Raw genomic sequence first — 57,671 nt, 5'->3', positions numbered from 1 at the left:
TCGTCGGTTGAACCGTCGAGGCGATACAGCTTGCCGGCCGAAACGCCTGCTGCCATGTCCATGACCATGGTGCCGGCCCAGAAGCGCCCCTGGCGGTCGCAGCGACCGTCATTGAAGCGCATGCCGGCATGTGCATGCTGCACCTGGGTGAGGCGGGTCGCGGCAAGCGTGCCGTCATCCTGCGGAACGATGTCGAAGACACCGTCCTCCATGCCGGCGACCCAGCGATTCGCGCTTCCCTCGCGGCGTGCGATGCAGGCGATCATCTGCTCGCCGGTCCATCGGGTCACCGAAGCGTCAGCGGCTTTCCAGCGCAGCAATTGGCGATTGGGAATGTCGACCCAGTAGAGGGCTTGCTCGGAGGCGACCCAGACCGGGCTTTCCCCGGTAGCGTTCCGGGCATCGACGATCAGTTCTGCTTGGTTTGCCATGGCGACTCTCTTGTTGTTTTTCGCGGCGTGGCGTGCGGCTCAGTCTTCGAACGGCCCAGCCTCGCAGAAGGCGCCGCCCTGGTAGATCAGCGCTGGGTCATTCGGCGCGTACGGTGGCTGCTGTTCGATCTTGTCGCGGAAAACCTCGGAGCTATCTTTCGGCTCGAAGCCCAAGTGTGCGGCCAGGTGGTTGTCCCACCAGACGTCGCGGTTCGCCGAGGCGCCGTAGACCACGGTATGGCGGACGTCGGGCGTAAACAGCGATTGGCCAATGAGGTCGGTGAGGTCGCGGTAGCTTAGGTAGGTCGCCATCATTCGGCGGTTGAGTGGCTCGGGGAAGGAAGAGCCGATGCGGATGCTGACGGTTTCGATGCCGTAGCGATCGAAGTAGAAGCTGGCCATGTCTTCGCCATAGGACTTGGACAATCCGTAGTAGCTGTCAGGGCGGCGGGCGACACTGGCGTCGATCTTCTCGGTCTGCTTGTAGAACCCGATCACATGGTTGGAGCTGGCGAAGATCACACGCTTGATGCCGTGACGACGAGCGGCTTCGTAGATGTGAAAGACGCCCTTGATATTGGCTTCGAGAATTTCTTCGAAGGGGCGCTCGACCGAGACACCACCGAAATGCGCAATGGCATCGACACCTTCGCACAAGGCATGCACGGCGGCCTTGTCGGCCAGGTTGCACTGAACCACTTCTTCGTGAGGGCCGGCTGGCGGATCGATGGGGGCGATATCGGAGAGGCGAATGATGTTGGCGTAGGGGCGAAGCGTTTCGCGTAACACCTTGCCCAATCCTCCTGCAGCGCCTGTCAGCAGGAGGCGGTTGAGGGGTGTGGGTGTGGTCGTCGTGCTTGTCATTGTGGTCTGCCCATCGCTTATTGTTTTTGATGTCATCGGTTGTCGGATGACTTGCGCTGATTATTTCGCTCGCCCTCGGGCTTTGTCAACTGTCGGCGCGGCCGTTTCCATGCTGCCTGGACGTCAGCATAGACCTCGAACAATAGCCTGCTGCGCCGCTGAGAGCGGCGTAATAGCTGGATATAAGCGATTCTGCGGGTTGTTTGGTGGCCTCACGCTAGCCGTCGCGCTCGGGCAAGCACATACCACTAAAGTCGAGTAAGGCATCTGGCGCGATCACGGCAGGGCAAGACGAAAGAAGGGCTTTAGGTTGTATGATGACCACGTCGCCACAGCAATGCCCAGCCCGCCCAGACGCCAAGCTCGCGCCAGGGCTCAAGTCATGAGGAAACGGTCAGTCGCCATGAAAAGAAAACAACTCGACCGGCAGCCAACCAGCGCGCCCAGGCTGATCGACGTGGCCAAGGTCGCGGGCGTATCGCCGATCACCGTTTCGCGTGCACTGGGCCGGCCGGAACTGGTTACCGATGCCACGCGCAAACGGGTGTTGGCAGCCGTCAGGCTGACCGGCTATGTGCCCAATCTGGCCGCTGGTGCCTTGGCCAGCCGCCGCAGCCGGCTGGTGGCGATCTTCCTGCCGACGATCGCCAACTCGATCTTCGCCGACACCGTGCAGGCGCTCACCGATCGCCTGGCCGAGGCGGGCTATCAGACACTGCTCGGTCTGACCGGCTACAGCGCTGAACAGGAACAAGCGCTGCTTGAAGCCGTGTTGGGTCGACGACCAGACGGTATCGTCCTGACCGGAACCGAACATACTCGCTACAGCCGTGAATGCCTGGCACGGGTGGGCATTCCGGTGGTCGAGGCCTGGGACCTGTGTGAGCGTCCCTTGGACATGCTGGTGGGCTTTTCGCACGAGGCGGTGGGCCGAACCGTGGCCCGGTACCTGCTGGATAAAGGCTACCGGCGCGTGTCGGTGGTGAGCATCGACGATCCCCGTGGGCTGAGGCGTTGTCGCAGCCTGATCGAGGCGATGGCCGGGCAGGGCGCCGAACCCATCGCCATGGAGGTTCTGCCGGCGCCGGCGACCTTGGCTGTCGGGCGGCAGGGCCTGTGTCGTTTGCTGGCGCGCCATGCGGCTGGCGAGGTGGTGGTCTGCAGTTCCGACACCCTGGCCCAGGGCGTGCTGGCGGAGGCGGCCAGTCGCGGGCTGGCTGTGCCTGAGGACCTGGCCGTGATGGGCTTTGGAGATCTGTCCAGCGCGGCGTACAGCCATCCTCCGCTGACCACCGTACGCGTCGATAGCCCGCGGATTGGCCGAGCCATTGCCGAAGCGTTGCTGGCCCGCATCGACGCGCCTGCCCTGGCGCGCGATCCGTTGCGCCTGGATGTCGGTTTCGAGCTGATCGTCCGTGACAGCGCCTGACGAAATCGGGGCTTGAATGATTGCGCAATCATCATAGGCTGAACCGGGCTGTCCATTTTCCGACGGCCGTGTAGACCGCGTCGCACCTGGCGCGGGCGGTGCGTCGGTTCCATTCGAGGAGGTTCCATGAACCACACGCCCGCAACCGTCTGCGCCGACGACGACCGCATCGCCTGGCTGCGCCTGCGCTCGGTGGCCTTGCCGCTGGCCAACCCGATCAGCGACGCGAAGGTGCTCACCGGCCGGCAGAAGCCGATGACCGAAATCGCCATCCTGATCGCCGAAATCGAAACCCGAGATGGGCACCAAGGCCTGGGTTTCAGTTACTCCAAGCGCGCCGGCGGTGCAGGGCAGTTTGCCCATGCCCTGGAGGTGGCGCCCAACCTCATCGGTGAGAACCCCAGCGATATCGCCAAGCTCTGGGACAAGCTCTGTTGGGCGGGTGCCTCGGTGGGCCGTAGCGGGTTGGCGACCCAGGCGATCGGCGCCTTCGACGTGGCCCTGTGGGACCTCAAGGCCCGCCGTGCCGGGCTGTCGCTGGCGCGCCTGCTGGGTGCGCAGCGTGACTCGGTGCGTTGCTACAACACCTCTGGCGGCTTCTTGCACACGCCATTGGATCAGCTCTTGAAGAACACTGACCTCTCGAGGGAGAAGGGCATCGGCGGAATCAAACTCAAGGTCGGCCAGCCGGACTGGGCGCTGGATCTGCACCGGGTCGGCACGGTGCGCCAGCACCTGGGCGAAGCATTTCCACTGATGGTCGATGCCAACCAGCAGTGGGACCGGCCGACCGCGCGCCGCATGTGTCGACGTCTGGAACCCTTCGATCTGGTGTGGATCGAGGAGCCTCTGGATTGTTACGACGCCGAAGGGCACGCCGAACTGGTGCGCCAGTTCGATACGCCCATCGCGACGGGCGAGATGCTCACCAGCCCGGCTGAACACTGGGAGTTCATTCGTCAGCGCGGGGCCGACTTCCTGATGCCGGATGCCCCGCGCGTGGGCGGCATCACGCCCTATCTGCGGATACAGACCCTGGCCGAGCAGGCCGGCATGACATTGGCGCCGCACTTCGCCATGGAACTGCACGTGCACCTGGCGGCGACCCATATTCGTGAGCCATGGGTCGAGCATTTCGAGTGGCTGGAACCTTTGTTCGAGGAGCGGCTGGAGATGCGTGACGGGCGGATGTTGGTACCCAACCGCCCCGGGCTGGGCTTGAGCCTGAGCGAGCGGGTGGCCGGCTGGACAGTACAGCAGGCCGAGGTAGGTCAGCGGCGCTGAGTGGTTTCGCTGGCGGCATGGCGAACCGCTTCACGTAGCGCGTCGACGGCGGGGTTGTCGTTGTCGTCGCGCCAGACCAGATGCAGCTCGCTGTGCACGCCTGTTGGCAGTTCGAGCGCACGCCAGCGCACCCGCTCGAAGCTCACCGCGCTGGCGCTGCGCGGCACCAGGGCCAGGCCCATGCCGACATTGACCAGCGACAGAATGGTCAAGGTGGTACCCAGCGACTCTACATAGTCCGGTTGCACGCCGCTTGCGCGAAACATGCCGGTAAGCAGCTCATTGAACGGCTGCCAGGCGGCATGCGAATACATGATGAGCGGCTGGCCGTGCAATGCCGCCAGTTCGAGCGGTTCAAGCCGTGCCAACGGATGCTCGTCGTGCACGGCCAAGACGAAGGGCTCGCATACCAGACGCTCGCTGATCAGTCCCGGCTGGTTCAGCGGCGCCCGCACGATGGCCAGATCGATGCGCCGCGTGTGCAGGGCCTGCAACTGCTCGAACGTGGTCATCTCCTGGAGCGCGATCTGCACACCGGGGCGGTCGCGCCTGGCCTGGGCCACGACCCGAGGCAGGAAGTCGTAGACCGCACTGGCAACGAAGCCGATGCTCACGCTCCCGCTTTCACCCAACGCAATCAGCCGAGCCGTCCGCGCCGCCCGCTGGGCCTGTTCGAGCAGCGCCTGCGCTTCGACAAAGAAGGCACGACCCGCAGCGGTCAGGGCAACCGCACGGGTACTGCGGGTAAACAGGACGACGCCCAGTTGATGTTCCAGCAACTGGATCTGCCGGCTCAGCGGCGGCTGGGTCATGTGCAGGCGCTCGGCGGCGCGACGAAAATTCAGCTCCGTTGCCAGAGCGGTAAAACATCGAAGTTGCGCCAGATCGAACATTGATCCATTTCCGGTATCAATCAAGTGGCTGATTAGATTAGCCCTGCATCAATCGCAACGTCCATCATGCCTGCCTGCATACCGAGACCGATGAAGGTGGACATGAAAGCCTACAGCCCTGACCGCATCACCTGGATCCGCTTGCGCTCGGTGGAGCTTCCGCTGGCGCATACCGTCAGCGATGCCAAGGTGGCCACCGGCCGGCAATCGGCACTGGCCTCGGTCAGCCTGTTGTTTGCCGACATCGAAACTGCACAGGGGCACGCCGGGCTGGGCTTCAGCTACAGCTTGCGCACCGGCGGGCCGGCGCAATATGCCCACGCCCAGGAACTTGCCCCCTTGCTGATCGGTGAAGACCCCAATGACATCGCCCGACTCTGGAGCAAGCTGGCCTGGGCCAGTGCTTCGGTAGGGCGGGGTGGCGTTGCAGCGCAAGCCATTGCCGCGTTCGACACCGCCTTGTGGGACCTCAAGGCACGGCGCGCGGCGCTGCCACTGTCCAAATTACTGGGCGCGCAGCGCAGCTCGGTGCGCTGCTACAACACCTCGGGCGGCTATTTGCAGGCCTCGATCGAAGAGCTCATCGACAAGGCGACGCAGTCGCGCGAGCGCGGCATAGGCGGCGTGAAGATGAAAGTCGGGCAACCGGACAGGCGTCGCGATCTGCAGCGGGTCGAGGCGGTGCGCAAGCACCTGGGCGACGAGGTGCCGCTGATGGTGGACGTCAACCAGCAATGGGATCGCATTACCGCATTGCGTATGGGGCGCACGCTGGAGCAGTACCAACTGGAATGGATCGAGGAGCCGCTCGACGCCCATGACGTTGCCGGGCACGCCGCGCTGGCCACGCAACTGGATACGCCCATCGGTACCGGCGAGATGCTTACCAGCGCCGCCGAGGCCCTGGGGTATGTCGACAGCGGCGCGGTCGATGTGATCATGCACGACGCGCCACGCCTGGGCGGCATCACACCGTTCCTCAAGGTCGCCCAGGCCGCGGAACAACGCGGCATGATCATGGCGCCGCACTTCGTCATGGAAATCCACTTGCACCTGGCGGCGGCCTACGAGCACCAGACCTGGGTCGAACACTTCGAATGGTTGGAGCCCGCGTTCAACGAACGGCTGGAGATACGTGACGGCCAGATGATCGTGCCAGACCAGCCAGGCCTGGGCTTGAGCCTGCATGAGCGGGTGGCAGGGTGGACACGGTCAGACGTCGAGATAGGCCAGCGTGGATGAGGCAGAACCGCGCCAGGGCGCGGTATTGCCTGGTGGCGCTCGCTTGCACGAGCGCCAGAGGGTCAAGCGCTTTGCAGTTTTTCAACCGCGCTTTTGCGGCCACGCAGTGCGCTGAACAGATGCCAGAGCACCGACAGCAGGGCCAGCGCCAGGAAGGCCGCCGAGATGGGGTTGGTGAGAAAGCCCATGAAGTTGCCGTCAGACAGCATCAGCCCGCGACGCAGGTTGGTTTCGGCCATCGGGCCGAGGATGAAACCGATGATGAACGGCGCCGCTGGCATACCGCCTTTGACAAAGCCATAGCCGATCAGGCCGAACAGGAGAATGGTCCAGACGTCGAACACGCGGCTACTCAACCCGAACGCACCCACCACGCAGAGCACCAGGATGATCGGCAGCAGGATGTGCTTGGGTACCGCCAGCAGCTTGATGAACATCCGCAGGCCGTAGAACTCCAGTACCAGCATCATCACCGAGGCGAGAATCAGCGCCGCGAAAATGGTGTACACCAACGCGCCCTGGCTGACGAACAACAGAGGGCCGGGCTGGATGCCGTGAATCATGAAGCCACCGAGCAGGATCGCCGTCACGGTGTCGCCGGGAATGCCAAGGGTCATCAGCGGGATCATGGCGCTGCCAATACCGGCGTTGTTGGCGGTTTCGCTCGCCACCACGCCGTCCACGGCACCCTTGCCGAACTGCTCGGGATGCTTGGAGCGCTTCTTGGCGATGATGTAGGAGACGATGTTCGAAGTGCCGGCGCCGATGCCCGGCAATATGCCGATCCCGATGCCGATCAGCGACGAGCGAAACGCATTGGGAATCTGGCCGAAGAACTCCTTCATGGAGAAGCCGAAGCCCTTGACGCCCTTCATGCTGACCGACGCGATCTTGCTCTTGTGCGCGGCCTTGCCTGTTTCGGCGATCTTGATCACCTCGGCCACGGCGAACATGCCGATCATCACCGTGAGCATTGCAAAACCGCCGTTGAGGTTGGGCGAGTCGAAGGTGAAGCGGCGAATGGCATCGACCGGCGCGATCCCTACGGTGGAAAACGCGAACCCCAGGGTGCCGGCATAGATGCCCTTGAGCAGCGAGCCGGTGGACAGCGTGGCGATCAGCGTCAACGAGAAGATCGCGATGGAGAAGTATTCGTGCGGCCCGAAGCGCAAGGCGATCTTGGCCAGCGAAGGCGCGATCGACATCAGTGCAACGATACTGAACACCGTGCCGATGAAGGAAAACACCACACCGACGCCCAAGGCCTTCAGGCCTTCGCCTTTCTCCATCATCGGCCCGCCGTCGAAGGTCGTGGCGATGGAGGCGGGCGTACCCGGGATCTTCAGCAGAATCGCCGAAATCAGGCCGCCGGAGGTTGCACCGATGAACAGTGCGACCAGCAATGACAAGCCAGCGGCTGGCCCCATGGTGTAGGTCAGTGGCAAGCACAAGGCGATGGCCATGGTCGCCGAAAGTCCGGGGACGGCACCAAAGACGATGCCGACCGCGACGCCAAGCGTGATCAGGATGAATATGTAGGGCGAGAAAACCGCACCGAAACCGGCCTGCAGAAGTTCGAACATGGCCGCCTCCTAGAATTTCAGAAAGCCGGTCGGGAGCATCAGATCGAAGCCCTGCCGGAAGGTGAAAAAGATCACAGCGGAGGTGACGACTGCGATGACGATGTAGGTGATGTGGTTGATCTTCTGTTCGCGCGGTGTGATCACGATGAACTGCGCATAGAGATACAGCACGGTCATGATCGGAAAGCCCACCTTTTGCAGCAGGGCGACATACACGGCGATCAGGCCCAGCGTCTTGAATACCGTTGGATAGTCCGGTGGCGTTCCGGCAGAGGGGTCGGCATCGGCATCGGGATCGACGGGCGGATGCGTCGCCCGGGTTGCGGTCAGGAGCTGCAATATACCCAGCAGACAGAGTCCGACGGACAAGACGTACGGGACGGTGGAAGCGTCAATGAAACCTTTGCGCGGAAGATTGATGGTCAGGAACAGGTAGAACAGGCCGGCGCCCAGCATCAGGGCTCCGACCAGTAACTCCTTTCTCTTGTAGGTATCCATGGGACAACTCTCGATTCAGAGGAAAGGCTGCCGGACGCGGTGACCGCGCCCGGCATCGTGTTGCGGTGCTTATTTTTTGCCCTGGCGCAGCTGATCCTTGTACTGCATGAAGTCCTCGCGAGTGTTCTTCAGGCGGTCGATCGACTGGTTGGTGTCAAAATAGCTGACCGGCTGCTTGAAGGTCTTGCGCAGCTCTTCCTCATACTCGGGCATCTCGGTGATCTGCTTCACGATGCCCGCCATCTTCTCGATGATGGCCGGATCGGTGCCGTCCGGGAACGCAACGACGTAGGGTTTCTCCATCACGAAATCGACACCCTGCTCCTTGAAGGTCGGTACGTCGCCGAGCAAGGGATTGCGTTCGTCGTTGGGCTGGCCCAGAGCGACCATCTCGCCACTCTTCACGTAATCCTGCACCGAGCCGTAGCTGATGGCCGCCAGGTCGATACGGTCACCCAACAGCGCGACGACCTTCTCGGACACGGTGCCGGCGTCGACCATCTTCAGTTTGGTATCGGTGAGGCCCTCGAACATCAGGCCCTGCAGGTGCGAATAGCTGCCCATTTCCGTGCCGTAGGTGACGCTGCTCGGCTCGGCCTTGGATTTGGAGATCAGGTCTTCCAGCGATTTCAGGCCCGAACTCTTCGACGCGACGAATACGGTGCCCTTGTCGACGCCGGCGATGCAGCAGATGTCGAATGCATCGAGGCTGTCTTCGGTCAGGCCGGCGACTTCGTTGACGATCAACTGGCCGGTATGGGTGAAGAGAATGGTGTTGCCGTCCGGGTCGGCCTGCTTGACCTGTTCGGCTGCCAGGGTGCCACCGCCGCCGGCGACGTTGGTGATGACCATCGCTTCGCCGGTGAGCTTGGTGAAGTACTTGGCCATGGTGCGGGCATTGAAGTCGGTATCGCCGCCGGCATTGGCAATCACCACGACCTGCACAGGGCGAGTCGGCCACTCGGTCTCGGCGGCATAGGCACCGCTGACTGCGGTGGCCAGCAGGGCGGAAACGAGGGAGGCGCTGATAGCTTTTTTCATTGTTGGGTCTCTCCGTGGGTGGGGTTGCGGCGCTTCATTTGTACTGTTCTGGTTATCGACGGCCCAGGCTCGGTTGCTTGGGGTCGTACTTCCAGCCAGGCACCAGGTATTGCATGGCCATGGCATCGTCCCGGGCGCCGGTGGCGACCTTGTTGTAAAGCTCGTGGGCAGCAGCGATCCGATCCATGTCCGGCTCGATACCGAGGCCCGGCTTGTCTGGCACCTGTACCGCGCCACCGACGATCTGCAGCGGCTCGCGGGTCAGACGTTCCTGGCCTTCCTGCCAGATCCAGTGGGTGTCGATGGCCGTGATGTTGCCCGGCGCAGCCGCAGCAGCATGGGTGAACATGGCCAGCGACACGTCGAAGTGGTTGTTGGAGTGCGAACCCCAGGTCAGGCCGAACTGTTCGCACATCTGCGCCAGCCGCACCGAGCCCTGCATGGTCCAGAAATGCGGATCGGCTAACGGGATGTCGACAGCTTCCAGCCGCAGCGAGTGGCCCATCTGCCGCCAGTCGGTCGCGACCATGTTGGTGGCGGTGGGAATGCCGGTGGCACGCTTGAACTCGGCCATGATTTCGCGACCGGAGTAACCGTTCTCCGGGCCGCAGGGGTCTTCGGCGTAGGACAGGATGTGGCCTTGGCCGCGGCAAAGCTCGATGGCTTCGGCCAGTGACCAGGCGCCGTTGGGGTCCAGCGTGACGCGTGAATCGGGAAAGCGCGCCTTGATGCCGGCGATGGCCTGCATCTCGTCGCTGCCGCGCATCACGCCGCCCTTGAGCTTGAAGTCCTTGAAGCCGTAGCGCGCAGTCGCGGCCTCGGCGAGCCGGACGATGGACTCCGGTGTCACCGCTTCCTGATGACGAAGGTGGTACCAGTCATCGGCCGACCCGGTGCCGGCCAGATAGGGCAGGTCGGTGCGGGTACGGTCGCCTATATAAAAGAGGTAGGCGAGCATCGGCACGCTGTCGCGCTGCTGGCCGCTGCCGAGCAGCTCTGCGACCGGCACCTGAAGATGCTGGCCGAGCAGGTCGAGGAGGGCGGCTTCGACCGCGGTGATGACGTTGTCCAGGCGCAGGTTGATCTCGTGCGGTTGCTTGAGTACCGCGGCCTCGGCTTCGGAGGTCACCTCGTGCTGCGTGGCCTGAGGCCCTTTCGCTGCGCCGCCCGCTATGGCCTGACGCAGGGTGTTGAGTATGCGGTTGTAGCGGCCGACCTGTTGGCCGACGACCAGCCCCTTGGTGCGTTCCAGTGCCTGACGGATGCCTTCGCCGCCGGGTACCTCACCGATTCCTTTGCGCCCGGCGCTGTCTTCGAGCAGTACCAGGTTGCGGGTGAAATAGGGCGCATGGGCGCCGCAGAGGTTCAGCAGCATGCTGTCGTAGCCCGCCACGGGGATGACCTGCATCCGGGTCACGACAGGGGTAATTGCGTTGATATCTGACATCGAGTCGCGGGCTCCTGGTTGTTCTTGTGAGCTCAATGAACGGGGCGGAGAAGGGGGAGCGTCAGCCAAACCCTCGCATGCAGCGCCTGGAACAGAGTGGGGCGATCGGGCTGTTAGCAAGGCTGTCTTCACGACCGCAAGCGGATCGACTTACCAGCAGAACGGTGGAAGAGAGGGGCGCTACAGGGCAGCGGTGCGCGGAATGAGGCATGGCTTTTTAAGCTCTGTTTGTTTTGTCATACGTTGTCGTATGACTTGGCTGAATTTTTATCAGTGCATGGGGTGGTTGTCAAACGACGGAAACATAAAAATCGTTCCGTGTGACCGCTCGGTCGATGCGGGGTTTCGGTTGCCCCGGCTTTCATCGATGCTTTTTGTACTGCGCGCATTTCGCCAAGTCCGCGGCGGAGGTGACAGCTACCCCGCGGCGAGCCCTGTTCGACGGATGCGAGCGAGGAGCGGAAGAAAATTCGTTAAAACCGGTAGCGCACCTTGTAGTTGTACGATAACGTATCTCAAGGCTGCGGCCCCTTCCTCAATACCGATAGCTTCACAGGATGCTCAAACAATGAACCCACAAGAACTGAAGGCCATCCTCTCGTCTGGTCTGCTCTCCTTTCCGGTTACCGATTTCGACCAGCAGGGCGACTTCAGCCGTGCCGGCTATATCAAGCGTCTGGAGTGGCTGGCACCTTATGGCGCGACTGCCTTGTTCGCGGCCGGCGGCACCGGCGAATTCTTCTCGCTGACCCCCCAGGAATACCCGGACATCATCAAGACCGCCGTGGACACTTGCGCCGGCCAGGTTCCGATCCTTGCCGGTGTCGGCGGTCCGACTCGCCAGGCCATCGCCTACGCTCAGGAAGCTGAGCGCCTCGGCGCCAAAGGCCTGCTGCTGCTGCCGCACTACCTGACCGAAGCGAGCCAGGAAGGTGTTGCACGGCACGTGGAAGAAGTGTGCAAGTCAGTGAACATCGGTGTCGTGGTCTACAACCGCAACGTGTGCCGCCTGACCGCGCCGCTGCTCGAACAACTGGCCGAGCGCTGCCCGAACCTCATCGGCTACAAGGATGGCCTCGGCGATATCGAGCTGATGGTCTCCATCCGCCGTCGCCTGGGGGATCGCCTGACCTACCTGGGTGGTCTGCCGACCGCAGAAGTGTACGCCGCCGCCTATAAAGCTCTTGGGGTGCCGGTCTATTCGTCGGCCGTGTTCAACTTCGTACCGAAGCTGGCCATGGACTTCTACGCCGCCATTACCCGTAACGACGACGAAACCGTTGGCAAGCTGATCGACGATTTCTTCCTGCCGTATCTCGACATTCGCAACCGTTGCAAAGGCTATGCGGTCAGCATCGTCAAAGCCGGTGCCAAGATCGCCGGGTACGACGCTGGTCCCGTCCGCGCACCGCTGACCGACCTGCGGCCGGACGAGTACGAAGCACTTGCGGCGCTGATCGAGAAGCAGGGCGCACAGTAAGCGCACACGGGACCTATCACTCGCCCCAACCGCCGCAACGAGTGTCCGAAAGATATGTCGGGCACTAGGCGGACCTCATGAAGGAGAGCGTTACGTGGCAGACGCAAAGCGTTATGACAACTACATCGATGGCCAATGGGTAGCGGGCAGCCGCTACCAGGCCAACATCAACCCGTCCGACCTTTCGGATGTGATCGGCGAGTATGCCCAGGCAGACGCTTCGCAGGTCGAAGCCGCCATCGCCGCAGCCCGCAAGGCGTTCCCGGCCTGGTCAACCTCCGGCATTCAGGCCCGTGCCGATGCCCTGGAAAAGGTCGGCCTGGAAATCCTCGCGCGCCGCGAAGAACTGGGTAATCTGCTGGCCCGCGAAGAGGGCAAGACCCTGCCGGAAGCCATCGGCGAAGTCGCTCGTGCCGGCAACATCTTCAAGTTCTTCGCGGGTGAGTGCCTGCGCCAGGCGGGCGAAACCCTGCAGTCGGTGCGCCCTGGCGTTAGCGTCGAGGTCACCCGTGAGCCGCTGGGTGTGATCGGTCTTATCACGCCGTGGAACTTCCCGATCGCGATTCCGGCGTGGAAGATCGCGCCGGCGCTGGCGTACGGCAACTGTGTGGTCATCAAGCCCGCCGATCTGGTGCCGGGCTGCGCCTGGGCTATTGCGGAAATCATTTCGCGCGCGGGCTTCCCGGCCGGTGTGTTCAACCTGGTGATGGGCAAGGGCCGTGAAGTGGGCGAGGTCATCGTCAACGACAAGCGTGTCGACGGCGTCAGCTTCACCGGTTCGGTGGGCGTCGGCCGCGGCATCGCGGCGACCTGCGTCGGCCGTCAGGCCAAGGTTCAGCTGGAGATGGGCGGCAAGAACCCGCAGATCATCCTCGATGACGCTGACCTCAACACCGCGGTCGAACTGGCTACCCAGAGCGCGTTCTATTCGACCGGCCAGCGTTGCACCGCTTCCAGCCGCATCATCGTGACCGAAGGCATCTACGACCGTTTCGTCGAAGCCATGATCGAGCGCATCAAGAAGATCAAGGTCGGTTCGGCCCTGGAGCAGGGTGTAGACGTCGGTCCGGTGGTGTCCCAGGCCCAGCTGGACCAGGACCTGAAATACATCGAAATCGGCAAGCAGGAAGGCGCACGCCTGGCTGTCGGCGGCGAGCGCGTGAGCTGCGGCACCGAGGGCTACTATCTGGCGCCGACGCTGTTCGTCGACAGCACCGCCGACATGCGCATCAGCCGCGAGGAAATCTTCGGCCCGGTGGCCAACGTGGTGAAGGTCAAGGACTACGACGAAGCATTGGCCATGGCCAACGACACCGAGTTCGGTCTGTCCGCCGGCATCTGCACCACCTCGCTGAAGTATGCCAATCACTTCAAGCGCCATTCCCAGGCCGGGATGGTGATGGTCAACCTGCCGACCGCTGGCGTGGACTACCACGTGCCCTTCGGTGGCCGTAAAGGCTCGTCCTACGGCCCGCGCGAGCAGGGGCGCTACGCCCAGGAGTTCTACACCACGGTGAAGACCACCTACATCGGCTGATAGCACCGGTTTCATGCGGTGCAACCCGTTCGAGGCCTGGCGCTTCGGCGGGTTGCGCTCCATGGCCAGCAGATTGGTTACCTCCGCAAAGCGGACCATAAGAACAATAGAGAGACGCCCATGAACAATTCGGTAAACAGCGGTGCCCCGGTCGTCACCGAGCTCCGTGTGGTCCCGGTCGCAGGCCAAGACAGCATGCTGCTCAACCTGAGCGGCGCCCATGGTCCGTATTTCACCCGCAACATCCTCATTCTCAAGGACAGCGCCGGCAACACCGGAGTTGGTGAGGTCCCCGGTGGCGAAGCCATCCGCCAGACCCTCGAAGACGCCCGTTCCATCCTCGTCGGGCAGTCGGTCGGCAATTTCAACGCGCTGCTGAACCAGGCGCGCAAGGCCTTCGCTGATCGCGACGTCGCCGGCCGCGGCCTGCAGACCTTCGACCTGCGCATCGCCATTCATGCCATTACCGCCATCGAGTCGGCACTGCTCGACCTGCTCGGCCAGCACCTCGGCGTGCCGGTAGCCGCACTGCTCGGTGACGGCCAGCAGCGCGACGAAGTGGAGATGCTCGGCTACCTGTTCTTCATTGCCGACCGCAACAAGACCGACCTCGGTTACCGCGACGAATCGAACGCCAGCGACAACTGGTTCCGCGTGCGCAACGAAGAAGCGCTGACTCCGGAAACCGTCGTGCGTCAGGCCGAGGCGGCCTACGAGCGTTACGGTTTCAAGGATTTCAAACTCAAGGGCGGCGTGCTGCCGGGCCGCGAAGAGGTCAAGGCGATCCGCGCGCTGGCCGAGCGTTTCCCTGATGCGCGCATCACCCTGGACCCCAACGGCGCCTGGTCGCTGGCTGAAGCCATCGACCTGTGCAAGGACCTGCACGGTGTGCTGGCCTACGCCGAAGACCCTTGCGGCGCCGAGAACGGCTATTCCGGTCGCGAAGTGATGGCCGAATTCCGCCGCGCCACCGGTCTGCCGACCGCGACCAACATGATTGCAACCGATTGGCGGCAGATGGGCCATACCATCCAGCTGAATTCCGTGGACATCCCGCTGGCCGACCCGCACTTCTGGACCATGAGCGGCTCGGTACGCGTCGCGCAGATGTGCAACGACTGGGGCCTGACCTGGGGCTCACATTCGAACAACCACTTCGACATTTCCTTGGCCATGTTCACCCACGTGGCGGCCGCCGCACCGGGCAAGATCACCGCGATCGACACCCACTGGATCTGGCAGGACGGTCAGTACCTGACCCGTGAACCGCTGCAGATCGTCGGCGGCAAGGTGGCTGTGCCGGCCAAGGCGGGGCTGGGCGTCGAGCTGGACGAAAATGCGCTGCAGAAGGCTCATGAGCTGTATCTGGAGAAGGGCCTGGGTGCGCGCGACGATGCGATCGCCATGCAGTACCTGATCCCGGAGTGGACCTTCAACAACAAGAAACCGTGCCTGGTGCGATGAGCTGGAAGCTCAATTCGCGACGGTGGTTGATGTGATCGACCGCAGCTGTGTCCCTACCGAGGCCCGTTCGGGCACGGGTGAACAGAATGTAGGGTGGGCTTTAGCCCACCAGTGACTCCTAAAGAATGGTGGGCTAAAGCCCACCTACGAGTCGCGCAGCGGTCCAGAAAGCGAACGAACCAGACCAGAACAACAACCGGCCTGACCGGAGACCGATATGAACGACACCGTGGAACTGATTCAGCATCAAGATTCGCCGCGTTACATTCGCCTCAACGAGGCGGACAACGTGGCTGTTGTGGTCAACGATGGCGGTGTGCCGACCGGTGCGCGGTTCGAGGATGGGCTGGTGACGGTCGAAAGCGTGCCCCAGAGCCATAAAGTGGCGTTGGTGGACATCCCCGAAGGCGAGCCCGTGCGCCGCTATGGTCAGATCATCGGTTACGCGCTCGAGCCGCTGCGCCGTGGCTCATGGGTGAAGGAAACCCAGTTGAAGATGCCCAGCGCGCCGCCGCTCGATAGCCTGCCGCGCGCCAATGCCGTACCGGACAGGCTCGCCCCGCTGGAGGGCTACACCTTCGAGGGTTATCGCAACGCCGACGGCACGGTAGGCACCCGCAATATCCTCGGTATCAGCACCACTGTGCAGTGCGTCACCGGCGTGCTGGAACATGCGGTCAAGCGCATTCGCGATGAGCTGCTGCCCAAATACCCCAACGTCGATGACGTGGTCGCGCTGACTCACAGCTACGGCTGCGGCGTGGCGATCAATGCGCGCGACGCTTACATCCCGATCCGCACCGTGCGCAACCTGGCGCGCAACCCGAACCTCGGCGGCGAGGCGCTGGTGATCAGTCTCGGCTGCGAAAAGCTCCAGGCCGAGCAGGTGATGCACGAGGGTGATCCGTCAGTGGACCTGCGCGATCCCTGGCTCTATCGCCTGCAGGAGTCCAACACCGGGTTCGGTGAAATGATCGAGCAGATCATGGCTCTGGCCGAAACGCGGCTGAAAAAGCTCGACCAGCGCCGCCGCGAGACGGTGCCGGCGTCCGAACTGGTGCTGGGCATGCAGTGCGGCGGCAGCGATGCGTTCTCTGGCATTACCGCTAATCCGGCGCTGGGTTATGCCTCGGACCTGCTGGTACGCGCCGGCGCCACCGTGATGTTTTCCGAGAACACCGAGGTTCGCGACGCGGTGTATATGCTCACCGCCCGCGCCGAGTCGACGGAAGTCGCCGACGCCCTGATCGCCGAAATGGACTGGTACGACCAGTACCTGGAACGCGGCGCCGCCGACCGCAGCGCCAACACCACACCGGGCAACAAGAAAGGCGGGCTGTCCAATATCGTCGAAAAGTCGCTGGGCTCGATCGTCAAATCCGGCAGCAACGCCATCAACGGCGTGGTCGGGCCGGGGGAGCGGGTCGATCGCAAAGGGCTGATTTTTTGCGCAACGCCGGCCAGCGACTTCGTGTGCGGCACGCTTCAGCTGGCCGCCGGGATGAACCTGCACGTGTTCACCACCGGCCGCGGCACGCCGTACGGCCTGGCCATGGCACCGGTGGTCAAGGTGGCGACCCGTACCGAGCTGGCCGAGCGCTGGCCGGATCTGATCGACATCGATGCCGGCCGCATCGCCACCGGCCGCGCGACCCTCGAGGAGCTGGGCTGGGAGCTGTTCCACTACTACCTGGACGTCGCCAGCGGCCGCAAGAAGACCTGGGCCGAGCAGCACAGGCTGCACAACGACATCGTGCTGTTCAACCCGGCCCCGATCACCTGATAAGCAGAACCGAGGCGACGGCGCTGGGGCCTGTCGCAGGCAGAGCCTGCTCCTACAAAAGCGCCGGAGGGATACCTGTAGGAGTGGGCTCTGCCCGCGACCACGGGGCTTGGCGCAGGCAGAGCCTGCTCCTACAAAAGCGCCGGAGGGATACCTGTAGGAGTGGGCTCTGCCCGCGACCGCAGGCCCTGTCGCAGGCAGAGCCGATTTCCACAAAGCGTCGGCGGGATGCCTGTAGGAGTGGGCTCTGCCCGCGACCACGGGGCTTGGCGCAGGCAGAGCCTGCTCCTACAAAAGCGCCGGCGGGATGCCTGTAGGAGTGGGCTCTGCCCGCGACCACGGGGCTTGGCGCAGGCAGAGCCTGCTCCTACAAAAGCGCCGGAGGGATACCTGTAGGAGTGGGCTCTGCCCGCGACCGCAGGCCCTGTCGCAGGCAGAGCCTGCTCCTACAAAAGCGCCGGAGGGATACCTGTAGGAGTGGGCTCTGCCCGCGACCACGGGGCTTGGCGCAGGCAGAGCCTGCTCCTATAAAAGCGCCGGAGGGATACCTGTAGGAGTGGGCTCTGCCCGCGACCGCAGGCCCTGTCGCAGGCAGAGCCGGTTTCCACAAAGCGTCGGTGGAATGCCTGTAGGAGTGGGCTCTGCCCGCGACCAGGGGGCCTGTCGCAGGCAGAGCCTGCTCCTACAAAGGCGTCGGCGGAGGTCTGTTGGAAGGGGGGGCGCCCGCAATAGTGGGCCCTGTCGTGGGCAGAGCCAGGCTCCAAAAAGCGTCGGTGGAATGCCTGTAGGAGTGGGCTCTGCCCGCGACCCTGGGTTCGGTTTCCACGGAGGAAGGCGAACTCGTTGAAACGTCATTGCCAAGGAACACCTGCCGGTTTTCCACACGGAGTTGCCATGAACGTCCACAACTTGCGGCATGCGCTCGAAGCCATCGTCGGCCCTGCCGGACTCGTCTGCGACCCAGAGCGAATGGCCAGCTACCTCAGCGACTGGCGCAACGCTTACCGCGGCAAGGCGGCGCTGGTCGTGCGGCCGGCGACAACCGTAGAGGTGGCCGCCGTGGTGCGCCTGTGCCACGAGCAGCGCATCGCCGTGGTGCCGCAAGGCGGCAATACGGGTCTGTGTGGCGGTTCGATCCCCGATGACAGCGGTACCCAGGTGGTGCTCTCGCTGACTCGCCTGAACCGGATTCGCGAAATCGACACGGCCAACGAAACCATCACGGTCGAGGCCGGGGTGATCTTGCAGACCCTCCAGGCCGCAGCAGCCGAGGCAGGGCGCTTGTTTCCTCTTTCCCTCGGCGCGCAGGGCAGCTGCACGGTTGGCGGCAATCTCGCAACCAACGCTGGCGGCACTGCGGTATTGCGTTACGGCAACATGCGCGACCTCACCCTGGGTCTGGAAGTGGTATTGCCCGACGGCCAGATCTGGAACGGCTTGCGTGGCCTACGCAAGGACAACACCGGCGACGACCTCAAGCATCTGTTCATCGGCTCCGAAGGCACGCTCGGCATCATTACCGCTGCGGTGCTCAAGCTGTATCCGGCCGTATGCAGCGTCACCACCGCTTGGGTCGCGCTGCCCAGCGCTGAGGCGGCCATCGAACTCATCGGCCTGGTGCGAGGGCTTTGCGGCGATCGCCTGACCGGTTTCGAGCTAATGTCTCGGCAAAGTGTGGAGTTCGTTCTTCGGCATGTAACCGGATGCAGCGACCCCTTCGATCAGATTCATCCCTGGTACGTACTCATCGAGCTCAGCGACACGCAGCCCGAGGCGCCGCTGAACGAACTACTGGAAACCGGAATGGGCCAGGCGCTGGAGCGCGGCTGGGTCACCGACGCGGTGCTTGCGGGTAACCAGGCGCAGGTTGCGGCGCTTTGGGCTCTGCGCGAAGGCATATCCGAGGCGCAGAACCATGAAGGCCCGAGCCTGAAGCACGACATCAGCGTGCCGGTGAGTCTTATCCCCGCGTTCATCCAGGCCACAGACAACCGCTTGCTCGACGACTTCCCCGGCGTGCGAATCGTTGCCTATGGGCACGTCGGTGACGGCAACCTGCATTACAACATCAGCAAGCCCGCCGGTTCGGACGACGACGCCTTTACGGCGCAACGGGCGGCAATCACCCAGATAATTTACGACGCCACGACGCGCTTTCACGGAAGCATCAGCGCCGAACACGGCATCGGCCAAGCCAAGCGCGAGGCTGCCCAGCACTACAAGGACCCGCTCGAGCTGCAGCTGATGCGCACCCTGAAAACGACACTTGACCCTCAAGGACTGATGAACCCCGGCAAGCTCTTTCAATGGCTCTGAAGCCAGCGTCCGACGCTCGTACACGCGAGATTCCTGCCGGGTGGCTGGCCGCGAATCGAACCGTCCTACCTTGGCTCCCAATCGAGGAAAACCTGTGACCTGCATTCTTCAAATCGGCCCGCTTACCGAACGATGCAACCAACGTCTCGCTGCGGAGCACGAGGTTTTGCGACTCTGGGATGCAGATCCCGAGACGCTCCTTCAGCAACACGCTGAACGCATCGAGATCATGGTCACATCCGGACGTTTCGGCTGTACCGCCGCCTTGATCGAGCGACTGCCCAGGCTTCGCGCCATCGTCAGTTTCGGCGTGGGCTACGACGCCATCGACGTGACGGCCGCCCGGGCGCGCGGCATTCCGGTAAGCAACACCCCGGATGTCCTCAATGACTGCGTGGCCGATCTTGCCTTCGGCATGCTCATTGACTGCGCGCGGCAAATATCCCGGGCCGATCGCTTCGTACGCAGCGGCCAATGGCCGGCCGGCGGGTTGCCGCTGGCCACCCGCGTCAGCGGCAAACGCCTTGGCATCGTAGGCATGGGTCGCATTGGTGAAACCGTGGCCAAGCGTTCCAGTGGTTTCGACATGCAGGTCCGCTATCACAACCGGCGTCCGGTAGAGGGCAGCCCCTACGGGTACGAGGCCAGCCTGGTGGAGCTGGCGCGCTGGAGCGATTTTCTTGTCCTGACCTGTCCGGGCGGGGAGAGTACACGCCACCTGATCAATGCCGAGGTGCTCGATGCGCTTGGAAAAGGCGGCATGTTGATCAACGTCTCGCGCGGCTCAGTGGTCGACGAGAACGCGCTGATCGACGCGCTGGTGAAGGGTCACCTCGGCGGCGCGGCCCTCGATGTCTACGCCACCGAACCCAATGTGCCCCAGGTGCTTTTCGATCTGTCGAACGTCGTCCTGCTGCCGCACATTGGCAGTGCCACCGAGGAAACCCGGCTGGCCATGGAAGAATTGCTGTTCGCCAATCTGCACGCCTTTCTTGAGCGCGCGGAGGTGCTGACAGCCGTCTGAACGCCCACCCGGCGTCCAGATCGAGGCGACTGAGTCGCCAAAGGCCCAGGCCAAAAGCCTGGCGTCGACCTTAACGAGCGACACCCCCACGGCGCGCTCATGACCTGAGTCACAAGCTCTGGTCGTGAGAGGCCTCACCCAATCTGCGAGCGGCACTCGCTCACCCAAGGAGCGCGGCAAATGGGAGAACCCCAACCAGACTTGTCCGAAATCGAGGTGCGCCGGGGCGCGCTGCGACTGGCTCTGTGCCCGAACCTGGGCGGGGCGATTACCCACCTGAGCTATGACGGTATCGACCTGCTGCGGCCCTGGGACGGCTCCAACAGCGTGCGGCGTACCGGCTGCTTCGTGCTGGCACCTTTTTCCAACCGGGTCGGTGGCGCCGCCTTCGAACACGCAGGCCACGCCTATCCGCTGCGTCGTCTGTCCGAAGACCATCCCTTGCCGATCCATGGCGTGGCGTGGAAACGGCCATGGACACTGATCGAGCAGAATGCCAGCCGCCTGACGCTGCGGATGGCGCATCGACCCGACGGCGACTGCGTCCTTGATTGGCCGTTTGCCTTCGATCTGGAACACCGCCTGGAGCTGGTCGACAACGGGCTCGATCTGCATCTGAGCCTGGAAAACCGCGACACTCGGGCGATGCCGGCCGGGCTCGGTTGGCACCCTTACTTCATGCGTCATGATGCCTGCGACCTGCAATTCGCAGCGCAAGCGGTCTGGCAGAACGATGCAGAAGGGCTGCCGTCGCAGCTGAGCGGAATCCCGGCGCCGTGGGACTTTTCCACGGCCAAGCCGTTGCACGCGCCGGGTTTGGACAATTGCTTCGCCGGGCGCAGTGGGCCGGTGTCCATTCGCTGGCCAAGGCTGGGTATCGAGCTGAGCCTTCAGGCCAGCGAAGTGCTCGATCATCTGGTGGTGTTCACGCCGCCGGCCGAGATGGGCTTCTTTGCGGTAGAACCGGTTTCCCACGCCAATAATGCCCTCTGCCTGGACGACCCAGGCGCCCACGGCATGCGCACCTTGGCACCCGGGCAACGCCTGCAAGCCAGCTGCGCTATCCGGATAAGCCGTGTGGAATAGCCAGCGCTGATCGCGGGCCTATGTCCGCGTTTGGTGACACCTCTTTCGCGGCGCGCCTGCAACTGACCGACCGCGACGTCGCAGGCGGTACAAGCGTTTAGGGCGAGACACGCGCCGCGACACCCACATTCAGGGACCTGGCCGGATCCGTCCGTGCTCGACACTCGTCCTTCTCAGCGCAGCGCTGGCTCCTGCCGGCGGGTTCCAGCGGACAAAAAAAGCCCGTCACGACGACGGGCAAAAGTTTCCGCAACAGGAGCGAGGAGTGTTGCGTCCAGCGGGTGGATGCCGCTTACAAGATGGAGATCGGGTAGTTGAAGATCAGGCGGTTCTCATCCAGGTCACGGGTGTTGACCTCGGAGCGGAAGCTCGAGTTACGCCACTTGATGTTCAGGTTCTTCGCCGGTCCGCTCTGGACGGTGTAGGCCAGCTCGGTTTCACGACCCCATTCCTCACCGTCGTTGCCGCCGGCAGTCTTGATGTTGTCGCCGCTGATGTAGCGGTTCATCAGGGTCAGGCCCGGTACGCCCATGGCGGCGAAGTTGTAGTCATGACGCAGCTGCCAGGAGCGCTCGCCAGCGTTGTCGTAGGCATTGTTGAAGCTGTCGTTGGCCAGCGAGCCGCCACTGGTGCCGTTGACGCGCATCCAGCCGGTGTCGCCGCTGACTTTCTGCAGACCGACATAGAAGGTGTTGCCACCCGCCTTGAGGCCGAACAGACCGGAGTAGGTCTTGTTGTCCAGCTCGCCGGCCCGAGCGCTGCCGTCCTCGTCACCCTGGAAGTAACCCAGGTTGGCTGTCAGGGCCAGATCCGCGCTCAGCGGTTGGGTATGCAGTAACTGCACGTACTGCTGTTCGTAGACGTCCTTCAGTTCGGCGGTCCAGAGACCAACGGTCGTGCGCTTGTCATTGAAGGCGTATTCGCCACCGAGGTAGTTGAAGCGGTCGGAGAAGCCTCCGCCGTAGTTCATGTCTTCCATGCTGGCGTCGTCACGCGGACTGTTCTGACGGAACTGGCCACCATGGAGGGTCAGGCCATCGATCTCGCGCGAGGTGATCATGCCGCCTTCGAAGGTTTGCGGCAGCGAGCGGCCATCGTCGGCGCGCAGGATCGGCAGTACCGGCATCATTTCGCCGATATTCAGCTCGGTGTTGGAGAACTTGGCCTTGGCGGCGACACCCAGGCGACCGAAATCATCGGCTGGGCGGCCGTCGCGATGGCGTGGCAGCAGGCCGGTGCCGTAGGTACCGCGGCCGCCGTCGAGCTTGACCGCAAGCCCTGCGAGCACGTCGACACCGAAGCCGACCGGGCCCGGGGTGTAGCCGGACTGGATGTTCAGAATGAAGCTCTGGGTCCATTCTTCGGCCTTGCTGCGATCAGTGATCGAGTCGTCACGGAACTCGCGACCGATGTAGAAGTTGCGCGCGTTGACGGTGATCTTGGTGCCTTCGACAAAGCCGTCCGCCGCATGCGCGACGGCAGGAACGCCAAGCGCCAACGACAGCGTGCCCGCGAATACAGCGGCAGATAGGGGATTGCGTGGGGTCATTGTTGTTGTGCTCCCTTTTTTGAGTAATCCCACCCCGCGCGGCAAGGCCGAAAGCGAACGTGGGGTATAGCGCGGGCGCTGGCAGGCGACCGCATGTCGCGACTCGAAATCTGTTATCAGTCGTCATACGACATTCGGGATTATGGCCAGAGAGCGGCGCTTGTCAACGCAATTTGTAAAGAACTGTTAGGCGTCAGACTAAGGTCTAGGTTGTTCGCACTGGGCACACAGCGGGGATGGGCCGAAGTGGCTCCGATAGCGATACGACGAGTCGTCAGCAAGCAAGAGGTGTGATGACTATCAGTCAGAGCGCCTCGCCCCACCAGCTGGGCAAGAGAGATCTGACCTGTGGCCGCGCGAAGCGGTCATCCATGAGGTGGACTATGCCCTGATCATCGGTGGTCCGGATCACCCGGCCTGCCGCCTGGACCACCTTCTGCAAACCGGGGTAAAGGTAGGTGTAGTCGTAACCGGTTCCAAACAGCTGATCCATCCGGGCCTTCATCTGCTCGTTGATCGAGTTGACCTGGGGCAAACCCAGGGTCGCGATGAAGGCACCAATCAGCCGATCACCGGGTAGATCGATGCCCTCTGAAAAAGCGCCACCTAACACGGCGAAACCAATGCCGCGGCTCTCGCCGGTGAAGCGTGCAAGGAAGTCGCTACGAGCGGCTTCATGCATCCCGCGAGTCTGTTCCCAGAAGGGCAGCGCCGGATACTTGGTCGCTAGCAGAGTGGTCACTTGCTGCAGGTACTCGAAACTGCTGAAGAACGCGAGGTAGTTACCGGGGCGTTGGTGATACTGCTGCGCAAGCAGATCGACGATCGTATCCAGCGAGGCGGCGCGGTCCTGATAGCGCGTGGAGATGTGTCGTGCCAGGCGAACTTCCAGCTGCTCGGCCCGGAAGGGCGAATCGACATCGATCCAGACCTGATTGCGCGGCAGCCCCAGCGTGTCGGCGTAGAACTGCCTGGGGCTGAGCGTGGCAGAGAACAGCACACAGGACCGTGCTTCGAGCATGCGCGGGCCGAGAAAGGGGGCCGGCAATACGTTGCGTATACAGATGACCGAGCTTCGGCCGAGGGATGCGCGCTGCGGTAGCAGCGTGCAATCGAATAGCGAATGGGTTCCGAACAGTTCCGCCAACCGACAGAAATGCATCGCGTCGAAGTACGCATTCAGCAGTGACGGGTCGACGCCAGCTGGGTGCTCCGTCAAGTGATCGGTGATGGCGCTGATGGCTTGCTGCAACGCACCGATGAGCTTGTGGGGCAGTTCCGGCTGCACCTGATAACTGGCGGTCTGAGGGCCGTGCAATTCGCCCCAGCAGCGCAAAATTCGTTCGATATGCTTCTTTACGTTGTTTGGAGATATCTTCCTTAAACTCTTGAAATTCCTGAGATCAAGCTCGGCGGTATACATACTCCGACCGCGCTCCAGCAGATTGTGCGCCTCGTCTACCAGCACGCTGACCCGCCACTGGTTGGCCAGCGTCAGGCTGTAGAGCAGGGCGCTCAGATCGAAGTAATAGTTGTAGTCACCGACTACCACATCAACCCAACGGGCAAGTTCCTGGTTGAGGTAATAAGGACAAACCTCGTGCGCCAGCGCTACTTCGCGTAGCGCTGCCCGATCCAGCACCGGGCGGGTGATCGCTTCCGCGCGCGCTGCCGGCAGCCGATCGTAAAAGCCCCGAGCGAGAGGGCAGGATTCGCCGTGACAGGCCTTGTCCGGATGCTCGCAGGCCTTATCCCGCGCGGTCAGCTCCAGCACCCGCAGCGGCGTCGCATCTGTCGTCAGGCTCGCCAGCGCATCCAACGCCAGTTGTCTACCGGAGGTCTTCGCCGCGAGGAAGAACAGTTTGTCCAGTTGCTGACCTGGAAAGGCCTTAAGTTGCGGGAACAGGGTAGCGAGCGTCTTGCCGATGCCAGTCGGCGCTTGCGCCATGAGGTGGGTTCCGGTGCAGGCGGCCTTGTATACGGCTTCGGCCAGCTGCCTCTGACCCCGTCGAAACTCACCATAGGGGAATTTCAGCGTCGTCAGTGCCTGATCGCGAGCGTGCCGATGCGCCAGTTCCTGCTCGGCCCACGCAATGAAGCGCTGGCACTGAGCTTCAAAGAACGCTTGCAGGGTGGCAGCGTTGAACGCCTCGGCCAGCACCGTTTCCTTCTGGGTGACCACATCGAAATACACCAAGGCGACGTTCAGCGACCCCAGTCCGCGTGACGCGCAAAGCAGCGCACCGTAGATCTTCGCCTGGGCCCAGTGCAATTGACGGTGATTGGCTGGCTGCCGCGAAAGATCGCCGCGATGGGTCTTGATCTCTTCCAGCCGATTCTGCCCCGGGTCGTAACCATCCGCACGGCCACGGACCAGCAGCTCACGGTACTGGCCTTCGAGCGTCACCTCGCGCTGGTAATCTTCCGCCCGGCGTGCCGTCACGGTGGCATGGCCAGCCATGCCTTCCAGCGCAGTGGGTGCGGGCGTGAAGCGGAGATCCAGATCCCCTTCTTTGGCAGTGAATTCGCACAAGGCGCGGACTGCGACCCGATAGTTCAAGGGAAGTCCTCGGTCCATTGCACGTAGCAGACGGCGATGGGTATGCCGTGGCGCAGAGCGAAGTCTATCCAGCGCTTCTGGTTATCCTGAAGACGATCGCCGGGGCCCTTCACTTCGATCAGCCGGTAGCGCCGCTCGCCAGGCCAGAACTGAATCAGGTCTGGTAACCCGCTGCGGTGGTTCGGTACGTCTCGCAGGATGCGCTGAAAACACACGCGCAGGTGCTCGGAGGGCACGCAAGACAGTGCGTCTTCGAGCAGTTGCTCGTCGAGTAGCCCCCAGCTGACGAACTGCGATTGAATGCCGAACTTCTCGCGGAACACCCGACGAATGCATTCGCGGTATTCATCGGTGCCCAGCTTGGCCAGGCATTCATCGAACAGCCCGGCGCGACGGGCATAGAAGTCCGGCCTTGCCAGGTCCGCCGGTGCCGCGTGGAACGGATGGAAGAACGCGCCCGGCAGCGGCGCGAAGATCGCATCCCAGCACAGCAGACCCAGGAGCGAATTGATCAAGGCATTTTCGACGTAGTAGACCGGCGCCTCGCTGCGCGACAGATGCTCCCGCACGGCTTGTTCAACGCTCAAACCAGGCTGTCGGTCGATGACAAGGTCGATGCGTTCGGCTTCGGACACAGCGCTGCGACGTACCACGGGCTCGCCGAGCGCACGACGCAGCCGCGGCAGAATGCGCTGCAACTGCTGAGCTTCATGTTCGCTTTCCGGAGCGGCATGCGCCTCGTTCGCCAGACGCAACGCGGCTTCGGGTTGATCGCAACGTTCGAGCACTCTGATCGCCCGTTCGCGCGCGCCGGGATAACCGTTGGCCGCGTGCAGACGCAGCGCCTGGCTCAGGTCGCCAATACGTTCGCACTGGCGGCCAATGCTCAGCAGCAACTTGCCGCGGCGATGCTCCAGCCACTCGTTGGCGTAGGGCAGGCGAGGAATATCGGCCACGACCTCGTCCAGCGCCTCACCTGCCTCGAAACGTTCGCGGCAACGGTGCAGGTGCAAATAGGCGTTGACGTCTTCACGGCTTTGAAACGCGCGAGACGCTGGCGAGAAGCTCACCTGCTCATAGCGAAAGATGCCCAGGTCGGCGAGCACGAACTCGGTCCAGTCCTGATGGATGTTGCCGAAGAACATCAGCCGTAGCCGGTCACAGAACTCGCCGATGTTCAGCCCGAACGCACGTTCGCCGAGTGCCTCACACCAGTTGCCGAACGACCGGGGCTGGGTTTGCTCGGCCAGCAACGCCTGTAACAGATCGGCTTTGCGCTGGCTGCGGCCCGCTGCGGCGCCAAATATCTGGATCAGCTCGTCTTTATTGAGCAGGGCGAACAGCTGAACCAGATCCAGCGTCGGGTCGGCGTCGATCCAGCCCTGATCGATCAGGGCGGTGGCAGCTTCCAGCGGACAGCCGATCTCGGCATAACGCAACTTGCTGGCACGGAACAAGGTGCCCTTGCGCATCACCATGCGAACCAGCAGCGCTTGCGAGGCTTGCGGGACGTCGTTGAAACGATCCAGAAACGCGCGCTCCTGGTCGACCAGCAGGTCGCCATGGCGCTCACCGATCCAGGCAAGTACCTGTCGAAAGTTCTCTAGGTAGTAGAAGGGATTTTCCAGGGCCTGGCGCATCGAACGTCCGGTTCGGTCATGCACGGGCGAGACTGCCCGTTTGGCTGTGTATTTATACAGTTGTTGCGGGATTTGGCAACGGGGAGACGATCAGCGGTTTTGCGCTATGCAGAGCACGGCAGCCGGACGGGAAGAGGGAATAAGAATGCCCGTAGCGAGACGCGCCCGGCCAAACCGGGCGCATCAGGTCGTCAGACGGTGCGGGAGAAGCGACCGCGCTGCTCGCCGCCGAGGTAGGCATCGAAGGCCATGGCGACGTTGCGCATCATCAAATGCCCCTGGGGCAGCAAGAGCACGGCATCGTCGGTGATCTCCACCAGACCATCGGCGACATGCTCGTCCAGCTTGGCCAGCGAATCGGCGAAATAGTCACGGAAGTCGATGCCGGAGCGCTGTTCGATCTCACTGAAATCGATGCGCCCATGACACATCAGCGAGATGATCACGTCGCGGCGCAAGCGGTCGTCCTCGCTGAGCTTGTAGCCCCGGTGCACCGGCAGCAGGCCCTCGTTCAGGCGAGCGTAGTACTGCGACAGCTCCTTCACGTTCTGGCTGTAGCTGTCGCCGACCTTGCCGATGGAGGAGATGCCAAGGCCGATCAGATCGCAGTCGGCGTGGGTGGAATAACCCTGGAAGTTACGCTGCAGCGTGCCGTTGGCGCGCGCCAGGGCCAACTCGTCGTCGGGCAGCGAGAAATGGTCCATGCCGATATAGATGTAGCCGGCCTCGGTCAGCTTCCGGATGGTCAGCTCCAGCAGTTCCAGCTTGCGCTCCGGCGGCGGCATGTCCTCAGGGCGGATCAGCTTCTGAGCGCGCACCAGATCCGGCAGATGCGCATAGCTGTACGCGGCGATGCGATCAGGGCGGATGTCGATGATCTTGTCCAGGGTGACGTTGAAACTCTCCACCGTTTGCAGCGGCAGGCCGTAGATCAGATCGACGCTGATCGACTTGAACCGGGCATCGCGCGCCGCCTGGACCAGGTCGCGCGTCTGCTCTTCGGTCTGGATGCGGTTCACCGCAATCTGGACCTGCTCGTCGAAATCCTGCACGCCGAAGCTGAGGCGATTGAAACCCAGCGCGCGCAGCTGATGGATCTGCTCGGGCGTGACGGTACGCGGGTCGACTTCCAGCGAGAACTCATGGTTATCGCTGTCGTCCATGTTGAACGCCTCGTGCAGCGCGGCCATCAGGTCGGCCAGCTGCTCGCTGCTGAGGTAGGTCGGCGTACCGCCGCCGAGGTGCAGCTGCGTCAGCTTGCGCGAACGGTCGAACAGCGCAGCCTGCATCTTGATCTCGCGCTTCAGGTAGTCGAGGTATTCGACGGCGCGGTCGGTCTTGTGGGTGATGATCTTGTTGCAGGCGCAGTAGTAACAAAGGCTCTTGCAGAACGGGATATGGATGTAGACCGACAGTGGCTTGGGCGAAGCGGCTTCGTTAGTGGCTTGCGCGGCGCTGCGGTAATCGTCCATGGCGAAGGCCTGGTGGAACTGCGGCGCGGTCGGGTAGGAGGTATAGCGAGGACCGGGACGGTCGTATTTCTCGACCAGGGCGCGGTTAAAGCTCGGCGTTTGGTCCATGTGGGGTTCACCTGGGTTGTTGGGCGGGTTGGCTGGACGGGGTGCCGTCGGCTGCCTGCGACATCGTGGCGCGATTATCCCTGATTCGAACGATGGAGTCGGCTGTCCCAGATCAAGTTCGGGACAGTCGGCGCGAGCGACCGAGGCCAGGCGACAGCCGGGCCTCGATAACGCCCGGCTTCGGATGGTTCAGAGGCGGAACTGTCCAACCAGCCGATTGAGCTCCGTGGCCAGGTGCACGAGCTCGTCGCTGATCTGCGATGTCTGCTGTGCATCGGCAGCCGTGGTGTCGGCGATGTTGCTGATGGTGGTGATGTTGCGGTTGATCTCTTCGGCGACGGCGCTTTGCTCCTCGGCGGCCGTGGCGATCTGCATGTTCATATCGTTGATGGTGCCGACTTCTCCGGCGATGCCGTTGAGGCTCTGCGCGGCTTTGGCAACACAGGTCGATCCGGCATTGGCGCGCTCCCGGGCGCCTTGCATGACCTTCACCGCATTGCGCACGCCATGCTGCAGCTGTTCGATGGTCGCCTGGATATCACCGGTCGATTGCTGCGTCCGCGACGCGAGTGTCCGGACCTCGTCGGCGACCACCGCAAAGCCACGGCCCTGCTCGCCGGCGCGGGCGGCTTCGATGGCCGCGTTGAGGGCCAGCAGGTTCGTCTGCTCGGCGATGCCGTTGATGACGCCGAGGACCATGCCGATGGATGTCGCGTCGGTCTCGACCTGCTTGATTACCTGCGCCGCTTGCTCGATTTCGCGGATCAACCCGTCGATGCCGTCCAGGGCTTCGGTCGCCAGGGTGACGCCGGCTTTCGATTGTTCATCGGCGCCGCTGGAGGCGGCAGCGGTCTGGCTGGCGTGCTGTGCGACTTCCTGCACGGTTGCGCTCATCTCGTTCATGGCCGAGGCCACCATGTCGGTTTCGCTGCGCTGAGCGAGCACGGCCGAATGGGTCTTCTCGGCGACGCTGGAAACCCGATCCGATACTTCGCCGAGCTGGTGAGTCACCTTGGCCACCGCCTCGAGACTGTGGCGGAACTTGCCGATCATGTGGTTGAACGCATGGCCCATGGCGCCCACTTCGTCCTCGGCATGAACGGCGACGATGCGGCTCAGATCCTCATCCTGGGTCATCGCCTCCATGGTGTGCCGCATGTCGTTGATGCGGTTGATGATTACCCGGCGAATGATGTAGCCCATCACCACCAGACCGATCAGCAACAGTGCCAGCTGAATGCCGGCCGAGGTCATCACGTTACGGTTGACCTCCCCATCGAGTGCGGACAGGTCATAACTGATCCGCACCGCGCCCATCACCGTATTTTCGGGTACCTGATGGCACGACAGGCAGTTGGTGCCACGGTAATCCTGGTGGGCGAGGATGGGGTTGATCACGGTGAGAATGCGGCCGTTCTTGCCGTCACTCACCTCCATTGTCGATTTGCCTTCCAGCGCGGCGCGGTCTTTCTCGTCGACCGGTGCCTCATGGGCGAGGCCAGGGCCGAAGACCTTGGTGACCGGCTCGCCGCGTACGATGCGGGCATCGATGACGCCAGGGCGAGCCAGCAGCTTGTCGCGCAACACCTCGCGCTGGGCCATGGTCCCGGTGAGCATCATGGTGTTGATGCTGTCGAAATAGGAGTCGGCGGTGTCCTTGGTCTGCTGCTCGACGACCTGTAGCACGAGGTCCTTTTCCGAGTCCGCCGAGTGCAGGAGGGAGGCGGCCAGAACCAGGGCGAACACCACCAGCAAAGCCAGGTTGATCTTCGACTGGACGGACATTTGTCGAGCGGGAGAGGTGGTGTTCATCGGGTTCCTTAGCTGTTGCTGCCAGCGAACGCGAAGCCAACCCATGGCCTTGTGGACCATCGCGGGGTGCTGATTGCCAGCTGCTTCTTTCGCCTCGGCTTATCGGCCGTATATCCCTTGTCTTGACAAGGTTTTGCTGTTTTGGCGCCATGAAGGCGCAATGCCACCAATGGACCGGCGACATCCTAGTCGCTCCTGTCCGGAAGAGCGGTATGGCAGGCGACGAAACGAAATTTTTCTGCGGTTTTACTGATCTGGGTCAGTAAAGCGTGCAGGCCTGTACTGGGCGCTTCTTTGGCCGTCAGCCATCAGTGCGCCGGCTTGCGACACCAGGCCGCAGGCGAAGCCGTCGAGAGAGGGGCCAGTTCGACCGAAATCGGCTTCATTTCAGTGTGCAGCCACTTGGCAATTTTCGTGCACCGGATCACCCTATGCGCCAGGCCATGTCAATGACCTTCGGTCGGACGAAGCGGTAGGCAGAATTAGCATCCATAGCCGCCGAACCCCGCGTCGTTTCGATGGTCGTAGCCTCTAGTCAGCCGCTGTCGGCGGTACATGCAGGTATGACTGCTGACCGATCCAGGCGCAGTGCATCAACTGGAACCTTCCTCTTCAAGGACTCACATGATCAAGAAATGCCTTTTCCCTGCGGCCGGATATGGCACGCGTTTCCTCCCTGCCACCAAGGCCATGCCGAAGGAAATGCTGCCGGTAGTGAACAAGCCCCTGATTCAGTACGGGGTCGAGGAGGCGCTGTCGGCCGGGTTGAATCAGATTTCGATCGTAACCGGTCGCGGCAAGCGCTCGCTGGAAGACCACTTCGACATCAGCTATGAGCTCGAGCATCAGATTCGCAACACCGACAAGGAAAAGTACCTGGTTGGCATTCGCAAGCTGATCGACGAGTGCAGCTTTTCTTATACCCGCCAGGTCGAAATGAAGGGCTTGGGCCATGCCATTCTCAGCGGTCGCCCGCTGATCGGTGACGAACCCTTCGCTGTGGTGCTGGCGGACGACCTTTGCATCAACCTCAATGGCGATCCGGTCCTGGCGCAGATGGTCAAGCTGTACAACCAGTTCCGCTGCTCGATCGTGGCGATCCAGGAAGTACCGCCGGAAGAAACCAGCAAGTACGGTGTGATCGCCGGCGAGATGATCCGGGACGACATCTTCCGGGTCAGCCACATGGTGGAAAAACCGAAGCCGGAAGATGCGCCGTCGAACCTGGCGATCATCGGTCGCTATATCCTGACGCCGGACATCTTCAACCTGATCGAGCAGACCGAACCAGGTAAAGGCGGCGAGATCCAGATCACCGACGCCCTGATGCGCCAAGCGCAGGACGGTTGCGTACTGGCGTACAAGTTCAAGGGGCAGCGTTTCGACTGCGGTAGCGCCGAGGGCTACATCGCCGCCACCAACTTCTGCTACGAGAACTTCTACCTGACCGGTAAAGCGTTCTAAGCATCACCGGTTTCGCACAAAGCCACCTTCGGGTGGTTTTGTGCATTCAGGGGGCCGGCATTTCTTCCGCTCCCGGGCCGAGCGGCTGTCCGTAGCTGAACTCCACGTAATTGCCGGCGGGATCGCGCACGCCGCAGTAATAGCCGACCGGATAGGGCTCGTCACGTGGTTCCCAGATCAGACAACCCGCCTGGCGCGCGCGATCGGCGATGGCGTCGACTTCGCCGCGGCTGGCCAGTGCGAAGCCGAAGTGGCTGTAGTCATTCTCGGCCAGGGCGCGGTCCTGCCCACCGGGCATGATCACGAAGATTAACTCGCGTTCCTTGCCGGGCTCGGCCATCCAGACGATGCGCGAACCCTTGCCGACACGTTCGTGAAACACATGCATGCCGCAAAACTGGGCATAGAAGGCGATACAGGCATCCAGGTCCGGAACGTGTAATGCGAGATGGGTGAGGGTAGGGCGCATGCGTCAGTCCTCCGAAATGAATCGTGTGCAAAGCCGGGGTATGCTGTGCGTTCTACAAGGGAGACAACCGTTCATGGCTTACGACTTCGATCTATTCGTCATCGGCGCTGGTTCCGGCGGCGTCCGTGCCGCCCGGTTTGCAGCGGGCTATGGTGCCCGCGTCGCGGTTGCCGAAAGCCGGTATCTGGGTGGCACTTGCGTGAACGTCGGCTGTGTGCCGAAAAAGCTACTGGTCTACGGCGCCCACTATGCCGAAGAGCTGGACCAAGCCCAAGGCTACGGCTGGACCATCGACGGCGCGACCTTCGACTGGAAGACGTTGATCGCCAACAAGGATCGCGAGATCGAACGCCTCAATGGCATTTACCGGAATCTGCTGGTCGACAGCGGCGTCACCTTGTTGCAAGCACATGCGCGGCTCGTCGACCCTCATACCGTTGAGGTCGACGGGCGCCAATACAGCGCCGAGCACATCCTGATTGCCACTGGCGGCTGGCCCTTCGTCCCGGATATACCGGGTCATGAACATGCCATCACCTCCAATGAAGCTTTCTATCTGGACGAACTGCCACGCCGCGTGCTGGTCGTCGGAGGTGGCTATATCGCTGTCGAGTTCGCCTCGATCTTCCGCGGCTGTGGCGCCGAGACCAAGCTGCTGTACAGGGGCGAGCTCTTCCTGCGCGGCTTCGATGGCTCGCTACGGGATCATCTGAAAGACGAGCTGATCAAGAAAGATATCGACCTGCAGTTCAACACCGACATTGCACGTATCGACAAACAGCCTGACGGCACCTTGCTCGCCGTTCTGAAGGACGGGCGCACGCTGGAAGCCGACTGCATCCTGTACGCCACCGGCCGGCGTCCGATGCTCGACGGCTTGGGGCTCGAGGGTCTCGATGTGCGGCTGGATGATCGTGGTTTCATCGCCGTGGATGATCAGTACCGGACATCGACACCCTCCATCCTGGCGATCGGCGATGTGATCGGTCGCATCCAGCTAACGCCTGTTGCGCTGGCCGAGGGCATGGCCGTGGCCCGCCGACTGTTCAAGCCCGAGGAATATCGCCCGGTCGACTACAACACCATCGCCACCGCGGTCTTCAGCCTACCGAACATGGCGACCGTCGGCCTGACCGAAGAAGAAGCGCGCAAGCAGGGCCACAAGGTGGTCTTGTTCGAGAGCCGGTTCCGACCGATGAAGCTGACCATGACCGGGGGGCTGGAGCGGAGCCTGATGAAGTTGGTGGTCGATGCCGACACGGACAAGGTGCTGGGTTGCCACATGGCAGGCCCCGATGCTGGCGAGATCATGCAGGGCATGGCCGTAGCGCTGAAGGCGGGCGCTACCAAGCGCATCTTCGACGACACGGTCGGTATTCATCCGACCGCCGCCGAGGAATTCGTGACCATGCGTACACCCACCGGCATCTGACGGTCGCGTGACGCAAGCCCGCCGCCCTGGCGGCGGGCGGCGGGCGGCGGGCGGTGCGGGTTGGACGACGATGGAAGAGGGCGGCGGCACGCGGATCGGTTAGCCGTGACCGCCGCCTATCGACTCAATGGTGTTGATGGGCGCTGTCAGTCGGAGCGGGGGCCTGATCCTCGATGGCCACGTCGACGCTTACCTCGCCGGCGTGCTCGAAGATCAGCGTGAGTGGAAAGTGCTCACCGGCCACCAGCGGCTTGCTCAGTTTGAACAACATGACGTGATTGCCGCCTGGCTGGAAACTGACCTCACCACCAGCCGGCACCTCGATCGAGTCGATACGCTCCATGCGCATCACGTCGCCTTCATGGACATGCGCGTGCAGCTCGGCTCGTTCGGCCCGGGCGGTTTTTACCCCGATCAGTCGGTCCGGCGCGTCGCCCGGGTTGCTCAGGGTAAAGTACACCGCGCCGGTTGGGGCCGTCGGCGGCATGGCCCGCGACCAGACCTGCTCGGCAACGGGTGCCCCAGTCATCGTGTGATGGGCGTGGGAATGATCATCTGCCGAAGCAGTCAAGGCGGTCGCGGCGAGCGTGAAAGCGGTGACCAGACGAAGCAGCATGAAGTCTCTCCAGGACGTTTGCGATGGCGCACATTAGCATGGCGTACCGGCGTCCGTAGCCAGACGGTGCGATCCACCCGCGCAGAGGCTGCAACGGAACCTGCAGGGGCCGCGCGTTTCTGTTTGAATGGGCCAAGGTCCCAGGCCCTCACTTGTTCGGAGACATATCACCCATGGAGCGCACTCGCTGGAGTCACCGGTTGCTGTCTGGCGGAAAGGAGCCAGACCCGCGGTTTACGCTGGCCAACGAACGAACCTTCCTTGCCTGGATTCGTACATCATTGGCGCTGCTGGCCGGCGGGGTAGCGGTGGAGGCTTTTGCCGGCGGCATCTTCACGCTGGAAGTGCGCAAGGTTTTATCGGTTTCGTTGCTGCTGTTGGCCATGTTCATCAGCTCGACGGCGTGCGTACGCTGGCTCACCATTGAACGTGCCATGCGACACAGCGGGCCGTTGCCGTTCCCGTTGCTGATCCCGATTCTGTCCATCGGCGGCACATTGGTGACGCTGGTTCTGATCAGCTTCATCGCGCTTCGCGGTTGACCATGCACCTGTCCTTTCGCCGCCGCCTGGAGCCCCGAACGCCGCCACCGCCACTGCATGAAGACCCGGGCCTGCAACCCGAGCGCACATCGTTGGCCTGGGGCCGAACGCTGCTGACGATGATCACAGTCAGTGCCTTGTTTCTGCGCTGGATGCCGTATCACGGGACCTTCGTCGCCATGCTGGTCGCGCTTTCCCTGGCGACGGCACTGGGCATATGGACCACGCAGCGGCGGCGTTACGCCCGTAGCGCCAGCGGCGTGAAGAGCGGGCGCATCCAGGCCGATGCCATTTCGATTTTCTGGCTGGGCGCTTCGGTTTTCGTGCTCGGCGCACTGGGACTCTATACCGTAATTTTTTTGCCGATCAATCGCTGAGGCAGCCACTCAATAGGGGTACAAATGACCAACGCCAATCAGCAATTTGCCAGCGACAATTACTCGGGCATCTGCCCGGAAGCCTGGGAAGCTATGGCCCGCGCCAACCAGGGGCATGACCGAGCGTACGGAGACGATCAATGGACGGCGCGCGCAGCCGATCATTTCCGCCAGCTGTTCGAAACCGATTGCGAAGTGTTCTTCGCGTTCAACGGCACCGCAGCCAATTCCCTGGCGCTGTCTTCGCTATGTCAGAGCTATCACAGCGTGATTTGCGGCGATATCGCCCATATCGAGACCGATGAGTGCGGCGCGCCGGAATTCTTTTCCAACGGCTCCAAACTGCTGGTTGCCCGCACCGAGCAAGGCAAGCTGACGCCTGCGGCCATTCGAGAAATCGCTCTCAAACGCAAAGACATTCATTACCCCAAGCCTCGGGTCGTCAGCATCACGCAAGCCACTGAAATCGGCACCGTGTACCGACCCGAAGCACTGCGCGCGATCAGCGATACCTGCAAGGAGCTGGGCTTGCATCTACACATGGACGGCGCGCGCTTCGCCAATGCCTGTGCATTCCTGGGGCTTTCGCCAGCCGAGCTGAGCTGGAAAGCAGGCGTGGACGTGCTCTGTTTCGGTGGTACGAAAAACGGCATGGCCGTCGGTGAAGCGATCCTGTTTTTCAATCGTGAGCTGGCCGAGGATTTCGAGTACCGCTGCAAGCAGGCCGGCCAGCTGGCATCCAAGATGCGTTTCCTGTCCGCACCCTGGGTCGGCTTGCTGGAAAACCAGGCATGGATGAAATACGCCGCCCATGCAAACAGTTGTGCGCAATTGCTCGCCAGCCTGATCAGCGACGTATCGGGCGTGGAGCTGATGTTTCCCGTCGAAGCCAATGGAGTGTTCATCAATATGCCGCCGTTGGCGCTGGAGGCCCTCAGGAGTCGCGGTTGGATGTTCTACACCTTTATCGGCGTCGGCGGCGCACGGTTCATGTGTTCCTGGGACACCAGCGAAGAGCGGGTGCGCCAACTGGCCGAGGATATTCGCAGCGTCGTCCTGCAGAACCCCTGATCAACAGGAGAGGCCGCGCGCGTCGTTAATGACAGCGCGGCACTGGAAACTGAGTGGGTATCAAGGCGAGAGTGGCTGCGACCGGATTACAGGCTTCGATCATCAGATCCTTTATTTAACATAATATAGATTATGCGAAATGCCCGGTCAAAGCGGGAGGGCATGAGTGGTCACTGCGTTGGTTTGATCGAGACGGCAGATGGTCTACGTACCTGCGCGCACTACACCACAAGCGACGCTCAATGTCGCTTGGCACAGGTTACTAGTGGCCTTGGCCATATCACGCGACTCCCGAATTTAGAGCTTTTGCTATTCGCAACCGCGGGTGGACGCAATCGTGTAATAACCAATCTGCCCTGCACGCCTAACAGCTGCCTGTGAAGCCAACTCTCATGCTACGGTCAGATTGGTTCTGCAGAACGTCACGTTTGTTTCAAGTCCAGAGTCAGTTGCTGTCTACCAGCGGAAGGTCTGAACGACCAATAGCATCAGCACAGTTGCCAGAATCCTCTAGCCATCGGCGGGACATGTAGTCTGACGCCTTGCCTTTGTACCCACCATTAGCGCAGCTATAAGCATGACTTTGGACGTCCAGCATGGATTGGCGACAGGCATGATAGGCAGCAAGGGTTTGGCTGTTCTTGTGGTGCCCTGACCAGCTAGACATATGCCTCACTGCCGCTTCGGCTGCTTCATAAAGCAAACCCGTAGCCTGCGCATCGTTACAAATATCGGAAACCCTGGTATGCAACGTATCGGCTTCGGCCATCAGTAGTCTGGCCATGCTCGCCGCCTCGGCAACGGTGTAATCGGTCTCAACTTGCGCCCAAGCCATGATCGGCCATACAAAGGTGAACATCAGAGCAGAAGCTTTCTTCATGGGGATTTCCTCCTTGAAAGGATGCTCGGCATCGGGCCATGTATCGCGAGTGCTCCACATGTGTGTGCCACTAGAGCGACATGCGCAGTCCAATGGTGCGAACAGGGCCCGGTGCTTGGCGTGATACCGGGCCCCAACGCTTGACGATCGGAAACGTCACAGTGTTCAGCGTTTAGCCGAGGCGCCCAAATGGGCGCGCACATGTGCGAACGACTAATCCTCAGCAGCTACGACACCGCGGCGTGAAAACAGAACGGGAGTACCGTCTTTAGCAAAGACGGCCGAGGTCAGAGAAACGCCCTCAGGCGACTGCCCCTCCTTAAAAGTCTCGCCCCCATTATTGCTTTGCACCATCAGTCCATCGAGGCCAACCGCCAGCACTCTCGAGCCGGACGTAGCAATGGCCGTAATCGAGCTTTTGCTTTCCAAAGGCAGACGGCGAAAGGTCTCGCCGTCTGCAGAGCTGTGCAAGAGCGTGCCTCGTTGGCCGCCTACCAGCAGGCTTCCATCGGATAACACTGCCCCAGACCACAGTGTTCCTTCATAGCCGGTATCTAGATAGTGCCAGCTTCTTCCGTGGTCATCGGAGCGCAGCACTTGGCCGCGCTCAGCAGTCGCGTACAAGCGGTCGTGAGTATCTGTAAAAAGCCCCAACAGATTCAGATCGGCATGCCTAGCTCCTGGCGGGGCCTCTAGCGTCTGCTCGGTCCAGGTTTGACCGCCATCCTCAGTTGTTAACACCAACGACCAAAGCCCAACCGCGACACCCTGACGGGCATTAAAGAAATGCACCGCGAACAACGGTCGATCTTCTTCCGTGGATAGACGTTGGATTTGCCAGGTATCGCCGCCATCTTTGCTGGCCAGAATCGCGCCCCAATGCCCAACCGCCCAACCATGCTGGGCATCGACGAAGCTAACACCAGTTAGCGGGGACGATACGGGCACTGAACGCGCCTTGTGGAAGCTCATGCCTTGATCGTCAGATAACAGCACCACACCGTGGTCTCCAACAGCGACGATGCGCTTATCCGCCCACGTGGCGTCTAGCATGGTTGCCTCGATTGCATTGGTCGAGGATGCAGCCGGCACCGGTGTCAAAAGAGCGGCTTGCAGTGAGACCAGCGGCATCAAGGCAGCGAATGCCGCTCCCAAAACAGTGTTCCTTCGCATGTCGCTCTCCTCAATGCACCAGCGCGCCGACCATGCGCACTGGACGTTTACGGGGGAAGGCCCTCTCCAGCCAGACAGCAAATGCCGGCAGGACCGTCATGGCCATGACCATGTTGACCATGAACATGAAGGCCAGCAGCTTGCCCATATCGGCCTGGAACTTCAGCTCGGAGAAGGACCAAGTGGCAACGCCGATCGCAAGGGTAATGGCCGTGAAAATGGTTGCTACGCCGACTTCGAGTAATGCGTGGTCCACGGCCTTGGTAATGGGTTGGCCATTAGCCAGGTGCAGCTGTAAACGGTTGTAGATATAAAAGGCGTAATCGACGCCGATTCCCACCGCCAAGACCATCACCGGTAGCGTTGCGATGGTCAGGCCGATCTGCAATTCCTTCATGAACCAGTAACCAATGAAGGTGCCAATAGTCAGCGGCAGGCAACACACCAGCACCGCCCGCAGGTCGCGATAGACCACGAATACCAGCAACGCAATGGCGGCGTACACATACAGGAGCATCGGCGTTTCGCTTTTCTCCACCTCCTCGTTGATGGCCGCCAGCACACCGGCGTTTCCGGACGCTAGCCGCACCGTGACGCCTGGCGTTGAGTTTTGGGCTCGAAACTCCTTCGCCGCCTCGAGCACTCGATTGATGGTCGTTGCCTTGTGGTCAGCCAGATACAGATGCACGGCGGTCATGCTGCAATCAGAGCGCATGATCCCTGGAACCCGCGCCACTTCGGTGGCCAGTGCCGAGTAGTTCAACGGATCGATGGGAACCGCGCTCATTTTCGGATTCCCTTCGTTATAGCCCTCGTTGAACTGGCGCATGCTAGTGGAGAACGAGGCGACCGACAGCACGCCTGGCACGCCTTGCATAGCCCAGACGAAGCGATCTTGATACTGCCCCAATGCAACATCCTCACAAGCCGAGGTTCCCTGGTCGGACTGGTTTGGCGCAACTTCGAAAACCACACTGAGCCAGTCCAGTCCGATGTCGTAGCTGCCGGCAATCGACACCGCATCGCGATTGAAACGAGCGTCCGCGCGCAGTTCAGGCGCACCGGCCTGCAGAGTGCCGACGACCCGGTCATGGCTCTGCCAGACCGCTACGGCGAAAACGGTCATGGCCACACCCAGCACCATCTTTGCGTTTCGCCACTCAGCGAGCCGCGCCAGCCCATGCAACCAATGCGCGCGCCGCTTGCGAGAGGCCTCCTCGGCCGCAGCGTAGCCGCCGTTCACGTTTAGCATTGACGCTACTAGTGGCAGCATCACCAGGTTGGTAATGATCTTATAGGCCACGCCTAGCGATGCCGTAATGGCCAGTTCGCGCACCATCGGAATCGGAATTAGCAGCAGCGTGACGAAAGATACGAAAGCAGTCACCAATGCCAACGTGCCAGGAACCAGCAGGCCGCTGAAGCTAGAACGCGCGGCCTCCTCGACGCTCTTACCGCAAGCGATTTCCCGCACGATGTAGTTGATCTGCTGCACTCCGTGCGACACACCGATGGCAAATACCAGGAACGGCACCAGCACCGCGAGCGGATCGAGGCCGAAGCCAAGGAGCCGCAAACTGCCAAACTGCCAGACCAGCGAAGTCAACGAGCAGCCAATCGCCAATAAAGTGAAACGCACCGAATGGCAGTACCAGTAGACCGCCGCCGCGGTCAGCAGCAGTGCAAGCACGCAGAACTCCAAGACCGCTGAGGCGCCATCTGCGATGTCGCCAATCTGTTTGGCGAAGCCGATGATCTGGATTTCGAAGTCATCATCTTCGAACTGAGCCCGGATCTGCTGCTCCAGAATCCTGTTATAGACAACGTAATCGAGCTGCTCGCCGTTAGCGTCGAATTCATTGAGCTCAGCGGTGATCATTGCACTGCTCTGATCGCGCGCAACCAGAGTGCCGATGAAGCCGCCCTGGGCCGTGGAGTTGGCAATCTTGTCGATTATGTGCTGATCGAGACGGTCCGGCGTTACGGTACCGGGTATCAGCGGTTCGGCACGAAAGCCCTCCTCGGTAATTTCATTGACGAAGGAATTAGGCGTCCACATCGATTGCACGCTGCTACGCGAAACCCCAGGCAGGAATGTTACCGCCTGGGTCACGTCATACAGCTTTTTGAGGCCCGCCACGCTCCAGATCGAGCCTTCGCGAGCCTTGACCACTATCGTTAGGCGATTCGCTCCAAGCAGGTCGGAGCGATAGGCCTGGAACGTCTCGACGTATTCATGGCCAATCGGCAATTGCTTCTCGAAGCCGGCATCCATGCGCAGCTGCATGGCAAACCAAGCCATGCCGAGGGTGAAGAAAGCGAGCAGCACCAGCACCAGCGAGCGCTGGCGAAACAGCCAGCGCTCGAGGCGTGGCAGCACGCCACCCTCCTCCTTGTCGGACTTAACTTTTACAGGAGTATTCACTACATGCCTCACATCGAGTGCGAAATCGCCAAGCCGACGTAGTCGCGATCACGCAGCAGTTGGTCGTAAGGGGAGTCACCACCGTTGAACTTCGCGTAGTTCAAGCGGACTTGCCAGTTGCCTGGGTTGCGCACAAAGCTCACGTACAGGTCCATCGCGCTGGTATCGCGGGTATAGGTCGCATAAACCGACGGCGTGCGCCCATTGCCTAAGGATTGCTGATAGTAGATGCCGGGAGTTACCGTCCAGCCCGGGATCAGGACGTTGTCGTAAGCCAGGCTGAAGTCGACGTGAATCCCAGAGGAGGTGGAGTCGCCATGCGCTTTGGGCATCAACTGAGACGCGTCCTCTACCCAGGAATTACCCCCCGCAGAAATTAGTTCACCGTCGTAGGTGTCATGCAGGCCTGGGTACTTCACCAGCACCAGTTCCGTCAGCAAAGTACCGGCGGTGGCCCCGGTGAAATCGAGAAAGTCGGCAGAGTTAGCTTGGTTCAGACTGTAGAAGCCGGTCAGGTGCCACTGGAACTTCTTGGTATCCTTCCAGCACTCCCCGTCGCGCCCAGAACATGGCCCGGCCCCCAAAAACCCTGGCAGAGCGTTGAGCGGAACCGCCTCCTTGGGCCGGTAGGACAGTTCAGTGCCTACCGCCCAGTCGCCTATCGGCATATTGGCACTGATGCCGTAGAGCATGCGGTCTTCTGGATAGACCCACTTGGGTGCGAACGTGCTCAGGTTGTAGCTCAGTTGCGGCAGCTTGTCGTGATAGCGCAGTACGTAGAAGCCGTAGCTAACGTCACTTTCCTCCGGCTGCCAGCGCACCGAAAGGCCCCACTGCCCAGAGTCTCGGGCGTCCTCGTCGGTGTAGCCGTACTCCTCCATGCCCTCGCCTATTACGTTGTAGGTCGACCAGTAGCTGCCCACCGGCGGCGATTCGCTCTTGTTCCAACCGAACTGGTAATACGCCTCGACGTTCACGCCATAGCCCAGGCCGGTGGCGACGCTGATGATAGGGGCCGGAAGCACCGCCTCCTTGAGCTGCACACCGGGGCTCGACAGCGCCTGGAAATCGTAGGCGTTGGTGGCGTTGATACCGCCCACCGCGAACAGGCTCTCGCCCCAGTTGATCACTTGGTTGCCCAAGCGCGCGCGCACCCGGTGATCAGCCACGTCGAAGGTTTTGCTCACCCACAGATCAAGCAGGCGCGCCTTGAACTTCAAATCGTCTCGGGCATCGCTGGTCAGCCCATCGCTGCCGATGTCGGAGCCTATCGCCTGCCGGAACTGGGTTTCGGCACCCAGCGTCCCGGTAGTGTGAGTGGCGGCGAAGTCGCGCTTCCAGCTGCCACGCGCCATGAACGTGAAGTCTTCGGGAAACTTCAATAACAGCTCATGGACGCCCTTGATGTAGTGGGTGAACACGTCGCCCTTGTCATAGTTCAGGTTGCCCTGATCGCCAATTCCCGAGAAGGTCGCGTCCAAGCAGCCAGCCGGCGCACCACCGCCAGCGGCACCGGCGTTGACCAAATTGCAGCCCTGAGACTGGGTACGCACTCCCATGCCCCATCCAAGGGTTGAATCGAACGAGCCACGGATATTCTCCGTCTCGAAGGTGAAGCCCATAGCCAGAGGGGTTGTACAAGCGATAACCAGACCCGATGCTTTAGCAATTGTTCTTTTCATGTCGGCTCCCAATATTCGCTATTAGCGTTCGCTGATGGCGCGCAGGTTGTCGGAGGTGTAAAAATCGCGCCGATGCCGCGGGTTGCCTTCGCTCTCGGTCAGCCAGTGGATATCCTTACTCGCGCCGATGGTGCCTAAATCGAACAGGTAGCGGCCGTCTGCCAGGTTGTACTGCACCAAGGCCTGGGTATCGCAAGCACCGGTCTCGTACACAGGAATCGGGAATCCCTCACGCACCTTCCAGATCTGCCCTTGCTTGTCGTAGTCGACGGCCATCAAGGGGTTCCAGCTGTCCTCGTCGATGTAGAAGAGCCGCTTCGGCGCCTGGTGACGCATCCCCTCACGTACATTGGCCTCGACGACCCACACACGATGCAGTTCGTAGCGACGCGACTCAGGCGCGATCGAGCCGTCTTGAGCGATGTCACTGAACTTGGCGGAAGTGTCATAGGCGCCAAAAGCGTTGTACGGGACTAATAGTTCCTGCTTGCCGATCAGTTTCCAGTCGAAGCGGTCCAGGGGGCCGAAAAAGATGTTCCCTTCATCGACGGTATACTGGTTATCCATGCCGATCTGCGGAGCATCGTAGGAGTAGGCTGGCATGCGCCGTACGCGACGCTGGCCTGGGAAGTAATAGAAGGTGCTTGCCTGCTCACCGGCCATCGCGATTTGCACGGCAGACTGTCCAGCCAGGGCAGCCGGTTCCAAGAAAGAGAAGTACGTGGCGGTTTCTATCCGGCCGACGGAGGAGAACAATGCACTACCTTTCTTGCCCCAGGGGGTAAAGAAGGACAGATCATTGGAAATGCGGAGCCAATCTCCACCTCCCTTGCGTGGCGAGATCCCGGCGATGCTCTCGGGAATGTCCACGCCGACCCCGCGGTAGCGCATTTTCATGTTCACCATGGCTTCAACGCCGGTTGTCGGCATCGGAAACGGAACGCCCGGGACATGCGCCTCCTGCAATGCCAGCCCGGCACCATCAAGCGTGGCGAAGCCAACGTTTTTCTTCGTGTTCTCTGCAACGAAGTCCGGCACCCCGCAGCTACGGCGGGTGGGGTACACGTCCATGCGGTAGTCCGGAATCTTTTTGAAGAGCTCCAGCTGACCTGGCGACAGTTGGCTTGCGTATTGCTCGACATTGTGTGCGTCAATGCTGTAGAGCGGCTTGTCGTCCTTGTACTTCCAGTGCTGCCCTCGCACCTGACCATAACTCCAGCCCACATCCTGCTGACCGGGTGGAGCCCAGGCCGGGATTACCCCGTTAGCGCTTGCCGCAGCCTCACCACCGGTTGGCGTTAGCGTGGTGCCCAGCCTTGCGGCGTCCTTCTCTGCAGCCTGAACCGACGAGATTGCAGTTGATATTGCCATCGCGACGAGCAGACTTCTGGCGCTACGACTGATAGCGGTGCGGAATTCTGAGCGCTCCGTTTTATTATTCAACTTATGGTCCTCACGTAGGCTTTGATCGGCGGCACCTTCTTCCTGATAGAGGGAACGGTCGACGCCAAGCATGTTAGTCATTCGACATGGTCAATTGACCAAGTCTTCAATTCCACAGCAAATCAAATGCCAATAACTTGCGCGTCGGACCTATTTCCTCACCTATCAGTCGCTTAGGGCGTTTCAGCAGGCCATCCACTGGTTCTCTGCTCAATGCTTAACCAGAATGTTCTCGGCGCGCCCCACTGACGTGGGAATTTAGGAAACACTTGTTACGAAAGATCCAAATCCGAGATCTACGGGATCACCTAATCGTCATTTCGTATCGTGGTGATACGCACATCAACGCCGTTGCGGCCCCGATTCCGAGAACGTTGTTCGACGAGTCAGCTATGGGCAGGTGTGCGTGCTCGTGACGCAGTTGCGTGGCGAGGCAGGAGAGCGTAGGCCGTGGGGGGCGAACCGTCCGTTGCAGGTAAACGGCGCTGGTGGTAGGCCGTCGAGACCTTCAGAACCCAGGCCGGCATTGGCGATGCATGGCTGGCGGCACATCGGGGTGATGGGGTTCAAACGTCCCGCACTTTCATGGCTCTTAATCAAGAGACGGCGGGCAAGTCGATCACCGCTGTGTGCTAACCAAACGAATGACAGGCCAGAACGCGGCCTATCCGCTTGAAAATGCCTGCGCATAGTGCTCGCGAGCGCGGCTTCAGGAGCTAAAGCCATTCACCGCAGCATCCCGCTCGGCTCATGCGGTGCCGTCTGCACAGATCCGCTGCGGCTCGCTAGCCGTCCGCAGTGATCCGCACCCATTCCTGTGCCTGTCACGACGAAGCGACTGAATCGTATGGTATGAAACACGTGGTCAGAAGTTGTATGCCACACCCGCCCCCAGGTACCAGGAGCGCCCCGGTGCCGCCTCATAGTAACGAGCATTGCTGTCGGCGACTTTCACCGAGCCGACATACTGGCGATCCAGCACGTTGTCTATTCGTACAAGCTCGTGGAACAGCCAGGGACCGAGACGCTGATCGAGTCGCGTACGCCAGTTAAATGCCGCATAGCTGGGTGCGGGCTTGTCTTGGTTGCTGTCCTCGACATACACCTTGCCGCGGTATTGACCTTCAAAGCCCATGCTGATGCCGTCCGTTGGCTTCCACACAAGTTCAGCAAACAGACTATTACCTGCTACTCCGGGTAGGTGGTTGCCCTGCTCGATGGTGCTCCCGCCCGCCGCGAAATCCTCATCGTAGATAGCGGCCAGACGCGTATAGGCAAGGGTTGCCTGCCAGTACTCGCTCAAATCGCTCTGCACACCCAGTTCGAAGCCACGACGCTGGGTCTTGCCGGCATTCTGGTAGCTGGTTCGGCCGTCGGTGGCGCTGGCAACGACGATCTCCTCGTCCGTGCGGATCTCGAACATGGCCGCGTTGACCCGCGTGTTGCCGGCAACCTTGGCTTTCAAGCCGATTTCGTAATGCGTGCTGGTGGCAGGCTCGAGGTTGAAGTTGATGCTTTCCACCACCCCAGGTGCGTAGGCCATCTCGGCCTGTGTGGGCGTTTCGAACCCCTTGCCGGCGCTGACGTAGCCGTGTAGTCCCGGGGTAAAGGCGTACATAATCGAGATGGACGGATTGTTCTGTCGGTACTTTTTCGAACCACTGGAATCACCGTTCACCCGATAATGATCATCCACCTCCATCTCCATGGTGCTGTGGCGCAGACCAGCATCCATGGTCCAGTTGCCGAGCTCCCATCGCGCCTGGATGTAAGGGTCGAGGCTGGTGGCGATATCGTCCTCTTCGCGACGCAACTCGCCCTTTACGCCCAACGCATCGCCACTGAAGTTCTGGTAGCCGCGGCGGTCGTCTCGGCTGCGGTCGTAATCGACGCCAGTGGTGACGCTCAACTCGCCCGGAACGCCCGACACCGGCTGAATCCAGCGCAGGGTGCCGCCGTGGAATTCGCGGTCGAAGTCCACGACCCCGCCACCTCGCTGCGAGTTGGAGACAACGCCTTTGGGAATCGACAGATACTGGATGACGCTGCGCTGGCCGGCATACAGATTGACCTGCAGGGTTGCGCCTCCAAAGTAGCGCTCGTAGTTCATGCCGAGCTGCTGGTGATCGATACTCTTGCGCGTGTTGAAGGTCTCTGCCACTGCCGCAACGGAGCGAGGATCATCCTTGTAGGCGTCCCAAGTTTGCCCCATCGGATCCTCGGTATCGTTCTGCTCCAGGCTGCTGAAGATTAGCGCCATGCGACTGTCGTCGTCGGGCCTGAAGTTGAGCTTGGCGAAGGTCTGGTCGCGGCGGGCGGCGCTGTGGTCGCGGTAGCCGTCGGTATCCATACGCGAAGCATCCAGCACGAAGCCGGCCCGGTCGGTACCGCCCTCGGCAGAGAGATGGTTTCTGTTGAAGCCGTCACTGCCGAACGTGGTTTCAGCGCCCACCTTGGGCGAGCCGTAGCCGTCGCGGGAGAACATCTGAATCACCCCGCCGCTGTTACCGCCATAAAGGGTCGCAGCCGGGCCACGCAACACCTCGAAACGCTCGGCGACGTCGAGGTTGAAAGTCGCCGCCTGCCCCTGGCCATCCGGCGTGCTGGCGGGGATACCATCGCTGAGCAGCTTTAGCCCACGAACCCCGAACGCCGCGCGCGCACCAAAGCCGCGAGAAGAAATCTGCAAATCCTGGGCGTAGTTCTGGCGATTCTGCACCACCAGACCGGGCACACGCTGCAGGACTTCGGAGACGTTGACACCAAGCTGGCCATCACAGATTTCAGGCTGCTGAACGACATCGGCGGATGAGGGCGACGGCGCTGCTATATAACTGCCTGTTATCACTAGCGGGGGGAACTCCTCACCACCGGTGGCCATGTCGTCAGCATGGGCCAGAGCCCCAGCCACCATGCCGCAAGCGAGCGGCAGTGACTTCATTGCTACATTCCGTTTGAACATCTCAAACCTCAAGCGTTACCGGCGCCCACATCAGCTAACGGCACAGGCTAAACAAAAGGCAAAACGTGCTTAGCCCTCGCAGTAAACCCGACGATTGGATTGGCGCTATACCGAACGAAATATCGTTATTGGGCGTGTTTGTGCATTAGGCGCAATCACATCCGCGTCAGGGAAGTGCGGGTAGCGGCGCGCAGCCTCGAGCACCGCTACCTGATACCTACTCAGAGGTGTTCCAGCGCGTCCCTTCAACCGGGCCCTTGCCTTCATGGGAATCCCACGCCTGATTGATCAGGTAGGCAAAAATCGCCTGGAGTTGTTCATCGGTAAAGTCGGTAAAAGCAGGCATGCCACCGCCCCCTTTGGACATCGCGCCCTTGCGAACAACGGATTCGAAGAACTCGTAGCTGGGTGGAGGCGCGTAGATGAGATTAGGCACTCGGCCCCCTGCTGCGTTACCGAAGTAGCCATGGCACTCAGTACAACCACTTCCCTCGAACAACTTCTGACCCATCGCGGCTGCCTCTTCAGGCTGTCGAGGAGTGGTAGGCGCTGAGACTTTTTTCGGTTCAGCAAACGCCGGATACTCTTTGCTTCCGCCTAGCTTGAAAGCTAGCAAGCGTGGCGCCGTTCTTGCCTTCGGGAGGGAAGCAAAGTCCGACACCAGCGAACCTGTAGCTGCCGCAGTACCTGTGCCGGTGGGAAGCAGAACATACTGCTCCCCATCAACCATGACCGTCGATGGCGCCGCACGCACTGCCCCGCCTATGTCATGGCTCCACAGAATCTTGCCGGTGGCGTCATCCAGGACTTGCATGCGGCCGTCCCCGGTGCCCTGAAATACCAGCCCCCCTGCCGTATGCAGCAAGCCACCATTCATAGGCAGCGGCGAACGTGAGCGCCACTTGATTGTGTTCTGACGCGTATCCCAGGCCACCGTCTCGCCATAGGTCTCATACTTTCCGTCATCAGAGTGCACAATCGGCTCAAATGACTGACCGCCCAGTACCGACTCCGGATCATCCCTAACGAGAACCGGCTGAGACATGGCTGGAATGAAGACGGTTTCGCTTGCAGGGTCGAATGCCAATGCCTCCCAACCATGTGCGCCCAGACCATTCGGAAGCTGCACATAACTCTCGGCCGAGTTGAGCCAGTACTGCCCTTGCGGTTTGACAATCGGCCGACCGCTGGTATCCAAAGCAGTGGCCCACTCCATGGGCATATAGGCAGAACCTGAAATGAACTTCCCGCTCTTCGCATCCAATGCATAGGCGAAACCGTTCTTGGGCACACTAATGACGGTTCTTCTCGGTTTTCCATCTACTGTGATATCGGCCACCATAATCCCCACGCTCGCATCGTAATTCCAAGCATCCTGCGGGGTTTGCTTAAAGTGCCACTTATATTCTCCTGTCGCCGCATCCAGCGCCACAATGGAGTTGGTGAACAGTTCGTCGCCAGCATTCTCACCGCGCTTCGAGGGGTCAAAAGGTGCGGGGCCACCAACTCCGATATAAAGCTGATTTAGCTCGGGATCATAGGTCATTGCATCCCATACACTTCCACAGCCGCGTGTTTTAGCGTACCAATCGTTACCCCAGGTTTTGGCAGCCATCTCATAAAGCGCGGACTGTGGTTTGGAGGGATCGTCAGGCACAGTATAGAAACGCCAACGATGATCACCGGTTTTGGCATCAAAGGCGTCTACATAGCCGCGAGTCATGCCTGTATCCAGACAAGCATTGCCGGTGAAGACGAGATCGTTTCCAACTCGCGGAGCGGCCGTAATAGCGTACATATCTGCCGAATCGCATGACCTTGCCTCCCAGACCTTTTTTCCAGAGGCTTGATCAACAGCGATCAGGCGGCAATCACCCGAGGCAATGATTACATTGCTGCCACTCAGGGCCACCCCTCGATTGAATCGCCGCCCCCAATAACCCGCAAATGAGGAATTATTCTGTGCATTATCATCCTTGAAGTGCCAAATCAGCTTCCCGGTTTTTACGTCGTTAGCAATTATTTGACCGTTTGGCGCCCCTTGGAAAACAACGCCATCCTTGACCAACGGATTGCCGACGAGACCGTCACTTACAGGCAACTCCACCCACCAAGCAAGCCCCAGAGAGTCGACATTCTCTCTGTTTATTTCTTTGAGAGCTGATGTGTGCTGCATTTCGTGCGAATTACCGAGATATTCCCAATCCGTATTTGACTGCCGATTGAGAAAACTTTGCCCCTCACAGCCAACTAACGCAACAGTTAGTGGGAAAGCGATAAGCAACTTCATTACACCTCCTGGTTCCTAAAAAATAAGAGCACGACCTAGCCCCGCTAGCTCTAACACGCAAAAAAAACCGCCCCTAAGAGCGGTTAAAAGGCAAGCAACTTTGCCTACCCTGGAGCAAAAGAAGACCGACTCAGCGCATCCACTGCCGTAGCATTCCACTGCGCCTTGAAAGCCTATTGAAGAAGAAAACCAGTCAGAAGCTTGAGCGCTAACCATTTCGATAATGGTATCGATAACTTAGCACCATCAGCGCCATAACCAGCACGAGAAATCAAGATTCCGAGCCAAGCATATCTCTCTGTGCACGCCTTAAGTTACATAGCGACAGCCAGACATTGCTTAGACGCTCTTAAGATAAAAATCTACTAACCGCAGCGCATTCTTCCAACCGATACCAAAAGGCGGCTCTCATCTGCCTTAGCGCGCTCCAGCGCACAATATGCGTAATACAATTGGATCGCCCCATAAGACCATACTGTAAAAGCCAGGGTCATAAAGATCATATGAGTATCGTCGCCAGGTATGGGGAAGAAGTCGTAAGCAATCGCCACCGCAAGAGCGGCGACCGTTCCGATCCCCGAAGCAATCGCATGCACAGCCTCGCCGATACGTGCCAAACGCGCGATGAAGTAGACCATATATACGGAATAGATAAACCACATAATCACGTAAAAGTACGGGCGCACATCGTCGAAGAAGTCAGACAGATACACAACAAACGTGCCAGCAAACGCAGCCGCAAACAGCATAACCTCCTTCGACACCGGCGGTTTATAATTGTGCGTCAGAACCATGAGTCCCAAGACAGCAATGATCGGCATACCAAAACTGCGCGAGAACGAATCTAGAAAAAGCGTAATGGCATAATTAATTTCTGAAGCCGTCAACATCGCCATCACGAAATTCGACGCAGAGAAGGCGACGATCCACCACTCAAAGCCAAGCAGATAGTTCCCCTTCTTAAGAAACTTAGCACCATAGATCCAGCCAGACAAAGCCAGAAACACACAAGTGACCAATCCGCAAATATTTATCACTTCCACAATAAGCCCTCAGACACTTAACTTAACGCATCACTTCGCCGTAGCAGGCGAGTGCTGCAAGGTGGCGAGTCACTTCACGTCCTGCATAATGTTAGATCGCGGCCTGGCGGCATCTATCGCACAAGGTTGCGACCCTTCAGGGAAGCCCGAAGACACGAAGCGTTGTTATTGCTTAGTACGCGGTTGCGGTCTTACGCGCCTTGCGGTTCGTCCAATCGTCATACTGTTTAATCGCTGCGAAGGTGGCCTTCAGAGCACACCATTGGAACGGCTCAGGTAACGTCGAAGGCGTCTTGTGGCACAAAGCATCCAAGAGTGGTGTTTCGTCGCCATGCATTTTCTCGGCAAGCAGTTGCCCCACAAACGAATGGGTGGCGAGACCATGCCCTGAGCAACCGGACACATAGAGAATGTTTTGCTGCGCCCCGGTTGCGCCAACCACAGGCAGCGCGTCGTACGCCACGCTGACGTATCCGCTCCAGCAATGCTGGATACCCAGGCCTTGGAGAGAGGGGTATCGCTCGCGTAGCGTCTTTGCTAAAGCGTCGTAGGCACCGTGATCCGGCACGTTAGGGGTCTTCGAGCCGTAGACGTAGTTCAATTTCTTAACAGTCAAAACCATGGTGTTGTGTGCAGTCAGGCGGTGGCTTTCCATGGTCAGATGCGGCGTGATGATCCCTTCCCGACCCTGCCAGCCCAGCGATGCCAGTTGCGTCTGGGAGAGCGGTTCCGTTTCGATCGCGGAGACCCGTAGCGGAGCAACCTTGTCGCGCAGCAGCCCCAGCTGTGGCGTGTAAGCGTTGGTCGCCAGAACCATGAGTGGTGCGCTTGCACTGCCGCGTGCGGTCTTGCACGTGACGACCGACCCCTCTTTATAAGAAAGAAGCGGAGTTCTCTCGTACAGCCTCACCCCCGCCTGGAGTGCCGCGCGGCGTAGTCCGCTCACGTATTTGCCGGGATTCAGCGTGCCGCCGCGTTGCTCGCATCCAAACAGAAACGCCGGAGGAATCCCACGCCTACGCATCTCGGCTGAGTTCACGAATCTTGTAACGGATCCCAGCTTAAGACCAAGCTCCATGCTTCGACGCAGCCACTTTTCCTGCGAAGGATGTACGACAGCCCTGATGACGCCAGAAGGGTTGTAGTCGCAATCTATCCCCAACTCGGTCAGCCTTCGCTCCACGTAGCAAACCGCCTCGTCGTAGTAGCTGACGAACTTCCTAGCGTGTTCAAAACCGACGCGCTTGACGAAGAGCTCGAATTCGATCCCCATGCTGCCAAGTAGATAACCGGCGTTACGTCCACTTGCACCGAAGCCGCCAAATTCCTGCTCTAGCAGCACGACCCTCGCGCCGCGGGCAGTGAGCTCAAGCGCCGTAGACAGACCGGCAAATCCGGCCCCAACCACGATCACATCTGCACTGACATGACCTTCCAGTTCGGGCTGCAAATCAGCTGGGCGGTCAACCCAGCCGCCGGTTCTCCGAAAGCGCAGCGACCCTGTCATTGCGCTGGCCGATTCACTTCCACGACTCATACACCGCACTCCTGGCCCAGGGTTCAGCTGTTATTTGCGGGCACTGTACTGCTACACAGAACTTTACGCAACAGTTGTTATTATATTGATCGTTACCCTAAATAGCTCCCGAAGCGCCGCCTCGGGAGCGCATGCACCAGCGGCTGATGCGCCAACCGAGAAGTGGGGGTGGGTCAATACGACGTCTGCGGGGCGTGGCAGGCCTGCCGACCATGGACGTGAGTCAGTAGCGGTAAATGCAGGCCCGGAAGCAGAAGACGCAGCCTGGCGCTTTGTACGCCAACAGGCGTGCCGGCGTTGTCTAGCGCACCCAGTTCGCCAGGCGAAAACATTTCCCCCATACCACTGTGATCTGGACAACCTGCACGTCGGTGCCCGGCGCACCGAGATAGTTACCAACCAACAAGGGTCATCGGCATACCGCTTTCAGTGGCGAAGTCATAAGGCCCATCGGCTGCACGCCGCTGATCGACATGTACTCGCTGTCGCGGCCGGGGGATGACCTGGTCTGGTGCTTTTTATCGCGTCGTGCCCCCGCAGAGCCCGACTCCAGCAGTGTCCGAAACGCAACCAGGCGCCCTCCCGTTCTAGAGATGCGCGCGATCATGTGTCAGACTCCAGATCAAGCGACCCGATCAAATGAACAAGTTGAGAATTCAAAAGCCAATTGCGTCCTGCCGCTAGGAGTGGGTGCGCATGTCCGGCTTGCAGGATTCAGGGTCATGGCGCGGCGCTGCCGCAAGCTAGCATCCACCACCACTCCACACCGGTTGCCGAAATTCGGTACCGCGGTGGTGATCCGTAGAATGGAGATGGCCTAATGGCGAGGATTGGCGCTGATTTGCGCAGACAGGACTTTATCGAAGCCACCGTTAAGGTGATTGCTGAGCATGGCGTTGCCAATGCAACCACCAGACGCATCGCTGTAGCGGCAAACTCTCCGCTTGCTTCACTGCACTACGTATTTCATACCAAGGACGAGCTGTTTTACGCCGTCTACGAGTCGCTCTTCGATTTGCCACATCAGGCATTGGAGCACGTTCCGGTTGGAAGCACCGCAGCGGAGTCCACCGCGGAGATGCTGCGTCGGGCGATACATTGGTTCACCGAGCACCCGGATCTAGCGAGAACACAATCAGAGCTGTTTTTCTGGACCCTGCGGAACAATCCGGAAATGGCCACGAAGATCTATGCGATGGCGGTGGAGGCGACAGAGCGCGCGATCAAACGGATCACCGGCTCTCAGCTGGACCAGGCCAAGCTGACGGCGATCAGTCGCCTTCTCATCAATCTGATGGACGGCCTGCTGCTCGCTTGGTCAGGCCATGGTGACCTGGACCGGTTAAAGGAGGAGACCGAGACGGCCTGCCAGGCGGTGAAACTGCTAGTGGGAAGCTATTAAACAAGCACCATCTGCTTTACTGCACCCTAGGCGGTGCGCCCATTGAGCGCACCTCGCGAAACACCAGCCAGCAATCTTGATAAACATGGATGTTTTTATCGACGCCCCCTGCCGCATTCAAATGCATCCAAGCGCGAGCTCAACGAGCTCTTAGACTCCCGCCGACTGGAAATTTGAAGACCGCCCGCGAGGATCAGGCTTCGTTTTCCCTCGCCCAGTTCAAAGGGGCTACCGTGTCGATACGCCGTCTGGGTCGAACTCAGGCGCCAGCAATGCCAGTGCTGCAATGTCCTGCGGCCCCATCCATCTAGTATCCGATGAAGGATGCCCTCTCAAACTGTTTTCCTCTATGCTCGGTCGCGGTACACCTACGCGCACAGCGGCCACTGACGCTCCGATTGACCGATCCCCTAAATATCTCATGCCAGAATCGCGCCCTGATCCGAATTCCAAGATTCAACACCACCATGCTAGCGACAACAAATCCATGGGTCGCCGCGGGCGTCCCGTAGGCGACCATCTCGCAAAACGGGCCGAGTTGTTGAAGGCTGCAATCGCAGTGATCGCCCAAGAGGGCTACGCCGGCGCCTCGATGCGCAAGGTGGCGCAACAGGCAGGATGTACGACTGGAGCTGTAACCTATTACTTTGCCAACAAGGAGGAGATGGTAAGTGCCGCGGCACAGAACTTGTTTGACCGGGTCGAAGCGCTCCTCGAGGTAAACCGAAATCAGATCGACATCAAGTCGCTGATGCACCAGTGGCACCAATGGATTAGCCAGGAAGACCCGAACAGTTGGCTCGCCTGGCTGCAACTGCTCACCCATGCCCGACACGAACCAGCATTTGCCAACGTAATCAGGCAGCGCCAAGCCCACTTCCGCCGAACCTGCACATCATTACTGGAGGAAGGGCAGCACCAGGGCAAGATTCGCCAGGATATACCCGCCGATCTGTTGGCCGACCACATCACCGCGTTCAGTGATGGCTGGCTTATGATGCTACCTATCGAGCCCGAACGCTTTGGCACGGAGCGGGGGCAGGCCCTCCTCGATGCGTTCATCGTTATGATTTCTCCGCCCTCGGCCGCCAGTGGTCAATCCAAAGGCAAAGCCGGCTCGCAGTAACTCCTCACTCGCATCAAGGTGCGTCGCGCCGGCACAGTTCCGGCGCCGCTCCCTGCTCTCACAACTCGCCCATCTGTATCTAAGCCGCCGTTTTCAAAGCAGCACCTTTATCTCCTGTCGATTCGACCGACGCCCTCCTCTCGGCCGCACGCCTCCTGTGCGGTTGCCGGCTCACGCAGTTCGGCTTGCCACGATATTAAATTCGTGTATTTTGAATAACAGTAGATACGATAATTAATCGTCACCGTATACCGTGGTGGTACGGGGCGTGTAGCGATGACGCTATTGGCTCAAGGGAGCACTCCAGGCCGATCGGGGACTTTGCCATTAGGCTGCAAGGCCCTGTTGTGCTGCCCCCCGTCTCACCCAGGCCTACCGCTTCGCCGTAACCGACACCGAAGTGTTGCCGCAGTACACCCAGGCGAGCTCGCAGGGCGCCGAGGGCGCCGAGGGCGCAGCGGCACGCCTGGGCGAATGGGCTGGTCAGCAGCGGGGTGACCTGCGCGCTGCCACGGCCCGGTTCCGCATCTGACCTTCCCCAACAACAAGAGCAGTAGACGCATGCAAAGCATCAGAGTATTCGGCCTCGCAGGTCTCATCGCGAGTACGCCGGCCATGGCCCTAGAGCAGGGTGAATATCGACTAAACGGCTTCGGCACCGCCGCCCTCACCCACCTGGGCGGTGAAGATCAGGGGCGGAGCTTCGGCATAAATGGGCAGACCACTGACGTCTGGAGAGGTGACCAACTGTCCAAATTGGGCGGCTAACTCCAATATGGACTGACCGACAAGCTGAACGTGACCGTACAGGCCACCGTTAAATCGGAGCAGGACACCTGGAAGGGCAACCTGGAATGGGCCTACCTATCCTTTGCCGCCGCGCAGGGTCTGACACTACGCGCCGGTCGCCTGCGACTGCCGATCTATATGTACTCGGAAACCCTCGACGTAGGCTTCACACACCCCTGGCTACGGCTGCCGGATGAGACTCGACGCATCCAATGGCCTAGCCAGCCAATGGGTGCGTTGCTTATCGATCGCATGAGTTTTGCTACTAATTGCGCGTCGATAGGACAGTAAATGTGCTCAGCCCGGAATAGCCACTCAGCCTAAACGCCGGTCGACCGGCACGCTCGGCGAGGCTTTCTTTTGCATCGTGGCGGCGTCGAAAAACGTGCCAAGCATCACGCCAGTTGTTGTCGGATGATCGCTGGAAAATCACCAGCTGATAAATCCAGGCACCCGGTATGACCGAGCGGGCTACTTAATGGCAGGCCACATGATTCGCGACGCGCTCCCCTATCCCTGGCGAAACGGGGGGGCACGGTCTATTGCTCAACGTCGTCCAGCGGCATGCTCCAGATCACCAACTCAAGGGCTGCTGCGATTTGGATGCGATGATCGGCGAACGGGATAGGTAGCAGTTCCTGGGCACGCTCCAGCCGGCGCAGTAGCGTATTGCGGTGAGAACCAAGTGCTTCAGCGGTTCGGGTGATGTTACAGCCGTTAGCTAGAAAGGCGTGCAACGTGCGCTGAAGCGCTACGGGCTCGCTCGCCAGTCGGCCCAGCGTGCTTAGGACAAACTGCCTAGCCGCACGGGCGTCGTGGGTCATCAGCGATACCATTCTTACCTGGTCGATCGTGGCCACAGCGGGCGCGCCAGGCAAACGGCCCATCAACCTCTGCGTCGTCACGGCTTCAAGGTGTGATCGCCGAAAGCCATTGATTCCGGCACCAGCCGCGCCGATCGCAGCGCGAAGCTGTGGGAACTGTTGGGCAATACCCTGCAGCAGATTCACATCAAGCGGCTTTGTCGCGCTGAACCAGACCCATAAAGTCGCTGGGCCTGCGAACACGATCAAGGGCGCTAAGGTCGCCGTCAGACCAGCCAACGCTCGCGCCATGTCCTCGAGCGGCTGTATTTCCGCTTCTGGAGTTTCGCTCCAGACGAGGGAAGCATAGTGCCTTTGTGAGAGGCTATACCCAAGGCGCCTGCTGAACTGCTCCGCGCTCACGTCTCTGCCATCTAGCAAGCGACTGACCCAACTGCGCCGGTCCAGAGGGTCATCGTGGGCCTGGGCATTTTTTTCTTCCGTGATGACCTGAGTTACCACGAGCATATTTTTGTTGATGAAGTCAGATATCGACCGCGACGAGACCTCCAAGAACTCCTCGAGCAACACGGGATCCTGAGTCAGGCGAAACGCCATTTTCATCCATAGATCCCAGGCTGCGTTTTGTGTTGACCGGGCGACATTAATCAACAATTCCGCCCCTCCCCTGCGCGCTAGCTCCCTGGCCGTGTCCACCATGTCAGCAGACACGTAGGCTTCCACAGGTTCTCCGGGTCGGTGAAGGTTGGCACTCGCCCAGTGCAGCAGCTCTGCGCGATTGGCACGCCGGAACGCTGCGAGGATCACAGGGTCCTCGAGCAGCTTCGCGTCTTCGGGCGAAGGAAAAAGGGACTGGTTCAGGTAATCGAGCCAATCCGCTGGTAGCGTCTGCGCGAGCTCGGCGCCTTGGCGCATGAGCTCACGAACCGCTTCGGAGGGGCGTGGCCAGGGGGATCGCGCGCTGATCATGGATACTCAACAGAACCCAACATACGGAATGAAAGAGTGCAGTTGCACCGAGGCATTCAGCGAAATGAGACCTTCGCAGGACCGGCCGCCAGAGAGGAAACAGGAAACCAAACCGCTGCTCGCTGTTTCCGCTCCAGCAAAATTGCCTGCGCTACTGTTTGTCGATGCTGATGATGCAGCATGAAATCGAAGCTTGCACCAGATGCACGACTTCTTGCGCATTTGCCCCAAACCGCGGTGCACCGATCACCCGGTCATCGCCTTGCCAGCGCATCAACAGGGTCGCCCGTCACGGCGCCATGATCAAAAGCCGTTGCCGGGCTGCTGAAAGGTGGCCATGCCCAAGAGTTCTTGTGGGTCCCGCATCTGGCCATCGATTTCTACCCAACCTAGCAGCGTTGAGCTGGCACTCCAGCCCAGCAGGCGCTGCATCTGTGAGGGAAGCTGGCGAACCCGCTCAAGGGGAATGGATAGAAAGTGATTCTCCTCCAGACGCAGAAAGGCTAGGTCATATGCCATGGTCAGGCCGGTGCGGGGGTATGCGGACCTGTTGGAACCGCCGCCGTGGTACACCGATCCCAGCCACAGTAGTGCGGAGCCAGCCTTCATTTC

43 protein-coding genes and 1 pseudogene (2 of these 44 cut by a window edge) are annotated in these 57,671 nt (G+C 60.8%); 19 read left to right on the top strand and 25 right to left on the bottom strand.

The window, feature by feature from the left end; translation table 11 throughout:
• Both KVO92_RS02385 and KVO92_RS02380 read right to left on the bottom strand, forming a co-directional pair.
• Positions 1-431, bottom strand: partial view of an SMP-30/gluconolactonase/LRE family protein gene (locus KVO92_RS02385; RefSeq protein WP_217474088.1) — the start only. The gene continues 469 nt to the left of window position 1, outside the view; 431 of the gene's 900 nt are visible here — the first part of the coding sequence; it begins with the start codon at positions 429-431; its stop codon lies beyond the left edge, outside the window.
• 39 nt (positions 432-470) lie between these two features.
• Positions 471-1,295: an NAD-dependent epimerase/dehydratase family protein gene (locus tag KVO92_RS02380; RefSeq protein ID WP_217474087.1), complete on the bottom strand. Its 825-nt coding sequence runs from the start codon at positions 1,293-1,295 to the stop codon at positions 471-473.
• A 403-nt stretch (positions 1,296-1,698) separates the two neighbouring features.
• Here KVO92_RS02380 and KVO92_RS02375 point away from each other — a divergent pair, with 403 nt between their 5' ends.
• Positions 1,699-2,724, top strand: a complete 1,026-nt coding sequence (locus tag KVO92_RS02375; RefSeq protein ID WP_254621264.1) for a LacI family DNA-binding transcriptional regulator — start codon at positions 1,699-1,701, stop codon at positions 2,722-2,724.
• Positions 2,725-2,850: 126 nt separating this feature from the next.
• Complete coding sequence (locus KVO92_RS02370; RefSeq protein ID WP_217474085.1) at positions 2,851-4,008, top strand: L-talarate/galactarate dehydratase; 1,158 nt, start codon at positions 2,851-2,853, stop codon at positions 4,006-4,008.
• On the opposite strand, the gene KVO92_RS02365 is transcribed toward KVO92_RS02370, so the two are convergent.
• A complete protein-coding gene (locus KVO92_RS02365) occupies positions 3,996-4,901 on the bottom strand; it encodes a LysR substrate-binding domain-containing protein (RefSeq protein WP_217474084.1) in 906 nt (301 codons plus the stop codon). The genes KVO92_RS02370 and KVO92_RS02365 overlap by 13 nt on opposite strands.
• A gap of 102 nt (positions 4,902-5,003) precedes the next feature.
• Between KVO92_RS02365 and KVO92_RS02360 the strand changes: the two genes are divergently transcribed.
• Positions 5,004-6,143 carry an L-talarate/galactarate dehydratase gene (locus tag KVO92_RS02360; RefSeq protein ID WP_217474083.1) on the top strand — a complete coding sequence of 380 codons (1,140 nt, stop codon included), beginning with the start codon at positions 5,004-5,006 and terminating at the stop codon, positions 6,141-6,143.
• A gap of 62 nt (positions 6,144-6,205) precedes the next feature.
• Here KVO92_RS02360 and KVO92_RS02355 read toward each other — a convergent pair whose 3' ends face one another.
• The 4 genes from KVO92_RS02355 to KVO92_RS02340 form a co-directional block, all read right to left on the bottom strand.
• On the bottom strand, positions 6,206-7,726 hold the full coding sequence (locus tag KVO92_RS02355) for a tripartite tricarboxylate transporter permease (protein ID WP_217474082.1): 1,521 nt from the start codon (positions 7,724-7,726) through the stop codon (positions 6,206-6,208).
• A gap of 9 nt (positions 7,727-7,735) precedes the next feature.
• Positions 7,736-8,224, bottom strand: coding sequence for a tripartite tricarboxylate transporter TctB family protein (locus KVO92_RS02350; protein WP_217474081.1), 489 nt, complete (start codon positions 8,222-8,224; stop codon positions 7,736-7,738).
• A gap of 69 nt (positions 8,225-8,293) precedes the next feature.
• The gene (locus KVO92_RS02345; protein WP_217474080.1) at positions 8,294-9,265 is read right to left on the bottom strand and encodes a Bug family tripartite tricarboxylate transporter substrate binding protein; all 972 of its coding nucleotides are present in this window, start codon (positions 9,263-9,265) and stop codon (positions 8,294-8,296) included.
• 52 nt (positions 9,266-9,317) lie between these two features.
• Positions 9,318-10,712: an enolase C-terminal domain-like protein gene (locus KVO92_RS02340; protein WP_217474079.1), complete on the bottom strand. Its 1,395-nt coding sequence runs from the start codon at positions 10,710-10,712 to the stop codon at positions 9,318-9,320.
• Positions 10,713-11,280: 568 nt separating this feature from the next.
• On the opposite strand from KVO92_RS02340, the gene kdgD reads away from it, so the two are divergent.
• The 7 genes from kdgD to KVO92_RS02305 all read left to right on the top strand — a co-directional run bounded on the left by kdgD (position 11,281) and on the right by KVO92_RS02305 (position 21,402).
• The gene (gene kdgD, locus KVO92_RS02335; RefSeq protein WP_217474078.1) at positions 11,281-12,192 is read left to right on the top strand and encodes a 5-dehydro-4-deoxyglucarate dehydratase; all 912 of its coding nucleotides are present in this window, start codon (positions 11,281-11,283) and stop codon (positions 12,190-12,192) included.
• Positions 12,193-12,286: 94 nt separating this feature from the next.
• Positions 12,287-13,729: an aldehyde dehydrogenase family protein gene (locus KVO92_RS02330; protein ID WP_217474077.1), complete on the top strand. Its 1,443-nt coding sequence runs from the start codon at positions 12,287-12,289 to the stop codon at positions 13,727-13,729.
• Between the two features lie 120 nt (positions 13,730-13,849).
• Positions 13,850-15,193 carry a glucarate dehydratase gene (gudD, locus tag KVO92_RS02325; protein WP_217474076.1) on the top strand — a complete coding sequence of 448 codons (1,344 nt, stop codon included), beginning with the start codon at positions 13,850-13,852 and terminating at the stop codon, positions 15,191-15,193.
• Positions 15,194-15,422: 229 nt separating this feature from the next.
• Positions 15,423-16,976 carry a galactarate dehydratase gene (gene garD / locus KVO92_RS02320; RefSeq protein WP_217475405.1) on the top strand — a complete coding sequence of 518 codons (1,554 nt, stop codon included), beginning with the start codon at positions 15,423-15,425 and terminating at the stop codon, positions 16,974-16,976.
• An 894-nt stretch (positions 16,977-17,870) separates the two neighbouring features.
• A complete protein-coding gene (locus KVO92_RS02315) occupies positions 17,871-19,292 on the top strand; it encodes an FAD-binding oxidoreductase (protein ID WP_217474075.1) in 1,422 nt (473 codons plus the stop codon).
• A gap of 94 nt (positions 19,293-19,386) precedes the next feature.
• Entirely contained in the window at positions 19,387-20,316 is a 930-nt protein-coding gene (locus KVO92_RS02310) for a 2-hydroxyacid dehydrogenase (RefSeq protein ID WP_217474074.1), read from the top strand.
• A 180-nt stretch (positions 20,317-20,496) separates the two neighbouring features.
• On the top strand, positions 20,497-21,402 hold the full coding sequence (locus KVO92_RS02305; RefSeq protein WP_217474073.1) for an aldose 1-epimerase: 906 nt from the start codon (positions 20,497-20,499) through the stop codon (positions 21,400-21,402).
• Positions 21,403-21,694: 292 nt separating this feature from the next.
• On the opposite strand, the gene KVO92_RS02300 is transcribed toward KVO92_RS02305, so the two are convergent.
• The 5 genes from KVO92_RS02300 to KVO92_RS02280 all read right to left on the bottom strand — a co-directional run bounded on the left by KVO92_RS02300 (position 21,695) and on the right by KVO92_RS02280 (position 30,543).
• Positions 21,695-22,951: an OprD family porin gene (locus tag KVO92_RS02300; RefSeq protein ID WP_217474072.1), complete on the bottom strand. Its 1,257-nt coding sequence runs from the start codon at positions 22,949-22,951 to the stop codon at positions 21,695-21,697.
• A 304-nt stretch (positions 22,952-23,255) separates the two neighbouring features.
• The gene (locus KVO92_RS02295) at positions 23,256-25,511 is read right to left on the bottom strand and encodes an ATP-dependent DNA helicase (protein WP_217474071.1); all 2,256 of its coding nucleotides are present in this window, start codon (positions 25,509-25,511) and stop codon (positions 23,256-23,258) included.
• On the bottom strand, positions 25,508-27,151 hold the full coding sequence (locus tag KVO92_RS02290) for a VRR-NUC domain-containing protein (RefSeq protein WP_217474070.1): 1,644 nt from the start codon (positions 27,149-27,151) through the stop codon (positions 25,508-25,510). The genes KVO92_RS02295 and KVO92_RS02290 overlap by 4 nt, the downstream gene beginning before the upstream one ends.
• A gap of 191 nt (positions 27,152-27,342) precedes the next feature.
• On the bottom strand, positions 27,343-28,731 hold the full coding sequence (hemN, locus tag KVO92_RS02285) for an oxygen-independent coproporphyrinogen III oxidase (protein WP_217474069.1): 1,389 nt from the start codon (positions 28,729-28,731) through the stop codon (positions 27,343-27,345).
• A gap of 189 nt (positions 28,732-28,920) precedes the next feature.
• Positions 28,921-30,543 (bottom strand): methyl-accepting chemotaxis protein, encoded by a 1,623-nt coding sequence (locus tag KVO92_RS02280; RefSeq protein ID WP_217474068.1) that lies wholly within the window; start codon positions 30,541-30,543, stop codon positions 28,921-28,923.
• A gap of 624 nt (positions 30,544-31,167) precedes the next feature.
• Here KVO92_RS02280 and galU point away from each other — a divergent pair.
• On the top strand, positions 31,168-32,007 hold the full coding sequence (galU, locus tag KVO92_RS02275) for a UTP--glucose-1-phosphate uridylyltransferase GalU (protein ID WP_217474067.1): 840 nt from the start codon (positions 31,168-31,170) through the stop codon (positions 32,005-32,007).
• A 46-nt stretch (positions 32,008-32,053) separates the two neighbouring features.
• Here the strand turns inward: galU and KVO92_RS02270 are convergent, their stop codons facing one another.
• Positions 32,054-32,476 (bottom strand): VOC family protein, encoded by a 423-nt coding sequence (locus KVO92_RS02270; RefSeq protein WP_217474066.1) that lies wholly within the window; start codon positions 32,474-32,476, stop codon positions 32,054-32,056.
• A gap of 73 nt (positions 32,477-32,549) precedes the next feature.
• Here KVO92_RS02270 and gorA point away from each other — a divergent pair, with 73 nt between their 5' ends.
• A complete protein-coding gene (gene gorA / locus KVO92_RS02265; protein WP_217474065.1) occupies positions 32,550-33,908 on the top strand; it encodes a glutathione-disulfide reductase in 1,359 nt (452 codons plus the stop codon).
• A 124-nt stretch (positions 33,909-34,032) separates the two neighbouring features.
• On the opposite strand, the gene KVO92_RS02260 is transcribed toward gorA, so the two are convergent.
• Positions 34,033-34,524, bottom strand: a complete 492-nt coding sequence (locus tag KVO92_RS02260; RefSeq protein ID WP_217474064.1) for a copper chaperone PCu(A)C — start codon at positions 34,522-34,524, stop codon at positions 34,033-34,035.
• Positions 34,525-34,697: 173 nt separating this feature from the next.
• On the opposite strand from KVO92_RS02260, the gene KVO92_RS02255 reads away from it, so the two are divergent.
• From KVO92_RS02255 to KVO92_RS02245, 3 genes are read left to right on the top strand one after another with little or no spacing between them, the layout of a single operon-like run.
• On the top strand, positions 34,698-35,066 hold the full coding sequence (locus KVO92_RS02255) for a YidH family protein (protein WP_217474063.1): 369 nt from the start codon (positions 34,698-34,700) through the stop codon (positions 35,064-35,066).
• A gap of 2 nt (positions 35,067-35,068) precedes the next feature.
• Positions 35,069-35,443, top strand: coding sequence for a DUF202 domain-containing protein (locus KVO92_RS02250; RefSeq protein WP_217474062.1), 375 nt, complete (start codon positions 35,069-35,071; stop codon positions 35,441-35,443).
• 24 nt (positions 35,444-35,467) lie between these two features.
• Positions 35,468-36,514: a threonine aldolase family protein gene (locus KVO92_RS02245; protein WP_217474061.1), complete on the top strand. Its 1,047-nt coding sequence runs from the start codon at positions 35,468-35,470 to the stop codon at positions 36,512-36,514.
• Positions 36,515-36,959: 445 nt separating this feature from the next.
• On the opposite strand, the gene KVO92_RS02240 is transcribed toward KVO92_RS02245, so the two are convergent.
• The 9 genes from KVO92_RS02240 to KVO92_RS02200 form a co-directional block, all read right to left on the bottom strand.
• Entirely contained in the window at positions 36,960-37,394 is a 435-nt protein-coding gene (locus KVO92_RS02240) for a hypothetical protein (protein ID WP_217474060.1), read from the bottom strand.
• A gap of 213 nt (positions 37,395-37,607) precedes the next feature.
• Complete coding sequence (locus KVO92_RS02235; protein WP_217474059.1) at positions 37,608-38,567, bottom strand: WD40/YVTN/BNR-like repeat-containing protein; 960 nt, start codon at positions 38,565-38,567, stop codon at positions 37,608-37,610.
• A gap of 10 nt (positions 38,568-38,577) precedes the next feature.
• A complete protein-coding gene (locus KVO92_RS02230; RefSeq protein ID WP_217474058.1) occupies positions 38,578-40,992 on the bottom strand; it encodes an efflux RND transporter permease subunit in 2,415 nt (804 codons plus the stop codon).
• 8 nt (positions 40,993-41,000) lie between these two features.
• On the bottom strand, positions 41,001-42,674 hold the full coding sequence (locus KVO92_RS02225; RefSeq protein ID WP_336512596.1) for a DUF1302 domain-containing protein: 1,674 nt from the start codon (positions 42,672-42,674) through the stop codon (positions 41,001-41,003).
• Positions 42,675-42,695: 21 nt separating this feature from the next.
• Complete coding sequence (locus KVO92_RS02220) at positions 42,696-44,117, bottom strand: DUF1329 domain-containing protein (protein ID WP_423836227.1); 1,422 nt, start codon at positions 44,115-44,117, stop codon at positions 42,696-42,698.
• Positions 44,118-44,982: 865 nt separating this feature from the next.
• Positions 44,983-47,031: a TonB-dependent receptor family protein gene (locus KVO92_RS02215; RefSeq protein ID WP_217475402.1), complete on the bottom strand. Its 2,049-nt coding sequence runs from the start codon at positions 47,029-47,031 to the stop codon at positions 44,983-44,985.
• A gap of 265 nt (positions 47,032-47,296) precedes the next feature.
• The gene (locus KVO92_RS02210) at positions 47,297-49,369 is read right to left on the bottom strand and encodes a PQQ-binding-like beta-propeller repeat protein (protein ID WP_217474057.1); all 2,073 of its coding nucleotides are present in this window, start codon (positions 49,367-49,369) and stop codon (positions 47,297-47,299) included.
• A 365-nt stretch (positions 49,370-49,734) separates the two neighbouring features.
• Positions 49,735-50,412, bottom strand: a complete 678-nt coding sequence (locus KVO92_RS02205; protein WP_336512595.1) for a hypothetical protein — start codon at positions 50,410-50,412, stop codon at positions 49,735-49,737.
• 172 nt (positions 50,413-50,584) lie between these two features.
• A complete protein-coding gene (locus tag KVO92_RS02200; RefSeq protein WP_217474056.1) occupies positions 50,585-51,949 on the bottom strand; it encodes an NAD(P)/FAD-dependent oxidoreductase in 1,365 nt (454 codons plus the stop codon).
• A gap of 820 nt (positions 51,950-52,769) precedes the next feature.
• On the opposite strand from KVO92_RS02200, the gene KVO92_RS02195 reads away from it, so the two are divergent.
• The 3 genes and pseudogenes from KVO92_RS02195 to KVO92_RS02185 all read left to right on the top strand — a co-directional run.
• Positions 52,770-53,351, top strand: coding sequence for a TetR/AcrR family transcriptional regulator (locus KVO92_RS02195; RefSeq protein ID WP_217474055.1), 582 nt, complete (start codon positions 52,770-52,772; stop codon positions 53,349-53,351).
• Positions 53,352-53,772: 421 nt separating this feature from the next.
• Complete coding sequence (locus KVO92_RS02190; protein WP_217474054.1) at positions 53,773-54,477, top strand: TetR/AcrR family transcriptional regulator; 705 nt, start codon at positions 53,773-53,775, stop codon at positions 54,475-54,477.
• A gap of 561 nt (positions 54,478-55,038) precedes the next feature.
• Positions 55,039-55,464: pseudogene (locus tag KVO92_RS02185) on the top strand (hypothetical protein); the annotation flags it as partial.
• Positions 55,465-55,805: 341 nt separating this feature from the next.
• Here KVO92_RS02185 and KVO92_RS02180 read toward each other — a convergent pair.
• Positions 55,806-57,059 carry a PucR family transcriptional regulator gene (locus tag KVO92_RS02180; protein WP_217474053.1) on the bottom strand — a complete coding sequence of 418 codons (1,254 nt, stop codon included), beginning with the start codon at positions 57,057-57,059 and terminating at the stop codon, positions 55,806-55,808.
• On the opposite strand from KVO92_RS02180, the gene KVO92_RS02175 reads away from it, so the two are divergent.
• Positions 57,058-57,243, top strand: a complete 186-nt coding sequence (locus KVO92_RS02175) for a hypothetical protein (RefSeq protein ID WP_217474052.1) — start codon at positions 57,058-57,060, stop codon at positions 57,241-57,243. The genes KVO92_RS02180 and KVO92_RS02175 overlap by 2 nt on opposite strands.
• Before the next feature lie 119 nt (positions 57,244-57,362).
• Here the strand turns inward: KVO92_RS02175 and KVO92_RS02170 are convergent, their stop codons facing one another.
• A protein-coding gene (locus KVO92_RS02170; protein ID WP_217474051.1) for a phytanoyl-CoA dioxygenase family protein crosses the window boundary here: on the bottom strand, positions 57,363-57,671 show its 3' end. Its footprint extends 579 nt past the window's final position; only the last 309 of its 888 coding nucleotides appear in the window; the start codon falls outside the window, past its right edge; it ends in the stop codon at positions 57,363-57,365.

Source organism: Stutzerimonas stutzeri (assembly GCF_019090095.1).
Classification (GTDB): Bacteria; Pseudomonadota; Gammaproteobacteria; order Pseudomonadales; family Pseudomonadaceae; genus Stutzerimonas; species Stutzerimonas stutzeri_AN.
Note: the sequence above shows the minus strand (reverse complement) of the source record. Positions and strands in the feature narration are given on the sequence as shown.

What these genes read in the sequence shown, in the direction of transcription:
- KVO92_RS02180 (WP_217474053.1), bottom strand. Translation starts at nt 57,059, where the DNA reads ATGATCAGCGCGCGATCCCCCTGGCCACGCCCCTCCGAAGCGGTTCGT.
- gorA (WP_217474065.1), top strand. Translation starts at nt 32,550, where the DNA reads ATGGCTTACGACTTCGATCTATTCGTCATCGGCGCTGGTTCCGGCGGC.
- KVO92_RS02380 (WP_217474087.1), bottom strand. Translation starts at nt 1,295, where the DNA reads ATGACAAGCACGACGACCACACCCACACCCCTCAACCGCCTCCTGCTG.
- KVO92_RS02225 (WP_336512596.1), bottom strand. Translation starts at nt 42,674, where the DNA reads ATGAAAAGAACAATTGCTAAAGCATCGGGTCTGGTTATCGCTTGTACA.
- KVO92_RS02210 (WP_217474057.1), bottom strand. Translation starts at nt 49,369, where the DNA reads ATGAAGTTGCTTATCGCTTTCCCACTAACTGTTGCGTTAGTTGGCTGT.
- KVO92_RS02345 (WP_217474080.1), bottom strand. Translation starts at nt 9,265, where the DNA reads ATGAAAAAAGCTATCAGCGCCTCCCTCGTTTCCGCCCTGCTGGCCACC.
- KVO92_RS02315 (WP_217474075.1), top strand. Translation starts at nt 17,871, where the DNA reads ATGAACGTCCACAACTTGCGGCATGCGCTCGAAGCCATCGTCGGCCCT.
- KVO92_RS02250 (WP_217474062.1), top strand. Translation starts at nt 35,069, where the DNA reads ATGCACCTGTCCTTTCGCCGCCGCCTGGAGCCCCGAACGCCGCCACCG.
- KVO92_RS02360 (WP_217474083.1), top strand. Translation starts at nt 5,004, where the DNA reads ATGAAAGCCTACAGCCCTGACCGCATCACCTGGATCCGCTTGCGCTCG.
- kdgD (WP_217474078.1), top strand. Translation starts at nt 11,281, where the DNA reads ATGAACCCACAAGAACTGAAGGCCATCCTCTCGTCTGGTCTGCTCTCC.
- KVO92_RS02280 (WP_217474068.1), bottom strand. Translation starts at nt 30,543, where the DNA reads ATGAACACCACCTCTCCCGCTCGACAAATGTCCGTCCAGTCGAAGATC.
- gudD (WP_217474076.1), top strand. Translation starts at nt 13,850, where the DNA reads ATGAACAATTCGGTAAACAGCGGTGCCCCGGTCGTCACCGAGCTCCGT.
- KVO92_RS02350 (WP_217474081.1), bottom strand. Translation starts at nt 8,224, where the DNA reads ATGGATACCTACAAGAGAAAGGAGTTACTGGTCGGAGCCCTGATGCTG.
- KVO92_RS02260 (WP_217474064.1), bottom strand. Translation starts at nt 34,524, where the DNA reads ATGCTGCTTCGTCTGGTCACCGCTTTCACGCTCGCCGCGACCGCCTTG.
- galU (WP_217474067.1), top strand. Translation starts at nt 31,168, where the DNA reads ATGATCAAGAAATGCCTTTTCCCTGCGGCCGGATATGGCACGCGTTTC.
- KVO92_RS02255 (WP_217474063.1), top strand. Translation starts at nt 34,698, where the DNA reads ATGGAGCGCACTCGCTGGAGTCACCGGTTGCTGTCTGGCGGAAAGGAG.
- KVO92_RS02195 (WP_217474055.1), top strand. Translation starts at nt 52,770, where the DNA reads ATGGCGAGGATTGGCGCTGATTTGCGCAGACAGGACTTTATCGAAGCC.
- KVO92_RS02245 (WP_217474061.1), top strand. Translation starts at nt 35,468, where the DNA reads ATGACCAACGCCAATCAGCAATTTGCCAGCGACAATTACTCGGGCATC.
- KVO92_RS02305 (WP_217474073.1), top strand. Translation starts at nt 20,497, where the DNA reads ATGGGAGAACCCCAACCAGACTTGTCCGAAATCGAGGTGCGCCGGGGC.
- KVO92_RS02300 (WP_217474072.1), bottom strand. Translation starts at nt 22,951, where the DNA reads ATGACCCCACGCAATCCCCTATCTGCCGCTGTATTCGCGGGCACGCTG.
- KVO92_RS02175 (WP_217474052.1), top strand. Translation starts at nt 57,058, where the DNA reads ATGGATACTCAACAGAACCCAACATACGGAATGAAAGAGTGCAGTTGC.
- KVO92_RS02290 (WP_217474070.1), bottom strand. Translation starts at nt 27,151, where the DNA reads ATGCGCCAGGCCCTGGAAAATCCCTTCTACTACCTAGAGAACTTTCGA.
- KVO92_RS02270 (WP_217474066.1), bottom strand. Translation starts at nt 32,476, where the DNA reads ATGCGCCCTACCCTCACCCATCTCGCATTACACGTTCCGGACCTGGAT.
- KVO92_RS02370 (WP_217474085.1), top strand. Translation starts at nt 2,851, where the DNA reads ATGAACCACACGCCCGCAACCGTCTGCGCCGACGACGACCGCATCGCC.
- KVO92_RS02190 (WP_217474054.1), top strand. Translation starts at nt 53,773, where the DNA reads ATGCCAGAATCGCGCCCTGATCCGAATTCCAAGATTCAACACCACCAT.
- KVO92_RS02235 (WP_217474059.1), bottom strand. Translation starts at nt 38,567, where the DNA reads ATGCGAAGGAACACTGTTTTGGGAGCGGCATTCGCTGCCTTGATGCCG.
- KVO92_RS02365 (WP_217474084.1), bottom strand. Translation starts at nt 4,901, where the DNA reads ATGTTCGATCTGGCGCAACTTCGATGTTTTACCGCTCTGGCAACGGAG.
- KVO92_RS02215 (WP_217475402.1), bottom strand. Translation starts at nt 47,031, where the DNA reads ATGGTGGCTGGGGCTCTGGCCCATGCTGACGACATGGCCACCGGTGGT.
- KVO92_RS02200 (WP_217474056.1), bottom strand. Translation starts at nt 51,949, where the DNA reads ATGAGTCGTGGAAGTGAATCGGCCAGCGCAATGACAGGGTCGCTGCGC.
- KVO92_RS02340 (WP_217474079.1), bottom strand. Translation starts at nt 10,712, where the DNA reads ATGTCAGATATCAACGCAATTACCCCTGTCGTGACCCGGATGCAGGTC.
- KVO92_RS02240 (WP_217474060.1), bottom strand. Translation starts at nt 37,394, where the DNA reads ATGAAGAAAGCTTCTGCTCTGATGTTCACCTTTGTATGGCCGATCATG.
- hemN (WP_217474069.1), bottom strand. Translation starts at nt 28,731, where the DNA reads ATGGACCAAACGCCGAGCTTTAACCGCGCCCTGGTCGAGAAATACGAC.
- KVO92_RS02375 (WP_254621264.1), top strand. Translation starts at nt 1,699, where the DNA reads ATGAAAAGAAAACAACTCGACCGGCAGCCAACCAGCGCGCCCAGGCTG.
- KVO92_RS02355 (WP_217474082.1), bottom strand. Translation starts at nt 7,726, where the DNA reads ATGTTCGAACTTCTGCAGGCCGGTTTCGGTGCGGTTTTCTCGCCCTAC.